At 72.1% G+C, this 55,279-nt stretch carries 54 protein-coding genes and 1 tRNA gene (1 of these 55 cut by a window edge); 27 read left to right on the top strand and 28 right to left on the bottom strand.

Annotated elements, in window-relative coordinates:
* The 3 genes from ACWC9R_RS00525 to ACWC9R_RS00515 all read right to left on the bottom strand — a co-directional run.
* Nucleotides 1–155, bottom strand: partial view of a Uma2 family endonuclease gene (locus ACWC9R_RS00525; RefSeq protein ID WP_450727539.1) — the 5' end (the start) only. Its footprint begins 412 nt before the window's first position; the window shows 155 of its 567 coding nt (coding positions 1–155); it begins with the start codon at nucleotides 153–155; its stop codon lies beyond the left edge, outside the window.
* Entirely contained in the window at nucleotides 152–1,168 is a 1,017-nt protein-coding gene (locus tag ACWC9R_RS00520) for a helix-turn-helix domain-containing protein (protein ID WP_450727538.1), read from the bottom strand. The genes ACWC9R_RS00525 and ACWC9R_RS00520 overlap by 4 nt, the downstream gene beginning before the upstream one ends.
* Before the next feature lie 235 nt (nucleotides 1,169–1,403).
* Entirely contained in the window at nucleotides 1,404–1,808 is a 405-nt protein-coding gene (locus tag ACWC9R_RS00515) for an ATP-binding protein (protein WP_450727537.1), read from the bottom strand.
* A gap of 111 nt (nucleotides 1,809–1,919) precedes the next feature.
* Here ACWC9R_RS00515 and ACWC9R_RS00510 point away from each other — a divergent pair, with 111 nt between their 5' ends.
* Both ACWC9R_RS00510 and ACWC9R_RS00505 read left to right on the top strand, forming a co-directional pair.
* Nucleotides 1,920–2,768 carry a helix-turn-helix domain-containing protein gene (locus ACWC9R_RS00510; RefSeq protein ID WP_450727535.1) on the top strand — a complete coding sequence of 283 codons (849 nt, stop codon included), beginning with the start codon at nucleotides 1,920–1,922 and terminating at the stop codon, nucleotides 2,766–2,768.
* Nucleotides 2,765–2,974, top strand: a complete 210-nt coding sequence (locus ACWC9R_RS00505) for a DUF397 domain-containing protein (RefSeq protein ID WP_450727533.1) — start codon at nucleotides 2,765–2,767, stop codon at nucleotides 2,972–2,974. The genes ACWC9R_RS00510 and ACWC9R_RS00505 overlap by 4 nt, the downstream gene beginning before the upstream one ends.
* Before the next feature lies 1 nt (nucleotide 2,975).
* Here ACWC9R_RS00505 and ACWC9R_RS00500 read toward each other — a convergent pair whose 3' ends face one another.
* Entirely contained in the window at nucleotides 2,976–3,356 is a 381-nt protein-coding gene (locus ACWC9R_RS00500; protein WP_450727531.1) for a cupin domain-containing protein, read from the bottom strand.
* A gap of 49 nt (nucleotides 3,357–3,405) precedes the next feature.
* Here ACWC9R_RS00500 and ACWC9R_RS00495 point away from each other — a divergent pair, with 49 nt between their 5' ends.
* On the top strand, nucleotides 3,406–4,266 hold the full coding sequence (locus ACWC9R_RS00495) for a helix-turn-helix domain-containing protein (RefSeq protein ID WP_450727529.1): 861 nt from the start codon (nucleotides 3,406–3,408) through the stop codon (nucleotides 4,264–4,266).
* On the opposite strand, the gene ACWC9R_RS00490 is transcribed toward ACWC9R_RS00495, so the two are convergent.
* The gene (locus ACWC9R_RS00490) at nucleotides 4,217–5,353 is read right to left on the bottom strand and encodes a methyltransferase domain-containing protein (RefSeq protein ID WP_450727527.1); all 1,137 of its coding nucleotides are present in this window, start codon (nucleotides 5,351–5,353) and stop codon (nucleotides 4,217–4,219) included. The genes ACWC9R_RS00495 and ACWC9R_RS00490 overlap by 50 nt on opposite strands.
* Before the next feature lie 120 nt (nucleotides 5,354–5,473).
* Nucleotides 5,474–6,010 carry a SigE family RNA polymerase sigma factor gene (locus tag ACWC9R_RS00485; RefSeq protein ID WP_450727525.1) on the bottom strand — a complete coding sequence of 179 codons (537 nt, stop codon included), beginning with the start codon at nucleotides 6,008–6,010 and terminating at the stop codon, nucleotides 5,474–5,476.
* 503 nt (nucleotides 6,011–6,513) lie between these two features.
* Here ACWC9R_RS00485 and ACWC9R_RS00480 point away from each other — a divergent pair.
* Together ACWC9R_RS00480 and ACWC9R_RS00475 are read left to right on the top strand one after the other, a co-directional pair.
* On the top strand, nucleotides 6,514–6,999 hold the full coding sequence (locus ACWC9R_RS00480; RefSeq protein ID WP_450727523.1) for a luciferase domain-containing protein: 486 nt from the start codon (nucleotides 6,514–6,516) through the stop codon (nucleotides 6,997–6,999).
* 88 nt (nucleotides 7,000–7,087) lie between these two features.
* Nucleotides 7,088–7,606, top strand: coding sequence for a DUF6640 family protein (locus tag ACWC9R_RS00475; RefSeq protein WP_450727521.1), 519 nt, complete (start codon nucleotides 7,088–7,090; stop codon nucleotides 7,604–7,606).
* Nucleotides 7,607–7,640: 34 nt separating this feature from the next.
* Here the strand turns inward: ACWC9R_RS00475 and ACWC9R_RS00470 are convergent, their stop codons facing one another.
* From ACWC9R_RS00470 to ACWC9R_RS00445, 6 genes are all read right to left on the bottom strand, one after another.
* Nucleotides 7,641–8,819 carry a lipid-transfer protein gene (locus ACWC9R_RS00470; protein ID WP_450727519.1) on the bottom strand — a complete coding sequence of 393 codons (1,179 nt, stop codon included), beginning with the start codon at nucleotides 8,817–8,819 and terminating at the stop codon, nucleotides 7,641–7,643.
* Nucleotides 8,816–9,274, bottom strand: coding sequence for a MaoC family dehydratase (locus ACWC9R_RS00465; protein ID WP_450727882.1), 459 nt, complete (start codon nucleotides 9,272–9,274; stop codon nucleotides 8,816–8,818). The genes ACWC9R_RS00470 and ACWC9R_RS00465 overlap by 4 nt, the downstream gene beginning before the upstream one ends.
* Before the next feature lie 125 nt (nucleotides 9,275–9,399).
* The gene (locus tag ACWC9R_RS00460) at nucleotides 9,400–10,695 is read right to left on the bottom strand and encodes an acyl-CoA dehydrogenase family protein (RefSeq protein ID WP_450727517.1); all 1,296 of its coding nucleotides are present in this window, start codon (nucleotides 10,693–10,695) and stop codon (nucleotides 9,400–9,402) included.
* 1 nt (nucleotide 10,696) lies between these two features.
* Nucleotides 10,697–11,731, bottom strand: a complete 1,035-nt coding sequence (locus tag ACWC9R_RS00455; protein WP_450727515.1) for a bifunctional MaoC family dehydratase N-terminal/OB-fold nucleic acid binding domain-containing protein — start codon at nucleotides 11,729–11,731, stop codon at nucleotides 10,697–10,699.
* Nucleotides 11,728–13,008, bottom strand: a complete 1,281-nt coding sequence (locus tag ACWC9R_RS00450) for an acyl-CoA dehydrogenase family protein (protein WP_450727880.1) — start codon at nucleotides 13,006–13,008, stop codon at nucleotides 11,728–11,730. Before ACWC9R_RS00450 ends, ACWC9R_RS00455 begins: the two co-directional genes overlap by 4 nt.
* Before the next feature lie 280 nt (nucleotides 13,009–13,288).
* Nucleotides 13,289–13,597, bottom strand: a complete 309-nt coding sequence (locus ACWC9R_RS00445) for a hypothetical protein (protein WP_450727513.1) — start codon at nucleotides 13,595–13,597, stop codon at nucleotides 13,289–13,291.
* Nucleotides 13,598–14,469: 872 nt separating this feature from the next.
* Here ACWC9R_RS00445 and ACWC9R_RS00440 point away from each other — a divergent pair.
* A complete protein-coding gene (locus ACWC9R_RS00440; protein WP_450727878.1) occupies nucleotides 14,470–15,372 on the top strand; it encodes a bifunctional DNA primase/polymerase in 903 nt (300 codons plus the stop codon).
* Nucleotides 15,373–15,667: 295 nt separating this feature from the next.
* Here the strand turns inward: ACWC9R_RS00440 and ACWC9R_RS00435 are convergent, their stop codons facing one another.
* From ACWC9R_RS00435 to ACWC9R_RS00420, 4 genes are all read right to left on the bottom strand, one after another.
* Nucleotides 15,668–16,426, bottom strand: coding sequence for a class I SAM-dependent methyltransferase (locus tag ACWC9R_RS00435; protein WP_450727511.1), 759 nt, complete (start codon nucleotides 16,424–16,426; stop codon nucleotides 15,668–15,670).
* 102 nt (nucleotides 16,427–16,528) lie between these two features.
* Nucleotides 16,529–17,062 (bottom strand): GNAT family N-acetyltransferase, encoded by a 534-nt coding sequence (locus tag ACWC9R_RS00430; protein WP_450727509.1) that lies wholly within the window; start codon nucleotides 17,060–17,062, stop codon nucleotides 16,529–16,531.
* Nucleotides 17,063–17,302: 240 nt separating this feature from the next.
* Complete coding sequence (locus ACWC9R_RS00425; protein WP_450727507.1) at nucleotides 17,303–17,788, bottom strand: LysM peptidoglycan-binding domain-containing protein; 486 nt, start codon at nucleotides 17,786–17,788, stop codon at nucleotides 17,303–17,305.
* Nucleotides 17,789–17,989: 201 nt separating this feature from the next.
* A complete protein-coding gene (locus ACWC9R_RS00420) occupies nucleotides 17,990–18,907 on the bottom strand; it encodes an SGNH/GDSL hydrolase family protein (RefSeq protein WP_450727505.1) in 918 nt (305 codons plus the stop codon).
* 832 nt (nucleotides 18,908–19,739) lie between these two features.
* Here ACWC9R_RS00420 and ACWC9R_RS00415 point away from each other — a divergent pair.
* The gene (locus tag ACWC9R_RS00415) at nucleotides 19,740–20,423 is read left to right on the top strand and encodes a PepSY domain-containing protein (protein ID WP_450727503.1); all 684 of its coding nucleotides are present in this window, start codon (nucleotides 19,740–19,742) and stop codon (nucleotides 20,421–20,423) included.
* A 159-nt stretch (nucleotides 20,424–20,582) separates the two neighbouring features.
* Here the strand turns inward: ACWC9R_RS00415 and ACWC9R_RS00410 are convergent, their stop codons facing one another.
* From ACWC9R_RS00410 to ACWC9R_RS00390, 5 genes are all read right to left on the bottom strand, one after another.
* Nucleotides 20,583–20,921 carry a peptidase inhibitor family I36 protein gene (locus ACWC9R_RS00410; protein WP_450727501.1) on the bottom strand — a complete coding sequence of 113 codons (339 nt, stop codon included), beginning with the start codon at nucleotides 20,919–20,921 and terminating at the stop codon, nucleotides 20,583–20,585.
* Nucleotides 20,922–21,121: 200 nt separating this feature from the next.
* Nucleotides 21,122–21,301, bottom strand: coding sequence for a hypothetical protein (locus ACWC9R_RS00405; RefSeq protein WP_450727499.1), 180 nt, complete (start codon nucleotides 21,299–21,301; stop codon nucleotides 21,122–21,124).
* On the bottom strand, nucleotides 21,294–21,866 hold the full coding sequence (locus tag ACWC9R_RS00400; RefSeq protein WP_450727497.1) for an HNH endonuclease: 573 nt from the start codon (nucleotides 21,864–21,866) through the stop codon (nucleotides 21,294–21,296). Before ACWC9R_RS00400 ends, ACWC9R_RS00405 begins: the two co-directional genes overlap by 8 nt.
* Before the next feature lie 477 nt (nucleotides 21,867–22,343).
* A tRNA-Ser gene (locus ACWC9R_RS00395) sits at nucleotides 22,344–22,430 on the bottom strand.
* 52 nt (nucleotides 22,431–22,482) lie between these two features.
* Nucleotides 22,483–23,955 carry a trypsin-like peptidase domain-containing protein gene (locus ACWC9R_RS00390; RefSeq protein ID WP_450727495.1) on the bottom strand — a complete coding sequence of 491 codons (1,473 nt, stop codon included), beginning with the start codon at nucleotides 23,953–23,955 and terminating at the stop codon, nucleotides 22,483–22,485.
* Between the two features lie 591 nt (nucleotides 23,956–24,546).
* On the opposite strand from ACWC9R_RS00390, the gene ACWC9R_RS00385 reads away from it, so the two are divergent.
* From ACWC9R_RS00385 to ACWC9R_RS00375, 3 genes are all read left to right on the top strand, one after another.
* Nucleotides 24,547–25,392 (top strand): glycerophosphodiester phosphodiesterase, encoded by an 846-nt coding sequence (locus ACWC9R_RS00385; protein ID WP_450727493.1) that lies wholly within the window; start codon nucleotides 24,547–24,549, stop codon nucleotides 25,390–25,392.
* Nucleotides 25,393–25,445: 53 nt separating this feature from the next.
* The gene (locus tag ACWC9R_RS00380) at nucleotides 25,446–26,123 is read left to right on the top strand and encodes an ATP-binding protein (RefSeq protein ID WP_450727491.1); all 678 of its coding nucleotides are present in this window, start codon (nucleotides 25,446–25,448) and stop codon (nucleotides 26,121–26,123) included.
* A gap of 112 nt (nucleotides 26,124–26,235) precedes the next feature.
* Nucleotides 26,236–27,204 carry a DUF5926 family protein gene (locus ACWC9R_RS00375; RefSeq protein WP_450727489.1) on the top strand — a complete coding sequence of 323 codons (969 nt, stop codon included), beginning with the start codon at nucleotides 26,236–26,238 and terminating at the stop codon, nucleotides 27,202–27,204.
* 249 nt (nucleotides 27,205–27,453) lie between these two features.
* Here the strand turns inward: ACWC9R_RS00375 and ACWC9R_RS00370 are convergent, their stop codons facing one another.
* Both ACWC9R_RS00370 and ACWC9R_RS00365 read right to left on the bottom strand, forming a co-directional pair.
* Nucleotides 27,454–28,065, bottom strand: a complete 612-nt coding sequence (locus ACWC9R_RS00370) for a hypothetical protein (protein WP_450727487.1) — start codon at nucleotides 28,063–28,065, stop codon at nucleotides 27,454–27,456.
* 189 nt (nucleotides 28,066–28,254) lie between these two features.
* On the bottom strand, nucleotides 28,255–29,040 hold the full coding sequence (locus tag ACWC9R_RS00365; protein ID WP_450727485.1) for a bifunctional DNA primase/polymerase: 786 nt from the start codon (nucleotides 29,038–29,040) through the stop codon (nucleotides 28,255–28,257).
* A 697-nt stretch (nucleotides 29,041–29,737) separates the two neighbouring features.
* Between ACWC9R_RS00365 and ACWC9R_RS00360 the strand changes: the two genes are divergently transcribed.
* Nucleotides 29,738–31,387 (top strand): PP2C family protein-serine/threonine phosphatase, encoded by a 1,650-nt coding sequence (locus tag ACWC9R_RS00360; protein WP_450727483.1) that lies wholly within the window; start codon nucleotides 29,738–29,740, stop codon nucleotides 31,385–31,387.
* Between the two features lie 242 nt (nucleotides 31,388–31,629).
* Nucleotides 31,630–33,093, top strand: a complete 1,464-nt coding sequence (locus ACWC9R_RS00355; protein ID WP_450727481.1) for an aminopeptidase P family protein — start codon at nucleotides 31,630–31,632, stop codon at nucleotides 33,091–33,093.
* Between the two features lie 34 nt (nucleotides 33,094–33,127).
* Here the strand turns inward: ACWC9R_RS00355 and ACWC9R_RS00350 are convergent, their stop codons facing one another.
* Both ACWC9R_RS00350 and ACWC9R_RS00345 read right to left on the bottom strand, forming a co-directional pair.
* On the bottom strand, nucleotides 33,128–33,784 hold the full coding sequence (locus tag ACWC9R_RS00350; RefSeq protein ID WP_450727479.1) for a TetR/AcrR family transcriptional regulator: 657 nt from the start codon (nucleotides 33,782–33,784) through the stop codon (nucleotides 33,128–33,130).
* Between the two features lie 276 nt (nucleotides 33,785–34,060).
* Entirely contained in the window at nucleotides 34,061–34,543 is a 483-nt protein-coding gene (locus ACWC9R_RS00345; RefSeq protein WP_450727477.1) for an ATP-binding protein, read from the bottom strand.
* Nucleotides 34,544–34,789: 246 nt separating this feature from the next.
* Here ACWC9R_RS00345 and ACWC9R_RS00340 point away from each other — a divergent pair, with 246 nt between their 5' ends.
* From ACWC9R_RS00340 to ACWC9R_RS00300, 9 genes are all read left to right on the top strand, one after another.
* Nucleotides 34,790–35,623: a hypothetical protein gene (locus ACWC9R_RS00340; RefSeq protein WP_450727475.1), complete on the top strand. Its 834-nt coding sequence runs from the start codon at nucleotides 34,790–34,792 to the stop codon at nucleotides 35,621–35,623.
* Between the two features lie 114 nt (nucleotides 35,624–35,737).
* The gene (locus ACWC9R_RS00335) at nucleotides 35,738–36,526 is read left to right on the top strand and encodes a YcnI family copper-binding membrane protein (protein WP_450727473.1); all 789 of its coding nucleotides are present in this window, start codon (nucleotides 35,738–35,740) and stop codon (nucleotides 36,524–36,526) included.
* An 85-nt stretch (nucleotides 36,527–36,611) separates the two neighbouring features.
* Nucleotides 36,612–37,256: an SCO family protein gene (locus ACWC9R_RS00330; RefSeq protein WP_450727471.1), complete on the top strand. Its 645-nt coding sequence runs from the start codon at nucleotides 36,612–36,614 to the stop codon at nucleotides 37,254–37,256.
* Nucleotides 37,253–37,699 (top strand): copper chaperone PCu(A)C, encoded by a 447-nt coding sequence (locus tag ACWC9R_RS00325; RefSeq protein ID WP_450727469.1) that lies wholly within the window; start codon nucleotides 37,253–37,255, stop codon nucleotides 37,697–37,699. The genes ACWC9R_RS00330 and ACWC9R_RS00325 overlap by 4 nt, the downstream gene beginning before the upstream one ends.
* A 104-nt stretch (nucleotides 37,700–37,803) precedes the next feature.
* On the top strand, nucleotides 37,804–39,954 hold the full coding sequence (locus ACWC9R_RS00320) for a copper resistance CopC/CopD family protein (RefSeq protein ID WP_450727467.1): 2,151 nt from the start codon (nucleotides 37,804–37,806) through the stop codon (nucleotides 39,952–39,954).
* Nucleotides 39,951–41,369, top strand: coding sequence for an iron uptake transporter deferrochelatase/peroxidase subunit (gene efeB / locus ACWC9R_RS00315; RefSeq protein ID WP_450727465.1), 1,419 nt, complete (start codon nucleotides 39,951–39,953; stop codon nucleotides 41,367–41,369). The genes ACWC9R_RS00320 and efeB overlap by 4 nt, the downstream gene beginning before the upstream one ends.
* Before the next feature lie 246 nt (nucleotides 41,370–41,615).
* The gene (gene pheA / locus ACWC9R_RS00310) at nucleotides 41,616–42,542 is read left to right on the top strand and encodes a prephenate dehydratase (protein ID WP_450727463.1); all 927 of its coding nucleotides are present in this window, start codon (nucleotides 41,616–41,618) and stop codon (nucleotides 42,540–42,542) included.
* A 717-nt stretch (nucleotides 42,543–43,259) separates the two neighbouring features.
* Nucleotides 43,260–44,549: a serine--tRNA ligase gene (gene serS / locus ACWC9R_RS00305; protein ID WP_450727461.1), complete on the top strand. Its 1,290-nt coding sequence runs from the start codon at nucleotides 43,260–43,262 to the stop codon at nucleotides 44,547–44,549.
* On the top strand, nucleotides 44,546–45,376 hold the full coding sequence (locus ACWC9R_RS00300) for an HAD family hydrolase (protein ID WP_450727459.1): 831 nt from the start codon (nucleotides 44,546–44,548) through the stop codon (nucleotides 45,374–45,376). Before serS ends, ACWC9R_RS00300 begins: the two co-directional genes overlap by 4 nt.
* Here ACWC9R_RS00300 and ACWC9R_RS00295 read toward each other — a convergent pair.
* Nucleotides 45,364–46,095, bottom strand: coding sequence for a rhomboid-like protein (locus ACWC9R_RS00295; RefSeq protein ID WP_450727457.1), 732 nt, complete (start codon nucleotides 46,093–46,095; stop codon nucleotides 45,364–45,366). The genes ACWC9R_RS00300 and ACWC9R_RS00295 overlap by 13 nt on opposite strands.
* A complete protein-coding gene (locus tag ACWC9R_RS00290; protein ID WP_450727455.1) occupies nucleotides 46,092–47,153 on the bottom strand; it encodes an Lrp/AsnC family transcriptional regulator in 1,062 nt (353 codons plus the stop codon). Before ACWC9R_RS00290 ends, ACWC9R_RS00295 begins: the two co-directional genes overlap by 4 nt.
* A gap of 344 nt (nucleotides 47,154–47,497) precedes the next feature.
* Between ACWC9R_RS00290 and ACWC9R_RS00285 the strand changes: the two genes are divergently transcribed.
* Nucleotides 47,498–48,298 (top strand): MFS transporter, encoded by an 801-nt coding sequence (locus ACWC9R_RS00285; RefSeq protein WP_450727453.1) that lies wholly within the window; start codon nucleotides 47,498–47,500, stop codon nucleotides 48,296–48,298.
* A gap of 196 nt (nucleotides 48,299–48,494) precedes the next feature.
* Nucleotides 48,495–49,469, top strand: coding sequence for a LysR family transcriptional regulator (locus tag ACWC9R_RS00280; protein WP_450727451.1), 975 nt, complete (start codon nucleotides 48,495–48,497; stop codon nucleotides 49,467–49,469).
* On the opposite strand, the gene ACWC9R_RS00275 is transcribed toward ACWC9R_RS00280, so the two are convergent.
* Nucleotides 49,459–50,451 (bottom strand): MerR family transcriptional regulator, encoded by a 993-nt coding sequence (locus ACWC9R_RS00275; protein WP_450727876.1) that lies wholly within the window; start codon nucleotides 50,449–50,451, stop codon nucleotides 49,459–49,461. The genes ACWC9R_RS00280 and ACWC9R_RS00275 overlap by 11 nt on opposite strands.
* Nucleotides 50,452–50,749: 298 nt before the next feature.
* Here ACWC9R_RS00275 and ACWC9R_RS00270 point away from each other — a divergent pair, with 298 nt between their 5' ends.
* From ACWC9R_RS00270 to ACWC9R_RS00255, 4 genes are all read left to right on the top strand, one after another.
* Nucleotides 50,750–51,064, top strand: coding sequence for an SAV_915 family protein (locus ACWC9R_RS00270; RefSeq protein ID WP_450727449.1), 315 nt, complete (start codon nucleotides 50,750–50,752; stop codon nucleotides 51,062–51,064).
* A 16-nt stretch (nucleotides 51,065–51,080) separates the two neighbouring features.
* Nucleotides 51,081–52,607 (top strand): diaminopimelate decarboxylase, encoded by a 1,527-nt coding sequence (lysA, locus tag ACWC9R_RS00265; RefSeq protein ID WP_450727447.1) that lies wholly within the window; start codon nucleotides 51,081–51,083, stop codon nucleotides 52,605–52,607.
* A 315-nt stretch (nucleotides 52,608–52,922) separates the two neighbouring features.
* Nucleotides 52,923–53,642 carry a FadR/GntR family transcriptional regulator gene (locus ACWC9R_RS00260; protein ID WP_450727445.1) on the top strand — a complete coding sequence of 240 codons (720 nt, stop codon included), beginning with the start codon at nucleotides 52,923–52,925 and terminating at the stop codon, nucleotides 53,640–53,642.
* A 209-nt stretch (nucleotides 53,643–53,851) separates the two neighbouring features.
* Nucleotides 53,852–55,117: a CynX/NimT family MFS transporter gene (locus ACWC9R_RS00255; RefSeq protein WP_450727443.1), complete on the top strand. Its 1,266-nt coding sequence runs from the start codon at nucleotides 53,852–53,854 to the stop codon at nucleotides 55,115–55,117.
* The last annotated feature ends 162 nt before the right edge of the window (nucleotides 55,118–55,279 follow it).

Here is a 55,279-nt window from a genome sequence, read left to right as displayed (position 1 = left end):
CGGACACGTAGCGCGGTCAGCTCGTGAGGCCCGGCCGGCGCCCTCGTGTCGTGCACGATTCCCTCCTTCGTGATCTCGAACTTGCCTGGAAGGGCGTCGCCCATGGACTGAAGGAACTCCCGCATGGCCCGGTACAGAAGGGCGTCCGGCTTCATGCCAGGCGGCGCTTCTCCGACGCCGGGTGGCGGCAGTCGCGGCAGCGGCCCGGGGTCGGGGCGCGGAAGGCGCGGTCGCAGCCTTCGCAGGTCTGGAGCGGGGACGGGTGGGCGCGGGCGGGGGCCGCCGGGGGCGTGGGTGGGAGGGGTGGTGGGAGGAGGTCCGTGAGGCGGTGGGCGAGCAGGGCGGCCGGGTGGCGGAGGGTGGGCGGGAGGCCCGTCGTCAGCGCGTCGCGTACGGCGTCCGGGGTGGCCCCGCGTTCCAGCCAGGCTGCTACGGGCGGGGTGAGGCGCTGGATGTCCCGTACGGAGAGCAGCAGGCGCGGATCGTCCCGCCGGAGGTTGGCGAGGAGGGCGGAGGCCGGGGCGTGGTGGGCGCGGGTGCGGGGCTCGGGCGGGGGTGGCGACTGCGGCTGCGGCTGGGGTGCCGAAGGCGGCTGCGCTGCGGGGGAAGGGTGCGGCGGTTGCCTTACGGGGGCCGGGTCCGGCGACGGGCGGGGTGGTGCGGTGGCGGTGTGGCGTTTGGCCTGTTCGGCGGACTCGCGGGCGCGGCGGGCGCGGGTGGCCGACGGGTTGTTGTACGAGAGCGTGACCGTGACCATCCGCCCGTCGTCGGTGCGCTGACGGACCCGTTCGAGGTACCCGTACGCCTCCAACTCCCGTAAGGCGGCGGCGATCCGCCCCCGCCCCTCGGGGAACCGCCTGGCGAGCGTACGGATGTCGACCGGCGCGCCCTCCGGCAGCGACTGGATGTGCGCGGCGAGCCCGATCGCCAGGCCCGACAGCGAACGGTGCTGGGTGAGGTGGTTGCCGACGATCGTGTAGCCGGGGTCCTGGAATTCGGTGACCTGGCGGACGCCGGACGGGGACGGGGACGGCCCCGGGGATCGGCGAATCGCGTACCGGTCGCGCGCAGGCGCATTAAGCTGCTGTTCAGCCATGGGGAAGGTCTCGTCTTCCTCGTTGGTCAGGCCCTCGATCGGGATGCCAGTCCCGGCCGGGGGCCGTCGCATGTGTGCGGATTCTCGCGGGTGTTGTTGCCGAGAGTGCATGGACGGCGGCTGCGGAAGCCAGTCCTCCGGTCATGGATCACCCGCGCGAGTGACCCTGGGTGCACCGGGCCCGGTTGGGCTGGGTGGGTTCGGTTTCTGTACCTGGGGTGATGGGTTCTTTTACGGGCCGAAACCCCGACGCCCGGCACACCGGAGCCCGGTTCTCCGGCCGCCGGTTGACGGGCGGTCAGCCGCCTCATCGGCCCCACATGGGCAGGTCGAATTCCGCCCAGACGGTCTTGCAGGGGAACGGCCCCCGCGTGGTCCCCCAGCGGTCGGCGAGCGCCTCGACCACCACCAGGCCGTGCCCCGCGCCCGGCGCGGGCCGGGCCGGTAGCCGGTCTCCGCGCGCGTCCGTCACCTCGATACGGAGCGTGTCCGCGTCAGACAGCACGGCCAGTCGGAAGTCCCGGCCCGGTACCTGCCCGTGCGTGGCGGCGTTCGTGGCCAGCTCGGCGATGACATGCGCCGGGGACTCGAACGGCAGCCCCCAGGCCCGCAGTTCCTCCGTCGCCAGCAGCCGCGCCAGCCGTGCGCCCCGGCGGGTGGCGGACAGCTGGACCCTGAACTGGAGCTTGTACTCGGCGATTTCCTGATTCATGTCACTCAGCGTGGTCGCCCGGACTTACGCTGAGAAGTGATTACGTCGATACGTACGGTCACTGTCCCTGACTGTCCAGGGACGTCCCCTGCGGTCCAGGAGGTGGAGTGGATGAGCATTGACGGCACGGACGAGGCAGGCTGGGAGCCCGATCCGGAAGACGAGTCGCGGGCCGTCGTCGAGGCGGTCGGGCGGCAGCTCAAGATGTGGCGGGAGGCAGCCGGGCTGCGTCCGGCCGAGTTGGGAAGGGCCCTCGGGTACGGGGAGAACCTGATCTACAAGATTGAGCGCGGTGCGCGTATCCCCCGCCCCGAGCTGCTCGACAAGGCTGATGAAGTGCTGGGCGCGGGCGGCAAGATCGCCGCAATGAAGAAGGACGTGGAACGGGCCCGCTACCCGAAGAAGGTTCGGGACCTGGAGAAGCTGGAGGCCAAGGCTGTCGAACTCGGGGCGTACGGCAATCACAACTTCCACGGGCTGTTGCAAACAGAGGAGTACGCCCGTGCGCTGTACGACGTACGCCGCCCCACGCTTGCCGAGGACGACCTTGAGCGCCATGTTGCAGCGCGCATTGCTCGGCAGGAGATCTTCGACCGAAAGCCACTCACCACGCTGACATTCGTTCAGGAAGAGGTCACACTGAGGCGGCCCATCGGGGGCAAGATGGTGCTCCGCCGCCAGCTTGCACACCTCTTGGAGCTCGGCAAGCTAAAGCATGTCGAGATCCAGGTGATGCCGACGGAGCGCGAGGATCACGCCGGAATGAGTGGGCAAGTGCAGCTGCTGAAGCTCAGGGATGGGTCGACCGTGGGGTACTCGGAAGCACAACTCACGAGCCGCATCGTGGAACATCCAAAGGAGGTGCAGGTCCTGGAACTGCGGTATGGAATCATCCGATCCCAGGCCCTCGCTCCAAGGGAGTCGCTGGCCTTCATCGAGAAACTGCGGGGAGAAGCATGACGTTGAGGCCTTCTGACGGTCCCGGTTCCGCACTGGAGTGGATCAAGAGCAGCTACAGCGGCAGCGACAACAACGACTGCATCGAGGTAGCTTCCAACCCCTCCACCGTCCACATCCGCGACTCCAAGAACCCGGACGGCCCGCAGCTGCACCTTCAGCCGTCCGCCTGGGCCGACTTCGTCGCGTACGCCGCCGGGCAGGGCTGAGTCAGGCGAGGGGCTCGGGGGCCTTGGTCCTCGGCCCTCCCGCGTCGCCCGTGTTGGGCGTACCGGCGGGCTCGAAGAGCAGGATGGCGGTCTCCTCGTCCGCCAGCGGGCAGTGTTCGACGCCCTGCGGGACCACGTACAGCTCGCCGGGCCCGAGCACGACATCGCCGTCCCTGAGCTGGAGGGTGAGCCGGCCGCTGACGACCATGATCAACTCATCGGTCTCGTCGTGCTTGTGCCAGACGAACTCGCCCTTCAGCTTGGCGAGCTTGATCTCGTAGTCGTTGAGCTGGGCGATCTTCTTCTGCGACCAGAGATCGCTGAACTGCGCGAGCGCGTCGGCGAGGTTCACGGGCACGGGTGAAGCGGGTGAGGGGCTCATGCTGTGAGACTGCCGTGACCGTTGTCCAGCGGTCTTGTACGTTCCTGGCATGACAGTCGGCCCGCCCCGTACGACGATCAGCGCCTGGCGCCCGTCCGTGCCAGGTATCGCCGAGGTGTTCCACGCGCACTTCACCGAGCACGCGTATCCGGCCCACACCCATGACACCTGGGCCCTGATGATCCTCAACGACGGGGCGGTCGACTTCGCCCTGGACCGCCACCGTCATGACGCGACCGGCAGCGGCACGGTCGTCCTGCTGCCGCCCGGTGTCACGCACGACGGCCGGACGGTCACTGCGACCGGCTTCCGCAAGCGGGTGCTCTACCTCGACACGAGCGTGCTCCCCGAGGAGCTGACCGGCCGGGCGGTGGACGGCCCGGTCTTCGGTGACGAGCTGCTGCGCCACCGCATCCACCAGCTGCACACAGCGCTCGGGCACCCGGGCGACGGGTTCGAGGCGGAGTCCCGGCTGTCCTTCATCCGGGAACGGCTGCTGCACGGTCACCTGGCCGCGCTGCGGCCGCCGCGTATGCCGGGCCGGGAGGCGAACCGGCTGGCCACGGCGTTGCGGGAGCTGCTGGACTCCCGGCTGGCGCGCGGTATGTCGCTGGAGGAGGCCGCCGCGCTCCTGCACGCGCACCCCACCCACCTGATCCGCTGCTTCAAGCAGACCTACGGCCTGCCGCCGCACGCCTACCTGACCGGCAGGCGCATCGAGCGGGCCCGGGGATTCCTGCTCGACGGCCGACGCCCGGCGGAGGTCGCGGCCGCCGTCGGCTTCCACGACCAGGCCCATCTGCACCGGCACTTCACCCGGCACGTGGGCACGACACCGGCGCGCTACGCGGGTCCGAAGATCAAGCCGGGACGCTCACCTCAAGGCGCGTACTCCGCCCGTCAGGGATGATCCGCAGCCGGTGCCTGCCCACGCCGGGCCGGCCGGCGGCCACGTACTCCTCGTACGCCCCGGTCACCTCGTCCCACAGCTTCCGCGCGCCGTACTGGGACACCGCGAAGGCCGACGCCTGCCGTCCGTCGTAGTCCACACAGGCCCAGCTGTCCGTCCGGCCGTCGGCCAGCCAGAGCCGCGTGTGGGCCATGTCCGGCTCGGTGTCCCACAGGTGCCAGGCGCCCGGCACGCGCAGGCCGATGTACGTCTGCGCATCGAGGTCGTTCCCCGCAACGGCCCAGGGGGACAGGCACGTTGTGGAGCGCTCGGACTCCTGGCCCGCGTGGGGGATGGCGCCCCGTAGTTCCGCGTCGACCTGCTGGGCGCGCATCAGCATGAACGAGCCGTAGGGAGCGAGCGTGCCCTCGGCGGTTCCGTCGGCCTGCTTCGTGGCGACCAGCGTCCCGTAGTTGCACCACGGGGTGTCCCACGGGATGACGAGGCGGCCGCCGGTCACGGTCTGTTCCAGCCACGGGAACGGCACGGTGCGGACGGAGCAGGTGGCGATGATCCGGTCGTAGGGGGCGTTCGGCCGCCAGCCGCCCGCGCCGTCCGCGCACACCACCTCGGGCTGCTGCCCACTGGCCTTCAGCGCCCGCTGTGCGCGGCGCGTCAGTTCGGGGTCGATGTCGAGCGAGGTCACCCGCTCCGCCCCGCACACGAACGAGAGCAAGGCCGCGTTGAATCCGGTGCCGGTTCCGATCTCCAACACCGCGTGCCCCGGGCGGGCGTCGAGCGCCTTCAGCATCCGTACGACCACGCTGGGCATGGACGCGGAGGAGGACGGGGCGCGGGTGCCGTCGGGGCCGTCCGCGAACTGGGTGACCAGCGGAACGTCGCGGTATGCCGCGCGCCACCAGCGTTCGGGGGCGCTCTCCCGCTCACACGGCTGGTAGCCGCCGTTCCCGTCGCGCAACCACAGGGTGGGCGGCAGGAAGAGGTGGCGGGGTACGGCGCGCAGGGCGGCCCGCAGGTCGGCGGGGACCGGGGAACCGAGGTGCCCGGCGATCTGGTCCAGCAGATCGCCGAGGGCTTCTTCCGGCACCGGAGGAGGCGAGGTCAACGAGCCTGCTCGGGCTTCGGCGGTGGGGTCGGCTCCGGGGCCGGTGGGTGGGGAGGCTGCATGCGCCGAGTGTGCCCGACGGGGGCCGACCCGGTGTCCGGATCAGGACGAGAGCATGGTCAGTTCGGGGTCTTCCCGGAGTTTGGCCAGGGCGCGGGAGACGGCGCTCTTGACCGTGCCGATCGAGACCTCCATGATCTCGGCGGTCTGGGCCTCGCTCAGGTCCTCGTAATACCTGAGGACGACCATGGCCCGCTGACGGGCGGGCAGCCGCATCACCGCGCGCCACATCGCGTCGCGCAGGCCCTGGAGTTCGGCCGGGTCGGGCGCCGGCAGCGGGTCCGGCTCCGGCAGCTCGTCGACGGCGAACTCCTCGACCTTGCGCTTGCGCCACTGGGAGGTCCGGGTGTTGATCAGCGCGCGGCGGACATAGCCGTCCAGGGCGCGGTGGTCCTCGATCCGGTCCCAGGCCACATAGGTCTTGGTCAGCGCCGTCTGGAGGAGGTCCTCGGCGTCGTTGGGGTTGGGTGACAGCGACCGCGCGGTGCGCAGCAGGACCGGCCCCCGGGCCCGTAGGTAGGACGAGAACGTCGGGAACACAGCGGCGGTCGAAGCGCTGGTGCACACTGGCGTGGTCATGGGCACCACGCTAAGAGCGCGGGCGGGTTGCCGGATCGCCCCCAGGTGCCGAAGGCCTCTCCGTCTCAAGTTGTACGGGTGAGGCCTGCCCTACCTCCTCAAGGGGGACAGCGGGGAACCCGGTTCGGTGCACCGGTCTGACGGCGGAGCCGCAGCTCGACGGCCTTTCGACCGCGTTTCCCTTGAGGCGTCGCGTCCGGGCGCGTGCCTGCCTTGCCGATCTGGTGGTCCCTCCTGCGGGGGAGGTCTGTGGTGCGTCGGCGGTCGCTTTGGCGGGGCCGGGCTCGGCGGCTTCGGTGGCTTCGGTGGCTTCGGCGGCTTCGGCGGCTTCGGCGGCTTCGGCGGCTTCGGTGCGGTGGGGCCGGGGGGCGAGGGCGCTTTCCTGGAGGTAACCAGTATCTCCAGGAAAGTAGCGTGGAGGGAGAGCGAGCCGGTAGCGGCCGGATCGCCGGAGCGGCCGCCGCCTGAGGCGCAGGCGCGGCCCCCTAGGAAGGAGCAGCACCATGACTTTCCCGGCACTCCCCGAACGGGCGGGCGACCGGCCCGAGACCGGCCCCGAGGTCCCGCACCTCCAGCTCACCCAGACCAGCCCGGCCCACGTCAGGGCGGAACTGCGGGACTGGATGGCCGCGACGCTGCCGCACATCACCACGGGCCGCAGCGAGATCTCCGCCCCGAGCAGCTGGGCGGTGTTCCTCGACGACATCGCACCGGCCGCCGGCGCCCGCCTCATGCCGCCGCGCGGCGACGCGGAGTTCGCGCATCTGCACGCCGACGGCAGCCTGCACCTGGCCCTGGACCCGGCCGACCACGCCACGTTCCTCGCCTCCGGGTGGGGCGAGACGCACCCGCTCCACCACCTCGGCATCAACGTCGTCATGCTCTACGCCCCGCGCGACGCGGCGGAGCTGGCGGTGGCCAAGAAGGTCATCGCCGCGTCGTACCGCTACGCGACCGGCCGCGCGCCGGCCGCCGCCGCCACGGCCTGACGGCGGCGCAGCGGTACCTCCGGCGGCGCCCGGCCCCACGTGGCCCGCGCCACCTCTCCAACTCCCTTGTCACGAAAGGCTTTCAGCGATGTCCAGCATCTCCGCCGAGCGCACCGACGCCGACCGTACGAAGACCACCAGGACCCGTGCGGCGACCGGGAAGGTGCTGCTCACCGTGGTCGCGGTCGTCACCGGGATCTCGCCGTACCTCGCGGACTGGAACGAGACCCACGTCCTGAACCCGCTCTGGCCCCCGCACGCGAGGTTCCACAACGGCCAGACCATGGCGATGGGCACCCTGCTCGCCCTGGCCACCCTGTACTTCGTATGGCGCCGCCGCGGGGACGCCCGCACCAACCTCCACGCCGCGACCGGTTTCGCCGCCCTCTACTGGGTCAGCCAGGCAGCGGCCATCCTCTACCCCGGGGCCGCCTACTTCGACCCCGAGTTCGACACCCCGGACATGTACCTCGTGGGGCTGCCGGTGCAGGCCATCCTCGAACTGGTCATGTTCGGGCTGATCGCGGGCGCGGTGGTGCTCAGCCGTCCAGGGCTGTCGGCGGGCCGTCCGGAGCTGTCGCCGGACCGTGGGCCGGCCGCCGGATGACGGCGGTCGCGAAGCGCTCGGGCGGGGCCCGTCGTCACGCGCCGCCCACGCCGTCCGCGCCGAGGACCAGCCCCGAGGTCGGCACCCCCGTACCCGCTGTGACCAGCACATGTGCGGGGGTGCCGGCCTGGTTGACGGACGTGCCGCGGAGCTGGCGGACGGCCTCGGCGATGCCGTTCATGCCGTGCAGATAGGCCTCGCCGAGCTGGCCGCCGTGGGTGTTCAGGGGAAGCGTGTCCGCGGCGACGAAGTCCGAGGCCTCGCCGGGCGCGCAGAAGCCGAACTCCTCCAGCTGCAGCAGCACGAACGGGGTGAAGTGGTCGTAGAGGATCGCGACGTCGATGTCGGCGGGGGTGAGGGCGGCGGTGCGCCAGAGCTGGCGGGCGACCACGTTCATCTCGGGGAGGCCGGTCAGACCGTCGCGGTAGAAGCTGGTCATCTGCTCCTGGGCGCGGCCCGCGCCCTGCGCCGCGGCCCTGATCAGCGCCGGTGGGTGCGGCAGCGCACGGGCCCGCTCGGGCGAGGTCACCACGATCGCCTGCGCGCCGTCCGTCTCCTGGCAGCAGTCCAGCAGCCGCAGCGGCTCCACGATCCAGCGGGAGGCGGCGTGGTCGGCGAGGGTGATGGGCTTGTCGTAGAAGTACGCGGCCGGGTTCCGGGCGGCGTGACGGCGGTCGGTGACCGCGACCGGGCCGAAGGCGTCCGGGGTCAGCCCGTAGGTGTGCAGGTAGCGCTGGGCGGCCATGGCGACCCAGGAGGCCGGGGTGAGCAGGCCGAAGGGGAGGTTCCAGCCGAGCGCCGCGCCCTCGGCGGACGGCTCCCGCTGCTGCACGCCGGAGCCGAAACGGCGGCCCGAGCGCTCGTTGAACGCGCGGTAGCAGACGACGACTTCGGCGAGGCCGGTGGCGACCGCGAGGGCCGCCTGCTGGACGGTGGCACAGGCCGCGCCGCCCCCGTAGTGGACCCGCGAGAAGAACGACAGCTCGCCGATACCGGCCGCCTGGGCGACGGTGATCTCGGGGTTGGTGTCCATGGTGAAGGTGACCAGACCGTCGACGTCCGAGGGCGTCAGCCCGGCGTCGTCGAGGGCGGCGCGGACGGCCTCGACGGCCAGTTGCAGTTCGCTGCGGCCGGAGTCCTTGGAGAACTCGGTCGCGCCGATGCCGGCGATGGCGGCGCGGCCACCGAGGGAGTCGGGACGGTGGACGCTCATGCGGTCCCCTCCGGGATGCCTTCGGGGGCACCTACGGGGATGTCCTCGGGGACGCCTTCGGGGACACCTTCCGGGAGGCCCACGGTGACCGTGCCGGTGACGTGGTTGCCGAGGCCGTTCGCCCCGACGACCCGCACCACCGCCGTACCGTCCGCCACCTCGGTGACCGTGCCGCGCAACACCATGGTGTCTCCCGGGTAGTTGGGGGCACCCAGACGGATCGCGACCTTGCGCAAGGTGCAGCGCGGGCCGAAGTGGTCGGTGATGTAGCGGCCGACCAGCCCGTTGGTGGTGAGGATGTTCATGAAGATCTCCGGGGAGCCCTTCGCACGGGCCGCCTCGGGGTCGTGATGCACGTCCTGGTAGTCACGGGAGGCGACCGCCCCGGCGACGATCAGGGTGCGGGTGAGGGGGACGGTGAGGGCGGGGAGTTCGTCGCCGGGGTTGGCGTGTATGCGCTGTCCGGGGGTGGGGGGCGCGTCGGCGGGCCCTACGTGGCCGGGCGTCGCGTCGGCCGGCTTGGTGTGGCCCGGCTCGGCGTCCGCGGCTGTTGTGTCCGGGGCTGTCGCGTCGCCGGTTGTCATGGGGCCTCCGTCCGGGGGGATGGGGTCGGGCGGGCGGGTGAGGTCGGCCCGTCCGGGTCGAGGTCCGGGCCCAGGTCCGGGTCCGGGTCCGGGTCCGGGTCCGGGTCCGGGTCCGGGTCCGGGTCCGGTTCCGGGTCGTCCCCGGTGAGCAACTCCCCCAGCTCCTGCAGGACTTCGGCGCCCGTGCCGAGGTATCCGGCGAGCTGTCGGCCCCAGAGGAAGTGCCGGTGGACGGGGTGGTCGACGTCGGCGCCGATACCGCCGTGCAGATGCTGACCGGTGTGCACGACCCGGGTGCCCGCCTCGGACGCCCACCAGGCGGCGGTCAGCGCCTGCGGTCCGGCGTCCAGGCCCGCGTCCCGGCGCCAGGCCGCCTCGTAGGCGGTGAGCCGGATGGCCTCGATGTCCATATGGGCGTCGGCGGCGCGCAGCAGCACGCCCTGGTTCGTGGAGAGCGGCCGGCCGAACTGTTCACGGGTGGTCGTGTGGGACACCGCACGCGCCAGGGAGCCGGCGCAGACCCCGGCCTGCAGACCGGCGAAGGCGATCCGGGCGAGGGCCAGGACGTCGGCGTGGGCGTGGGCGCGGGGGTCAGCGTGGGCGTCGGTACGGCGGCCGTGGCCCCGTCGTTCGGCCGGCCCGCCGTCCCCGGTGAGGCCGGGGCCGCCCAGCCGTTCGGCGCGCGCCCCGTCCAGGGTGAGGCGGCCGGCCGACCACGGGGCGGTGGTCTCGACCGGTTCCCGCCGTACCCCGGCGTCATCGGTCCGTACGAGCCACAGCGCCCGCGTGGCCCCGTCCGGCACCAGGACGTGGGTGGCCGGGCCCAGCCACGGCACCACGGGGACGAGGCCGCTCAGCCGCACCGTCCCATCGCCCGGCGCCCCGTCGTCGCCCGCCGCCCCGCCACCCCGCGTCTCGTCCGCCCGTACGCCGCCCCGCCGTGCCGGAAAGGCCCCGGTGGCGACCGCCTCACCGGCCCGCAGCGCCGGCAGCAGCCGCGCCCGCTGCTCCGCGGTGCCGTGCGCGCCCACCGCCAGCAGGCCGTACACACAGGTCGCGGCGAACGGCACCTGCGCCGTCGTACGCCCCTGCTCCTCCAGCATCAGGACGAGCCCCAGCAGGCCGGTCTCCTCCACCGCGCCCGGTAGCCCGGCCGCGCACAGCGCCTTCCACAGGTCGGCGTCGACACCGCCACCGGAAGCGGCGAGGCGCTCCGGTGTGGACAGATCGCCGAAGATCTCCGCGGCCAGCTCACCGGCCGCCGCCTGCTCCGGCGTGGGCGTGAAGTCCATCTCACCCCTCACCCCCCTCGGCCACCCGGAAGACCGGCAGCTCCAACTCCTCATCCGCACACAGGAATTCGAGCCGCACGGGCATGCCGATCCGCACCTTGTCGTAGGGGATGCCGACGATGTTGCTGACCATCCGCACCCCCTCCGCCAGCTCGATCAGGCCCACCGCGTAGGGGGTCGCGGTGACGGCACCCGCTGTTGCGGCGTCCCGTACTGCCGTGTCCTGTACTGCCGCCTCCGTGCCCGGCCCCTCGCCCGGCCGGTCCCCCACCGTGAAGGCGGGGAACGGCGGATGGTGCATCACGACGTACGAGAAGACCGTCCCCGCACCGCTCGCCTCGACGGTGTCCCACTCCGGTGAGCCGCAGGCATTGCACCCCGGCAACCAGGGGAAGCGCAGCGCCCGGCAGCCCGTACAGCGCTGGATCAGCAGCCGGTGCGCGCGGACGCCCTCCCAGAAGCCGGCGTTGTCACGGTTGATCACGGGGCGGGGTCGCCGGGCCCGGGGCTGCTGGGGTGCCTTCGGCTGCTCCTCCGTTTTGGCGGGCCGTGCGGCCGGGGCGTACTTGAGGACGCGGAAGCGATGCGTTCCGGCCGGCTCGCCGTCCGCGTGGATGTCCATCCGGGTGGTGATGAAGTGCCCGGTCCCCAGCTTCGTGGTCTTGCGCTCCGACACCGATTCGATCACCGAGTCGAAGGTGATCCGGTCCCCGGGCCGCAGCGGCCGCAGATACTCCTGCTCGCAGTCGGTGGCCACGATGGAGGTGTACCCGGCGCTGTCCAGCAGCCCGGACAGTTCGTCGTACGCCCCCGAACGGTCCGCGTGCCCCGAGAGGCCGCCCATCGTCCAGGCCTGCAACATGGTCGGCGGCGCGATGGCGTCCGCGCCCCGGTAGGCGGGGCTGGTGTCGCCCACGGCCTCGCACCAGTGCCGGATCATCGGCTCGTTGACCGGGTCCTTGCCCACACCGGCGGCCGAAGTGGGCCGCCCCTCATAGGCCTTGAGCTGCTCGTACGTGAGCTGCACCGGGCTCATCGCCGCCCCCTCCGCATCCCCAGCCGCATCGTCGCGACGATCTCCCGCTGGACCTCGCTCACTCCGCCCCCGAACGTGTTGATCTGCGCCGCACGGTTCATCCGCTCCAGCTCCCCGTCCCCGAGGACGCCCGGCGAACCGGCCCGTACCAGGGCGGCGTCCCCGGCGACCTCCTGGCAGATCCGGTAGACCTCGACGGTGCTCTCCGTCCCCGCGAACTTGACGCCGCTGGCGTCGCCGGGGCTGAGCGTCCCGGCGCCCACGTCGCCCACCAGCCGCCAGTTCAGCAGCCGGGTGGCGGCCAGCCGGGCGTGCGCCTCGGCGAGCCGCGACCGCACCCATGGCCGGTCGGCGGGCCGCTCCCCGGTCTCCCGGTCCGGTGTCCGGGCGTACGCCAGCGCCGCGCCGAAGGCGTCCTCGGCCTGCATGCCGAGAGCGGCCAGCGCGACGCGCTCGTGGTTGAGCTGATTGGTGATCAGCTGCCAGCCGGAGTTCTCCGCCCCGACGAGGTTCCCGGCCGGGACGCGCACCCCGTCGTAGTACGTGGCGGTGGTCATGAGCCCACCAACGGTCTCGATCGGCGTCCACGAGAAGCCCGGGGCGTCGGTGGGCACCAGGATGATCGAGATACCCCGGTGCTTGGGCGCCTCCGGGTCGGTACGACAGGCGAGCCAGATCCAGTCGGCCCGATGGGCGTTACTGGTGAAGCTCTTGGCACCGTCGATCAGCCAGTGGGGGGCTTGGGGGGTGGGGTCTTCGGGAGTGGGGACTTTGGGGGTGGCGTCCGTGGCGTTCTCGGGGGCGCGGGCGGCGGCCACGGCACCTTCGGGGGCGCGGGCGGTGCTCGTCGCGTCTTCGCCCGGCTGCTTCACCGCGCGGGTGCGGAGGGCGGCGAGATCGGTGCCGGCCTCGGGCTCCGTATAGCCGATCGCGAAGACGATCTCCCCACTGAGGATGCGCGGCAGGAAGTAGTCCTTCTGCTGCTGCGTGCCGTATTTCATCAGGGTCGGACCGACGGTGTTCAGGGTGACCATCGAGACCGGGGCGCCCGCGCGGTACGCCTCGTCGAAGAAGACGAACTGCTCGTCGGGGCCGCGCCCCTGCCCCCCGTACGCGGTCGGCCAGCCCAGGCCCAGCATGCCGTCGGCGCCGATCCGGCGCAGCACCGCACGCTGCGCCGCGGCGTCCTCGACCGGCCCGTCCGGCAGCACCTCCCGGAAGTACGAACGGAGTTCGGTACGCAGTCGCTCCAGGTGCGCGGTGGGGGCGAGGTGCACGTCGGCGGCCTCCCCTTCTGGTGGCCGTACGCCCGGTGCGCTGGGTCCGGGCATACGAACGAGCGAGCGGGTTTCTGACTGTCCGTCAGAAACCCGCTCGCTGTCAAGGTCGGCGCAGTGAACCCCGGAGAAGCCCCATTCCCTCCGTGCCGACCCTGACGCTCACCTACCGGTCAACGCCGCGCCCCCTGCGCGACGGGCCGGGTCCCTATGCGGCGGGCCGGGTCCCCGCACGGCGAGGAAGGCCCCGGCGCGGCGATGCGGGCCCCGGCGAACCGGATCACTCGGCGTTGGTGAAGTTCACGGTGGTGTTGGTCTGCTGGACATCCGTGGGGCCGGAGGTGCCGTTCACACTCGCGGTGTTGTTCTGGTTGGAGGCGCCGGCACCATTGGCGACCTGCTGGCCGGTCGTCGAGTTGCCGAGGTTGTCACCGCCGACGCCGGTTCCCGTCTGGCTCGTCGCCGCCGAACTCGACCCACTGGTCGCGAAGCCGCCGTTGTCGGCCTGCGCCACACCGGTGAACAGCGCGGCCGCAAAGGGCAGCGCGGCGACAACGGCGACTGCGCGGGCGGTACGGGTGCTTGCCATGTGTCTTCCTCCTACGGAACACGACTTCTGGATCACTGAACCTGCGGGGCCGGCCTGCTTCGGGCCGGGCCTGCTCCGACTCGGCCTGAACCGCTCCGGGCCGGGCTGACCTGCTCCGGTCTGGCCTGCCTCTATGAATCCGCGGCCTATGTGGGTCATCTGCGATCTACGAATCTGCGGGTCCGCGAGCTGCGGCCCCTCGACGGGCGAGCCGCCGACCGGGCTCCCCCCTTGGCGGTCGGGCCGCCGACCGGACTTCGCATCCCGGATGGGCGGGCCGCCAACCGGACCTACCGGTCCCTCCCCCTCCACTCCCTCACCCCGGACCGCCCCCATCACTGGACAACTAACTCCCCTTATTCACCGGGCAGTTGGCCAACCACCGCGATGCTCTTCTCGACGTCGCGAAGTCAGCTTTGCCCACGAAACCCCGGTGAACCCGTCACGAGGCACCGATTCCCCCGCAAGCATGAGCAACCCCGGCTTAAACCCCTGCCCCACACGTCACCCCCGGCAACACGCCCCGCGACGACGCCGGACCCCCGCCGCACGCCCACCCGCGACGGGACGACGAGCCCCACCCGGCGCACCCACGAACCCGGCGCGCGGGCCGCTGCACCACGCGCCCCCTTCCCTTCATCGAACATCCGTACGAAAATAGAGCCATGGCCATGCACCGCCGCCATGCCGGAACCCCCACCGCCCACCGACCCGATCCACGGGCCGACCACCCACCTGATCCACCGACCGACCAGCCACTCGCCGCACGAGCTGACCGCCTGCCCGACACCTGGTCCGACCGGCCACTCGACCCCTGGGCTGATCAGCCACGGGGTCCACAGGCCGAGCCCCCACTCCATTCACGGCCCGGCCTGGCCCCCGCCGAGCCCACAGCCCCCACTCCCCCTACTCCCCCCTCCGCCGAAAACCCCTCCACCGCCGCCGCCACCGCACTCCCCCAAGCACTCCTCGCCGCCGAGGCCGGCCACCCCGTCATCCCGCTGACCCGCAGCAAGCTCCCGGCCATCCGGTCCCCGCACCGCGGGCACCCGGAGCGCCCTCCCTGCCGCGGCGCATGCGGACGGCTCGGGCACGGCGTACACGACGCGAGCACCGACCCGCTCACGGTCCGCCGAATGTTCGCCGCCGCCCCATGGGCGACCGGCTACGGCATCGCCTGCGGCCGGCCCCCACACCACCTCATCGGCATCGATCTCGACACCAAGAACGGCGCCGACGGCCTGACCGCCCTCCGCTTCCTCGCCGAACAGCACGGCTTCCCGATACCGCCGACGATCACGGTCCTGACGCCCAGCGGCGGCCGCCACCTCTGGTTCACCGGCCCGCCGTCCCCACCCGTACCGAACTCCGTCGGCAAGCTCGCCCCGGGCATCGACGTCCGCGGCGCGGGCGGCTACCTCGTCGGCCCCGGCTCACGCACCACCCACGGCCACTACACCCTCGCACCGGACACACCCCACCTCCCCGCCCCCGTACCGGACGCCCTGCTCACCCTCCTCACGGCCCCGCCACCGCCCACTCACCGCGAATCCCCGTACGGCGTCCCGCCCCAGCCCGCCGCCGCCCTCATACGCTTCGTCCGGGCGTCCCCGCGCGGCCAACGCAACGCCCGCCTCTTCTGGGCCGCCTGCCGCGCCCAGGAGTCCGGCCTCGCCCAGGAACTCGCCGCCCGTCTGACCGCGGCCGCCCGCCACACCGGCCTGTCCGCAGCAGAGGCCCAGGCGACGATTGCGTCAGCCGCTCGCCACGGCTAGGACCTGTCGTCAAACTCCCGCCTGCCCCGCGGCGCCTGGCACGCACACTCGCTGCGTTGTCGGGTTCGCCCCGATACGCCCAGTATCGGGGTGACCCTCCGCCTTGCGATCGCACGCACCAGACGCCGCGGGGCCGCCCTTCGGGCGAACGACGGGAGTTTGACGACAGGTCCTAGGGGAAGCGAGCAAGAGACGCAAGCAAGAGGGCACACCACCCAGTGCACAGCTGGGGGCACAGCTGGGGGCACACCTGGGGCCGACAACCCGACCCCGACCGCCCCCACCCAGCCCCGCCCTACACCTTCCGCGCCTCGATCAGGAACCGGGTCGTCCGGGCCACGAACGCCCCCTCCCTCCGGATCTGGGCGTCCAACTCCCGCAACCGCTCCCGGTATTCCGCGACCGTGAAGCCGGGCACCATCCACACCACCTTCCGCAGGAAGTAGATGACCGCCCCGATGTCGAAGAACTCGGTCCGCAGCGACTCCGCGCGCAGATCGACCACCTCAAGGCCCGCCGCCTCCGCCGCCCGGCGCGCATCCTCGGGGTGACGGGCCCGCCGTACGTGCTCCGGCTGCGGCCCCAGGAAGTACTCCACCAGCTCGAACACACTGGCCGGCCCGACCTGCTGGGAGAAATACCAGCCGCCTGGCCGCAGCACCCGGGCGATCTCCTCCCACCACACGGTCACCGGATGCCGGCTCGTCACCAGGTCGAACGCCGCATCGGCGAACGGCAGCGGCGGCTCGTCCGCATCGGCCACCACCACCGCGCCGAGCGGATGCAACAGCTCGGTGGCCTTGGCGACATTCGGCGGCCAGACCTCCGTGGCCACCATCACCGGCGGCAGCTTCGCCGCCCCGGCGAGCACCTCACCGCCACCCGTCTGAAGATCCAACGCCGCCGACGCGTGCGCCAACCGCTCACCCATCGCCCGCTGATATCCCCACGAGGGCCGCTCCTCCGTGGCCCGCCCCGCCAGCCACGAGAAATCCCACCCCGCGACCGAAACGGCCTCGGCCTCGGCCACCAACTCCTCAAATGAACGCGTCATCCCCACACACTCACCGCGCTGGCCCGACCTCGCCAGCGATTTACCCCCGGGCCGCCAGGGCCTGCACCGGCCCCGCCGCCCGCCTCCCATCGGCCCCAGAGGTCACGCCTCCCCCTCAGCCTCCACCAGGAAGGCGAGCTCCGGCCGGTCCCACATCACCGCGGGCGGATTCGCCCGCACCGTTCCGACCGGCCGGGCGCCCACACTGCGGTAGAAGCCCTCAGCGGGCGGATGCGACACCACCCGCACCCTGTCGAGTCCGGCACGACGCGCCTCACTCCGCAGATGCTCGACCAGCCGGCGCCCGATGCCGTACCCCTGCGCCTGATCCGCCACGAACATCAAATCCAGCTCGGCCGCCTCGACCATGAGCGCATAGAACCCCAGGACCCGCTCGGCCTCCCCCTCACCCGGGCCCTCCGCCCCCCGTTCCTCCACGGCGACGAAAACCCGGTGCGCTTCTATGTAGTCCGGCCCCACCCGATACCCCTCGACCATCGAGGAGTACCGCCCCTCATAAGCACGAGAACTCCGCACCAGCCGAGTCAGCCGCGCAGCATCCCGCCCCTCGGCCCGCCGAATCACCACGGCCGCCCGCCGGGACCCGCCACTCTTCCCCGCCCTCCGCGCACCCACGGTGACCACTACCCACTTTCCGCGTCACACCTGAAAGGCAATTCCGGATTCCACAATTTTACCGCGCCCCCTCACAGCAATCCCCACCCCACGACACACGACAATCCCCACCCCACAGCCGCCATATCACCCGGCAGCCACAAGGCAGGGATTTCGCACTATTCCATACGGGTTGACCGGCACCGGCCGAGTTGGAGATCGCGCGGCCTTGACCGCTCTGACCGCCCTGACCTCCTCGCCTCACTCCGCAGCCGCAGCGCCGTAATCCTCCTCCGGGATCGGAACCCGCAGCTGATCCCAGGACCGCCGCCCCGGCCAGCCGTCCGCATCCGAGCCCGAGTACCCCAACGCGCGCTGGAAGGAGGAATAGGCCTGACGGTGTTTGTCATTCCACTTCGGCCCCGGACCACTGAACCCGTAGGGCGCACCGCACCCTTCCTCCACCAGGCGCAGCCCCATCATCTGGATGATCGGGCTGGTCGGCAGGGTCTTGAACCATTCAGGACCGGGGAACGGAACAAAGCTGGGATCGCCGGGCTGCGGCTCTCCCGCGGAGACCTTGGCAACAATCAGCCGCTGCCCCACCTTGATGACGTTCGGGTCCGATATGTTGTTCCAGATCTGCAGTTGCTTCACAGTGGTATGGAAGTGAGACGCAATACCGGAGAGCGTGTCACCCGCAACCACCGTGTAGTACCTGTCCTGTGTTGTCTGTTGAGTGCTCATGACACTCACGCTAGAAGCGTTCCCAGGCACCCGCATGTTTTCGCAACAGCACCACTCGCCACGAATTCCCCCCACTCGACCCGGGTCATTTTACCGCCCCACCACCCCACTTGCATGCCCAAATTCCACACCCCCTCGGCGAACAGAATCAACAAATGCCTCAATGAAAAGTGACCCGGTCAACCAACCCATCCACACAATTCAAAGGTTCGCGAGATCAAAGGCGTTGGCGATGGCCTGGTAGCCGGCGTCGTTGGGGTGCAGCCCGTCCTCATAGACATAGCCCGGACGCGGCCGCTCCGGATGAGCCGGGTCCGCCAGGGCCTTGTCGAAGTCGACGACCGCGTCATAGGCACCACTGGTACGAATCCAGTGGTTCACCTGCGCGCGCAGCCGCTCGACCCTGGCGGAATAGCCCGGATACCCGCTCAGCGGTATCACCGTGGCCCCAATGACCTTGATGCCCCGAGCGTGCGCGGCCCGGATCAACGCCCGGTAGCCCTCGGTGATCTGGCGCGCCGAGACCGGCTTGTGCGACGACGGGAAGCAGGCCCCCGTGGCCCAGTTGGCCCCGATGTCATTGCCACCCAGCTCGACGATCACCGTACGCACCCCCGGCCGCCCCAGGACATCCCGCCGAAACCGCGTGACCCCCTTCTCGCCGAAGCAGGAGCTGCTGGTCAGCAGCATGTTTCCGGCGATACCGGCATTGGCCACACCCACCTTCCGACGACCGGCGACCAGCCGCTCGGCGAGGCCGTCCGTATACCGGCGGTCGGCCTCCGCCGTGGCCCCCACCCCGTCGGTGGCCGAATCCCCCAACGCCACCACGGTGTTCCGCTTCGCCCGGAACGGCCCGGAGACATCGACCCCGCTGAGGAAGTACGACGACTGCGAGGACTGCCGATAGGCCTCGGCCGACACATCGTTGAGGTGATTGCCGCCGGCCCGGTAGGACCTCGCCAGCCCGACACGGTGGAAAGTGGCCGGCCCGGTCTTCCCGGCGAAGTACAGCGTGACCACCAGCTTCTCCAGCGGCGACGTCGGTAGCGACACCGCATCACCAACAACCTCGCCGCCCACCGGAACCACCGTCGAACCGGAGCGCCGGAACGTCACCTTCCGCGTGGTCCCGGGCCACGCCTGCGCCCCTCCCCCGGACCGCGCGACGACCGCCCCGGACACCCGCAGCGGCACCTCGCCAAACCGATTCGACACCCTGATCCGCACCCGGGCCCCACCCGCACTGACCCGGACAACCTGCCGAACCGACTGACGCCGAAACCCCTCCCTCGACCAGTTCGCCACCTCATCCACATCCCCACCCACCGGCCGCTGCACCCCCACACCCCACCCCTGCACCCACCGATCCCCCCGTTCCGCCCCCACCTCCGCAGCAACACCAGCCCGGTCACCCCTCACCGCAAGCCCCTCCGCCCCCTCAGCCCCAGCCCCTCCCGTCCCCACCAACGCCGCCGTAGCCACCGCCACCGCGGTCGCAAGCCCCACCCACCGAACCGAACCCCACCGAACCAGCCCCATGACCCGCTCCCCTTCAACTAGGCGCCACCCACGCCCCGTTCGACCACCACAGCAGGCCCACACAGCCCACTCCCCCGAGACGCCCCCGCAGTCTCGCCCCTCCACACCCCCCACATCTGCCATTCTGCAGAGAAACCAACCGCTCCGTCCCCCCGGATCGCAACAGCAGCTCTCCACCCAACGCACCCAACTCCCAACTCCCAACTCCCGGTCCGGCACCGGCCCATCACGGGACCTCCCGCCCCAACGCGGACCTCCCGCCGTGCCCCTCCCCACCCCCAAACCTGAAGAACGCTTCAGAACTTCAGGCTGTGTTCAGGTTCGGATCGGCACTGTGGTGAATGTCGAAAGGGCGCGACAGGGCCCACCGACAGAACACAACCGCGACACGATCCGGAGGAACGTCCCCATGAAGGCCACCGCCAAGCGCACCCTCACCCCCCGCGCCGCCGTCCTCGCCACGGCCGCCGCTGTCGCCCTGATCGGCAGCACGAGTGCCGCGACCGCCTTCGCGGACGACGAGGGCCCGGCCCCGCAGTCCTCGGTCCAGCTTTCCCAGAACGAGCGCCACCTGGACGACACCGCCAAGGACCGCGCGCAGGTCAAGGCCGACAAGCTCAGCCAGTCCGAGGCCACCGCCAAGGCCCTCAAGGCCGTCCCCGGCACCGCGACTTCGGCCGAGCTCGACAACGCGGACCGCAACGGCTCCCTCATCTGGGAGGTCGACGTCCTCGGCAAGGACCACAAGAACCACGACGTCACCATCGACGCCGGCAACGGCAAGGTCCTCAACCAGCACACCGACCGCGACGACGACGCCGCCCAGGACGCCGCCGAGACCCAGGCCCTGATCAAGGCCGACAAGATCGGCCACAGCAAGGCCACCGACCAGGCCGTGAAGGCCGTCCCCGGCACCGTCGTCTCCTACGGCCTCGACGACAACGACCGCAACGGCTCCGCCGTCTGGGAGGTCGACGTCCTCGGCAAGGACCACAAGAGCCACGAAGTCACCATCGACGCGGCCAGCGGCAAGATCCTCAACCAGCACGTCGACCAGGACGACCAGAACGACAACGACGGCGACGACGACTGATCAGGCTTCAGGCCACAACCACCGGCCTGAAGCCTCTCCCCCCCAACCCGAAGGGGCTGTGCCAAAGGCTGAGGACGAAGAAACGGCCCCGGCTCTCGCGATGCGAGGGCCGGGGCCGTGGCCGCCGTCAGCGGATGCTGAGTAACTCCTAGGCGCAGGTCACGGACCGATGACCGCGATGGACTTGATCGTCGCCCCCGGCTTGGTCTGCCCCCAGTGACCGGGCTTGATGTCGACGGTCTTGCCGTAGCACGAGACGTCGCTGTAGACCCGGATCTTCCTCTTGCTCTGGTTGGAGACCGTCTTGCCACTCCACGGGTAACAGCCCGGCGAAGGGTTCAAGCCGCTGGTGCGCTTCGTGCCGCCGAAGTCATTCTTCGACCACGTGCACACCGACCCCTTCCGGCAGACCGTCGAGGCAGAGGCAGACGTCGAGGTGGCCAGCGGCAGCGTCGCAATAAGCGCAGCGCCACCAAGCGCAATGAGCTTCGTCTTCAAGGTTGGTACTCCCGTTCCCCCGATGGATCACGTTCAACAACGAGCATCCCAGCGCTTGTTCGCCATAATCAATCGCTTTTCAGCCAAGCCCGCTGCACCACTCCTCGTCCCCGGAGGGGCATGCTCACGGCACCTCAGAGAGCCGGAGCGGCCTGCCCCCTCCACACCCCAACCTCACCCGAGCCGCTCAAACACGAACGTCAGCCGGAAACGATCGATAGCACCCCAAGCGCCCCGAAGGCACCCAGCACGCCGAGGAACGCGACACCGATCACGACCGCGACACACACCAACGCGATAGCAACCGTGAGCCAACTACGGCCAACCGCCTCGCCGTACTCCCCGTCGTCGCCCCAGCCCTGCACACGCTCGTCAGTCATCCAGCCCCCCATCCTCGTCCCAACTGCTGATTCGCTCGGCAGCCGTCCGAAGCACAGCAACACGGGTGCCCGGGCTGATCCCGACAGCAAAATGCGTTCCCGCTTCTCCCATGAGGCCCCGAAGGAGATCCTTCAGTCGCTCTTCCGCGCCCTCCTCCGTGCTGAAAGAGGCCACAGCATCCCTGAATTCTGGGACCTCAGTGGCAGCGGCAAACCACGCCTGGAAAGTCTCCAGTTCCTTGCTTGGCCGCTCTGACCTGGTCGCGATCCAGCGGGCCATCTGCCGTGGGTCGGCCCAGTCCGGCGAGTCCTCATGGCACGGTCGGCAAAGCAGCAGCAGATTGTCGGCGGCCTCCGAGCCGCCGAGGCTCCTGGGCACGATGTGGGCACGGTCCAGAGTGGCGCGACGCCAACTGGCCTGGGGAGTGGCCTTCTCCCAGCGTTCAGAGAACCATCCACAGGCGAAGCAGCATGGCTCACCAAGAGAAAGATAGGGGGCAAAGTCATCGCGATTCTCGCTTTGCTCCCAAAACTGCGCAATGTCCCACTTGCTCGGTATGGCCATGCCGCCCCCCTCTGGGTTATCTCAGAGCAGGAGCAGCATGCCATTAGCCACTGACATCGACACCTGCACAGACGGCGAGCAGGGCCGCCGCACCTGGCCAACCGGCACGGGCCGGGTACCCGCGCATGATCGCCACCTCAAGGCGTTCGAGCAACGCTCAGCACCGCCGAATGAGTAGGGCGAACCGCCAGCAGTCCACGAGCGCTTCCCGGAGAGCTGGCGCAATGCGCCGGCCACAGTCCTTCTACCGCTCCAGCAGAGACAGGCCACGGCGGGCTGCCCGCGCATTTCTCTACGCCGCCAAGACCCTCCGGGGCCAAGAGCACCGAGCCAACCAACCCCAACCTGGGCCACAAGCCGGCCACACACCCTGGTCACGACTGAGACCCGGGCGCATGAGGTGAGACCGCAAAAGCAGCCGGAGCGGGCCCCGGAAGTACCGGAACCCGCTCCGACCTGCATGTTTCTCTACCTCTGCGGAGGCTGTGGGATTTGAACCCACGGTGACGTTGCCGCCACGACAGTTTTCAAGACTGTTCCCTTAGGCCGCTCGGGCAAGCCTCCCCGCGGCACCGGTGCGCGGGGCGCGAAGGTGTCGCGGGATCAGACTAGCGCGTCACTTGTCGCCTGTGCGCTGGCCCAGGGTCACCTGGGTCGTGTGCTCCTTGCCGTCGCGCTTGTAGGTGAGGGTGACCTCGTCGCCGGGCTTGTGCTGCCAGATCTCGCTGATGAGGGTGGGGCCGCTGTCGATCACCGTGTCGTCGAGCTTGGTGATGGTGTCGCCGGGGCGGAGGCCCGCCTTGGCGGCGGGGCCGTTCGGGGTGACGGCCTTGGAGCCGTTGTTGCCGGTCCGGGCGATGGTGGCGCCGTTGCCGGTGTCCCGCATGCCGACCTGGACGCCGATCTGGGGGTAGACCGGCTTGCCGGTCCTGATCAGGTCCTGGGCGACGCGCTTGGCCTGGTCGATGGGGATCGCGAAGCCGAGGCCGATGCTGCCGGACTGCTGGGACTCGCCGCCCATGCCGCCGCCGTTGCCCGCGGACTGGATCGCGGAGTTGATGCCGATGACGTTGCCGGCGGCGTCCATCAGGGGGCCGCCGGAGTTACCGGGGTTTATCGACGCGTCGGTCTGGAGGGCGCTCATGTACGAGGCGCTGGTGCCGCCGCCGTCGCTGGAGGCCACCGGGCGGTCCTTGGCGCTGATGATGCCGGTGGTGACCGTGCCGGAGAGGCCGAAGGGGGCGCCGATGGCGATCGTGGCATCGCCGACCTGCACATTGCCGGACTTGCCGAGCGGGAGCGGGTTGAGCGGGGCGCCGGAGGCGTTCTTCAGCTTGATCACGGCGACGTCGTAGCCCTGGGCGTTGCCGACGACCTCGGCGTCGTACTTCTTGCCGTTGGAGAACGTCGCGGTGAGCTTGCCACCGCCGGCCGCGCTGGCGACCACGTGGTTGTTGGTGAGGATGTGGCCCTGCTTGTCGTAGATGAAGCCGGTGCCGGTGCCGCCCTCGCCGGTGGCACCCTGCGCCTCGATCGTCACGACGCTCGGCAGGGCCTTCTGCGCTATCCCGGAGACGGAGGTGGGCTTGCGGTTCAGCGCCCCGGGGTCGCCGGGCGCGGAGACCGTCGTCGAGGCGCTGTCGTTCTGGCCCGCGGCCCAGAAGCCGATGCCGCCGCCGATGCCGCCGGCCACGAGGGCGGCCACCAGGACGGCCGCGATCAGGCCGCCGTTACGCCGCTTGGGCGCGGGGCTGCCGGCCACGCCCCAGGAGTCGCCGCCGTACGGGGGCTGCTGGCCCCAGCCGCCGCCCGCACCGGGGGTGCCGTGAGCAGTGCCCGGGTACGGCGGGATCTGGGCGGTCTGCTCGGTCGTGGGGGCGTCGCCGGGGTGGCCGAAGCCGGGCTGCGGAGGCTGCCCGGGGCCCTGGGCCGAGCCGACGGTCGGGGCGAAGCCCGGCGGCGGGGGCGATGCGTACGGGGCGTCGGGAGTCTGGGCGCCGGAGGCGGACGCGGGGGCGCTGTCCGGCTGCGGCCCGGTCGGCGGCTTGGCCTCCGACGGGACGGCGGCTCCCTCGTTCTCGGTGCTCACAGCTCTCTCCTCAGCTTCATGACTGTCGTCGCCCACGGCCCTGGCAGGCTGCTTCCCTGCCCCCGCGGATCTCATCCCTGTCCGGGACACGGGGCGGGCCGCTTCTTCCGGGGCTTGCGGTTCGGCCGGACCCTGGGGGTGCGTCCGGGTGATGCGGTTGTTCCGGTTCCGGTGGGCCTGGCGGTCCGCCGGGTGGTGCGGTGCTTGCGGTCCGGCGGGCCGCGGGCGGCCCGCCGGGTCGTACCGTTCCTCGTGCCGGTGGACGGGGGACCCGGTACTCCAGGATCAAGTATCCCGGCGATACGGGCGAGTCCCGGTCCGCCGGTCCGGGGTCGCCGGCCCTGGTCCGCGGGTCCCGTCCCGCGCACCCCGGCCGTGCGTGAGCCCCGTCCGCGGGCCCGTCCGGCGATCCGGGCCGGGCGGTGCGGGCGAGTCTCCCTACCACCCTTTCCCACCGCGCGTCAGAGCACCGTAAGCCGAGGCTGTGACTGTCCCCTCATCCTTTATTCCGGGCAAAAACGGCGCATCCCCTGTTACCCGCCTCAGGTACACGCCCGGCGGCCCGTCGGCGGCGGATGGCACGATAACGCGGTGACCTCTGCACGCCCTGCCCAGGACGCCCGTCCGGACCGTCCCGCCATTTCCGTCATCGCCCACCGCGGAGCCTCCGAGGAGGCCCCGGAACACACCCTGGCGGCCTACCGCAAGGCGATCGAGGACGGGGCGGACGCCCTGGAGTGCGATGTCCGGCTGACCGCGGACGGGCATCTGGTCTGTGTGCACGACCGGCGGGTGAACCGCACGTCCAACGGGCGCGGCTCGGTCTCCGCCCTGGAGCTCGCCGACCTGGCCATGCTCGACTTCGGCTCCTGGAAGGACGAGGGGTTCGCGAACGAGGCACCGGACCGGCAGCACGAGGACCCCGAGCGGACCTCCGTCCTGACGCTGGAGCGGCTGCTGGAGCTGGTCGCCGACGCGGACCGCCGGGTCGAGCTGGCCATCGAGACCAAACACCCGACGCGCTGGGCCGGACAGGTGGAGGAGCGGCTGGTCGAGCTGCTGACCCGGTTCGGGCACACGAATCCGGCCATGCGCGCCGACTGGACCCCGTCGGTCCGGGTCATGAGCTTCTCGGCCCGCTCCCTGCACCGCGTACGGGCCGCGGCACCCTGCCTCCCGGGCGTCTACCTGATGCAGTTCCTCACGCCACGGCACCGCGACGGCCGGCTCCCGCCCGGCGTCGGCATCGCGGGCCCCGGTATACGCATCCTCCGTTCGCACCCCGACTACGTCGCCAAGGCCCATCGCGCGGGCCACCGCGTCCACGTCTGGACCGTCAATGACGCCGACGATGTCGCGCTGTGCCAGGAGTTGGGCGTGGATGCGGTGATCACGAATCGCCCCAAGCAGGTGCGAAAGCAACTCGGCCTTGGCTAAAGCCCTTCACAGGGTGTGCACCGGCGCATTCGGGCCGTATTCGAGAGTGCCCAATGCGTCACCATGTGCCGCTTGGCCGGTTTCCGGTCCAGTCCATTGGGGCATTCATCCCGTGGCGTGGGGCAAAGGAGGTCTCGGGGGTGGCGTTGGTGGTGGCACAAGAGGTGCCGACGTCGTCGATCATGGCCGTACCCCATGGTCCTGTGGGTGTCGGCATGGCCAGGCGGCGCATGCGTGAAGAACTGTTGGCAAGTGGAGTTCAGGACACAGTCGTCGATGACGCGGTCCTCATTCTTTCCGAGCTGTTGAGCAATTCGTGTCGCCATGCGCGTCCGATATACGAACGCGGAACACCGCTTTCCGCGACGGTCGGCGCGCAGGACGCCCCGTCGGCGTCCGTCCGGGCCTCCTGGCAGATCGACGCGCAGGGCAGACTGACCGTCGCGGTCACGGACGGCGGCGGCCCGACCCGGCCCCTTCCGTCCACTCCCTCGGTCACCGCGCGCGGCGGCCGCGGCCTGGCCATCATCCGCTCGCTCGCCAAGGACTGGGGCGTACGCGACTCGGTCGTCGGCGAAGTGACGGTCTGGGCGGCACTCTCACTTCAGGGCGCGTTCGCTACGCGCGTGGACCTGACACCCGATCTGCCGCCCTCGCTCACCACCGACGCGGGACCGGTCAGGGGCAGGCCACTGACACCGGACTTCCCGGACTTCGACGATCTGCCATAGCGGCACGGCGGGACACGGCCGCGCGCGGCCGGGCGCGACCTCGTACGCAATCCTCTAGGCTCGCGCCGAAACGCGTCCGTACGCCCAGGATCGACCAGGAGACACCGTCGCCATGGCCAAGAAGCGCCGTCCTCAGCCCCAGGCCGCAGCATCGCAGATCAAGGGCGGCGAGGTGCCGGTCGTCGGCGCCCGTGAGCCCTGCCCCTGCGGCTCCGGCCGCCGGTACAAGGCCTGTCACGGGCGACAGGCGGCGCACGCCGCCACCGAGCTGGTGCAGCGCCCCTTCGAGGGGCTGTCCGGTGAGTGCGACTGGGTGGCGCTGCGCGAGCTGGTGCCCGCCGCCACCGCCGAGTTGACGCTGAAGGGCGGGCTGCCCGAGGGCGTCCCGTCCGTGACGCTGGCGACCGTGCTGCCGATGGCCTGGCCCGCGCTGCGCCGCGACAACGGCGCGGTGATGCTCGGCGTGCAGAACGACACCGCCTCCGGCGACCTCAGCCGCGACCTCGCCGACACCCTCCAGCGCGCGCTGGCCGCCGAGCCCGGCACCCCGGTCCCCGCAGGACGCCCGTCGCCCGACGGTCCGCGGCTGCAGGATCTGCTCGACCCGGGCGCGGTTTTCGAGCCGACCGTCCACACCGGCTTCGAGTTCTGGGTGGAGAACGCCGAGAACGCCACCGGCGAGGTCGCCGCCTCTCTGGAGCGGGCCAACGCGGCGGCCATTCCCACCGAGCGGATTCCCGGCCTGGAGGGCGCGTACTGGTGCGAGGCCCCGGAGAAGAACCATCTGCGCTGGGTCACCGGGCACCCCGAGGAGCAGCTGCTGGACGCGCTCGCCCGGCTGCACGCCGCGGGCGCCTCCTCGCTCGGCGAAGGCACCCGTCTGGTGGGCTCGTTCCGCGCCCACGGCCTGGTCGTCCCGGTCTGGGACCTGCCCTCGTCGATGAGCGCCGAGGACGTCGCCAAGCCGGCCGCCGCGTTCGCCGAGCGGCTGGCCGAGGCGCTCACGGCCACCGCCCCGCTGACCTCCGAGGAGCGCCGGGCGCGCGGTGGGCTCACCAACCGCCAGGTCACCCTGAGCTGACCGGACCGCCCGGCCGTGCGATCCGGACGCCCACGGGGACCTCAGGCGTGACGCCTGTCACAACTCCCCGTACCTGCCGGTAAATAGGCGTCCGGAATTCCACGATCGAATTTGCGAACCGCCGATCTCTTGTTACGGTTCTAGAAGCCCGGTCGCTGGTGCATCCCCCGTCGCCAGCGACCGGGCGCTTCCATGCCCGGAGCCAGGTGCTCCGCTCGCCCGGCCCCGGCCGCCGCCCGTCCCGCGCCGTCAGCGGCCCGAACCACGGGCTCCCGCCGCCGAGTTGCTGCCGGAGCGCAGCAGCAGCCGCTCCCCCGCCGCGTCGGAGAACTCCGCCACCGCGCCGTACGGCCCGCCCTTGCGCAGGGTCGCCCCGGTCGGCGTCTCACACAGGCCCGGCGCGTCGGCCGCCGCCACCTCGCAGTGCACCTGGACGGTCGTGCCGTCCGGCCGCAGCAGCGTCAGCGCGGCCCGCAGCGGAGCGCCGGTGCGATTGCGGTAGTAGGTCCGCCCCCAGGTCAGCCCGTCCTCGGCGAGCACACAGGTCTGGGCCTCGATCCGCTGGGGAGCGCGGAGTTGGGGGCCACAGCGGGAGGTACGGCCCGGACGGGGCGACAAGGCGGGGCCGGCGGGTGATCCGGTGGCGGTCCGGGTGCGGGCGGCGGCAGGGCCGATGCCCGGCTTGGCCCCACTATCGAAGCTGATGCCCCTTTTGGCCGCAGGGCGGTTTTCGGACGTGGCGGCCATCCCGGACGCCACGAGGTCGGCCGGACCGGCCATTGCGGCACCCAGCGGTACGAAGACGGCGAGCGCCGCCACACCGGCGAGACCGGTCATGCGGAGTTTCTGGGCACGCTGCATGGGCCCCACCTGCGAGGAAGATGCCGCCGAGGGCGGCTTGAACGGTGGGCCGAACCTATCGGGCGGCGAGGGTGCCCCAGGACACCCGGACGCCGGATTCCCGTAGTTGTCCGGCCCGGTCACACCCGAACGGGTGATCCCTCCGCGCGTTGTTTCGACCCTCCGCCCGGCCCACGACCCCCGCGGGCGTCAGTACGCGAGCCGGCTGCCGCCGTCGGGGGTGCCGGTGCTCGCCCTGACCAGGGCGTCCACGATCGTGCTCACCTTCGGCAGCCAGGGCGCGGCCGAGGGTGCGGGTCCCCCCTGCGCCGGGGAGTCCCCCCGCTCGAACGAAGTGGAGAGTGGGGGAGACGTTGAGACTTTCGGGGAAACCGGCGGCCGCTCCCAGCGGACCCGGCCGGCACCGATCTGGGAGGGCGGGAGCACCAGATAGCCGCCCTCGCCATGGAACCGCAGCGAGCTGGGCACCCAGTCCTGGGAGTGCAGCAGCTCGCCCAACTCGGCGAGGTCGTACGGGGAGACGAGCAGCGACCAGCGGGTGGGCGTGGCCACTACGGGGCCGAGGCGCACGCCGAAGTGGTCCAGGGCCGCCAGGGCACGGGCGCCGGCGACGGCGGGCAGGCTCACGGCGCAGGGCGCGCCGCCGCCGGTGGCCAGCACGATCGGGGCATCGGGGCGGTTGGTCCACCACCAACGCACCATCCGGGCATCGGTCGTGGCGGCCAGCAGGCCGGGGTCGAAGGGGTGCGCGCCGGGCACCACACAGTCGGGGTCGGGACAGCTGCACCGGCGGCCGGCCCGCTCGATGAGGCCGAGCCGGGCGCCGGCCGGCTGCCGTCCGGCGGGCCTGATCCCCACGCCGGGAAGTACGGGCCACTGCCACTCGGTGGCGCAGTGGAGCGCCGCACCGAGCAGCGCCGACCTTCCGCCGCGCCGGAACAGGAGCTTGCGTCGCCTTCCGAGGATCTCGCGCATGAGCGCTCGTTCCTTTCCGTTAACGCCGAGGGCTTGTCCATCGCACTACATGGCACTTCTTGCCGGTTCGCCGTCGTTCCTGCCAAGCCGCTTCACGCCGTGGTGGGGCGGTTTCTGCGGCCCGGCGGTGCAACCCGGGGTCGATCGCATCTCGATCACGCCACGTGGATCACTGGTCACCGCGTGTACAAGGCAGCGCATCACGCCGTACGCCGAGCGTGGAACATGGCGGGGGGTGGCGCGCCCATGGCGCTTGCGCCTCCGTGGTGCAGTCCCCACCTCTTGGGAGTGCGTCGCGGTCGTCGTCGTATGAGACGCCGGCCGCCGCCGGAGAGTTCCGGTGCGGCCCCAACTGGCCCCGCACCTTTCCGAGTACGTACCCGCCACTGTGGTGATGACGCGCTGGTGATCGCCGTCAGTCGACCTCAAATTGACGCTTGGGGGGCTTTTTTCAGGCCAATCTACAGACCTCGTTGACACCACAAACCCCAAGGGGAGAGTGCTGGACATCACATCGTTGATGCGTGTACATGTGGAGGCATTGATAGCGGAGCAGCATGACATGGGGGTTTGCGATGCTATTGAGGAAATTGAGCGGGTCGTCATACCGCACAACGTCTCTCAGCAAAATGCCGCACTCCCTGCCGAAGAGCGGCCTGACCTGGGTCATTACCTGGCGCGCCGAGAGCCGTCGGCCATGACCACCCCTCACGTACCGAAAGTGGCTGGAATCGAACCAGCCCTTCCCGCCCCCACTCACACTGTCGGCCCGCGCCGGGGGAAAACCGCCGCGGACCCCACCGCCGGCACCCCGTCCGACGGAGCGCCCCGGCCCCCAGCGGCCCCCGCACCCGACGCGGTGTCAGGCGCCGCCCCCGGCGACACCCCCGAAGGCTCCGTCGTCGACCAACTCGCCGCCGTCCAGGACCGGCTGGCCGGCTGGATCTCCGACCTCAGCACCCTGCACGACCTGACCGAACGGCTCGCGCGCACCCGCACGCTGGAGGCCGCTCTGCACGAGCTGCTGCGCGCCGGCGCCGCCCTGGTCGGTGCCCGCCGCGGTCTGGTCGTCCTCTGCCCGGCCGACGGCTTCGGCCCGGAGACCACCGTCGGGCTCGGCCTCGGCCACGCCGAGATCGGCACCATCGAGACCATCCCGCGCCGCGCCCTGTCGTACGCGCGGATACTGGACGGCCTCCCGGCGCCGGGCGTCACCGACGACACTCGCACCGGACCGCTCGACGGCGGCCGGCACGAGGCGGGCGACGCGGGCCGCGGCACCGGCCTCCGCGGCGCGCCGGCCGGACCGCGCACCGAGATCTCCGAACCCGACATCCCCGGCGAGAAGGACCTCGACCCGCGGCTGCGCGAGGTCGCGGCCCGGCTCGGCTACGCCGCCAGCTACGCGGTCCCGCTCGCCGCCGACCCCATCGGCCGGACCGGCGCCGCGGTCTGGCTCTACGACGAACCGGCCGAGCCCACCGAACGGCAGCGCCATCTCATCGGCCTCTACCGGGCGCACGCCGCCGAGCACCTCGCCCGCCTCCTCGAACTCCACCGCACCCGGCAGGCCGTCCGGACCCTCCGCGAGGAGCTGCTGCCGCACCGGCTGCCACGGGTCCCCGGCGTCCGCCTCGCGGTGCGGCACAGCAGCGGACCGCGCGGGGGCGGCGACTGGTACGACGCGCTGCCGCTGCCGGACGGCGCGCTGGGGCTGGCCATCGGTTCGGTCACCGGCAACGGGCCGAGCGCGGTCGCGGCCATGGGGCGGCTGCGGGCGTCGCTGCGCGCCTACGCCGTCATGGAGGGCGAGGACCCGGTCGCGGTGCTCTCCGACCTCGAACTGCTGCTGCGGCTGACCGAGCCGGCCCGCAGCGCCACCGCGCTGTTCGCCTTCACCGAACCGCCGCCCGGGGCGCCGGGCGGGCCGCCCGCGCCCCCGATGCCGGGCGATGTCACCGACCCCTTCGCCCGCAAGATCGTGCTGGCCGGGGCCGGCCACTGCCCGCCGCTGATCCTCGGCGATCTGCGGACCGAGTACGTGGAGACCTCGCTGTCCGCGCCCCTGGGCATGCTGGCCTGCTGGGAAGCGCCGAGCGTGGAGATCGAGCCGATGGCCGGCGAGACCCTGCTGCTCTACAGCGACGGGCTGCTGCACCGCACCGGAGAGCCCATGGACCGCGCCTTCACCCGGCTGCACGCGGCCGCCGCGAGCGTTCCCCGGGCCGCCCGGCACGATCCGGAGGCGGTCGTCGACCACGTCGTGCGCACGATGCTGCCGCAGGGCCTGGACGATCCGTCGTCGGAGGAGGACGTCGTGCTGCTCGCCGCGTACTTCGAGGAGTAACCCCGGTCCGGCGACTCGGGGCCGGTCCGGCGGCTCCCGGCCCTGGTCGCGGGGCCGGCCCCGAGCCCGCCACGTACGGCGGGCGGACACCCCGCCGCGTGCGCCCGCGCACTTTGCCCGCCCGGATCTGCCGGGCGCCATGCCTCCTATGGCCGGAGTGCCGGAGAGGTCACAGCTTCTTGCCCCTGGACCGATTTCGATCCGCACATACGATGGAATGCGGTTCAGTCTTTAAGGGAGGCATGGTGACCGACGCGCTCACTCCGGAGACCCCGGACGAGGACGAGCAGCCGATCAAGCAGCGCAAGAACGGCCTTTACCCGGGCGTCTCGGACGAGCTCGCGGCGAACATGAAGAGCGGCTGGGCCGACACCGAGCTGCGCGACCTGCAGCCGGTCGAGCAGGCCCCGCACGCGGCCCGGCGCCGGGCCGCACTGTCCGCGCGCTTCCCCGGGGAGCGCCTGGTGATCCCGGCGGGCAATCTGAAGACCCGCTCCAACGACACCGAGTACGCGTTCCGCGCCTCGACGGAGTACGTCTACCTCACCGGCGACCAGACCGACGACAGCGTCCTGGTCCTGGAGCCGGCGGGCGACACGCACGAGGCGACGCTCTACCGGCTGCCGCGCTCCGACCGTGAGAACGGCGAGTTCTGGCTCAACGGCATGGGCGAGCTGTGGGTCGGCCGGCGCCACAGCCTCCACGAGTCCGAGGCACTGCTCGGCGTCCCCTGCAAGGACGTCCGCGCGCTGCCCGACGCGCTCACGGAGGCCACCGGCCCGGTCCGCGTGGTGCGCGGCCACGACGCCGGCATCGAGGCCGCGCTGACCGACAAGGTCACCGCCGAGCGGGACGAGGAGCTGCGGGTCTTCCTCTCCGAAGCCCGCGCGGTCAAGGACGCGTTCGAGATCGGCGAGCTGCAGAAGGCCGTCGACTCGACGGTGCGCGGCTTCGAGGACGTCGTGAAGGTCCTCGACAAGGCCGAGGCGACCAGCGAGCGCTACATCGAGGGAACGTTCTTCCTGCGCGCCCGTGTCGAGGGCAACGACATCGGCTACGGCTCGATCTGCGCCGCCGGCCCGCACGCCACCACCCTGCACTGGGTCCGCAACGACGGCGCGGTCCGCTCCGGCGAGCTGCTCCTGCTGGATGCCGGTGTGGAGACCCACACCCTCTACACCGCGGACATCACCCGCACCCTGCCGATCAACGGCCGCTACACCGACCTCCAGCGCACGATCTACGACGCGGTGTACGAGGCCCAGGAGGCGGGCATCGCGGCGGTCAAGCCGGGTGCGGCCTACCGCGACTTCCATGACGCGGCGCAGCGGGTGCTCGCCGAGAAGCTGGTCGAGTGGGGCCTGGTCGAGGGCCCGGTCGAGCGGGTGCTGGAGCTGGGGCTGCAGCGCCGCTGGACCCTGCACGGCACCGGCCACATGCTCGGCCTCGACGTCCACGACTGTGCCGCGGCCCGCACCGAGCACTACGTCAACGGCACGCTGGAGCCCGGCATGGTGCTGACCGTCGAGCCCGGACTGTACTTCCAGGCGGACGATCTGACGGTCCCCGAGGAGTACCGGGGCATCGGTGTCCGCATCGAGGACGACATCCTCGTCACGGACGACGGCAACCGGAACCTCTCGGCCGGGCTGCCCCGGCGGTCGGACGAGGTCGAGGCCTGGATGGCCGGCCTGCTCGGCAGGTAACGGCGGCGGATACGCGTAACGGCTCCCGGCGGCGTCAACCGCTGCCGGGAGCCGTCCCGTTGCCGGGCCCGGCGTCCGTCTCCCTCGCCCGGTAGGCGCCCGCGCGGGCCGCCGCCCAGACGGCGGTGGCGGCGGACTCGGCGAGGTCCCGGTCGACGGGCCGGCGGGCGATCAGAATCCGGTAGTAGAAGGGCGCGCCGAGCGCCGACATCAGTTCCTCCGGGTCGGTGTCGCCGGGCAGTTCACCACGGTCGACGGCCCGCCGCACCATCCGGCCGGCCAGCGCCAGGCGTTCGCCGAAGAAGGACCGCAGCACCGAGGCCGCCTGCGGGTCGCGCACCGCGGCGGAGACCACCGCCTCGATCAGCCCGCTCATCCGCGCCTCGCCGTAGAACGCCGCTATCGAACGGGCCAGCGCCCGCAGGTCCTCGGGCAGGCTGCCGGAGTCCGGCAGCGGCACATCGGAGCTCAGCTCGGTCAGCAGCTCGCACACCAGCCCCTCCGGGCCGCGCCACCGGCGATAGAGCGTCGCGAGGTGGATTCCGGAGCGCCGCGCGACCTTCTCCATCGTCAGCCCGGCGAAGCCGCCCTCGCCCAACTCCTGGAAAACGGCGGTCAATACGGCCTGACGGGTGCGGGCCGTACGCCCGCCGGGCCGGGTCTCGCCCGGGGCATGGTGCGCTGTCGTCACGACGGCTCCGTATTGCAGTGCGGGTTCACGCCAAGTATTGTCCGGGACGAGTTAACGCGAGCAACTTCGCGTTAATCCAGGTGCGCGCCGGTCTCGCAGGGACAGGGGACGCCGCGGGGGAGGTCCTCCCACCGCGAGACCGCGCTGCCGCTCCCCCTCAAGCGGCGATTTCCAGCCAATTATCCATGTGCCGAGGTTCGCCCGGATTGACACCTTGGCGATCGTCCCATGCCGGGTCCTTCGGACAGTGCGACACCGCCCGGACGTGACCGGCGATCACGACGCCATCGGCAGTGCCGCTCCCTCGCGCCATTTGAGGATCTTGTCGAAGCTGACCACGGCGCCGGGGCGGCCCGTGCGGTTGCGGTAGCGGACGTGGTCGGTGAGGGCCTCGATGAGGAAGAGGCCCCGGCCGTCCTCGGCGAACTCGGCGGGCTGCGCGGGGGTGGGCACGGGGGCCGGGGGGAGGGCGCGGTCCGTGGCCGTGGGGGGTGGGGCGCTGTGGTGGAAGCCGGGGCCCGAGTCGGTGACTTCGATGCGGCAGGTGTCGCCGTCGATGAAGGCGGTGACGCGGTAGTCCTCGGTGGCGTCGCCCCCGTGCTCGACGGCGTTCGCGCAGGCTTCGGAGAGGGCCACCGACAGGTCGTAGCAGATGTCCGGATCCACGCCCGCGGTCTCCATCGTGCCCAGCAGCAGACGACGGGCGAGCGGCACGCTCGCAGCCTCACGCCGCAAATGGAGTGACCACCAGATGCTCATCGCTCCAGCCTCCTGGCCGCGGCTCGACATATCGTTACCTATTGCCGCGCCCCAAGGTCCGTAAGCATGTCCGGGACGTGATACCGCTCATTCGGCGGATGCGAGGAGTGAGCGCATCGGTGTAGGTGCCGCGCGGGCCATGCGCCTCCGCGCGCCCTGCCTGACTCCTCGGACGCCCCACCGGGCGCCCCTTGACACCGACCTGCCGTCGGGCGCCCTTGGCACCAGTGGGATGATGGCGCGGCCATGACTCCACCGCCCGCCTCCACAGCGCGCGCAGCCGCCGATCTCCGGCTGTTGAGGGCCGCGGTCTTCACCGCGGTCTGCGTCGCGCTGTCCGCGGCCGGGCACATCCTCGCCTCGTGCGCCGTCCCGTTGTGGACGATGGGCGTGGCCGCCGCCGCGGTGTTCGCGGTCGCCGCGCCGCTGGCCGGGCGGGAGCGCTCCCTGCCGGGGATCGCCGTGGGGCTCGCCGTGGGACAGCTCGCGCTGCATGCGCTGTTCTCCTGGGGGCAGCGGCCGGTGCCCGGCACCGCGCCGCGCGGCCCGGGTGCCGGCGGGCTCTCGGACCAGGCCGCGATCAGCCTGGCCCGGCATCTGACCTGCGGAGGCGGCAGCGGACAGCTGGACGGCGCGCAGGCGCGCCGGGTGCTCGGCTCGGGCGGCTTCGACACGGCCGCCGCGGCCGGGGTGGCACCGGCGGGGCACGGCACGGCCGGTGGCCCGGCCGCCGACCCGGTGGTGCTGCACGGTCTGCTGCCGTCGCTGCCCATGCTGCTGGGGCATCTGCTGGCGGCGCTCGCCCTCGGCTGGCTGCTGCGGCGGGGCGAGGCCGCGCTGTGGCGGCTGGTCCGGCTGTCGGCCCCGGCGGCCCGCGGGATGGCCGTACGGACGCTGGTCGGTGCGGTCCGGATGGCGCTGGTGCTGGTCCGTGCCCTGCTCAGGGGCCTGGGAGCGGCGCACGACGAGGCGCGGCGCGCCCCCGTTTCGTACGGGGATGACAAACCCGGCCCGCGGGACCCCGCGCTCCACCACAGTGTCGTGAGGCGAGGGCCACCCACCCTTGCCCTCGCGGCCTGACATCGCGCGAAGCACGCTCCCACAGGACGGGTACGGGCTCGCGCGTCGTCGCCGCACGCGCGCCACCCAACACCGTCACCAGCACCTTTCTCCTTCCTGTGGAGTGTTTTTCCGATGTCGAAGATCTCGAAGACGACGCAGATGCCGCAGCAGCAGCCGGAGGCCTCGCGTGCGCGCCGGCTCGCCCGGCGCGTGCCGCTCGTTGCCGCCGCCGCGGCCGGCGGTGTGGTGCTGCTCGCAGCCCCGGCCTTCGCGCACGTCAGCGTGCAGCCGGCCGGCCCCGCCCCGAAGGGCGGCTACGCGACCGTCAACTTCAAGGTGCCCAATGAGCGCGACGACGCGTCGACGGTGAAGCTCGAGGTCACGCTGCCGACGGACCACCCGCTGGCGTCCGTCATGCCGCAGCCGGTGCCCGGCTGGAAAGTGGACGTCAAGAAGTCCAAGCTGGCCAAGCCGATCGAGATGCACGGCGAGAAGATCAGCGAGGCCCCCTCGAAGATCACCTGGACCGCGGACGACAAGGGCGTCGAGCCCGGTCAGTTCCAGCAGTTCCCGGTCTCCGTCGGCATGCTGCCCGAGGACGCCGACCAGGTCGTCTTCAAGGCCCTCCAGACGTACGACGACAAGGAGGTCGTGCGCTGGATCGAGCCGACGAAGGAGGGTGCCCCGGAGCCGGAGAGCCCGGCGCCCGTCCTCAAGCTCACCGCCGCCGAGGAGGACGGCCACGGCGCCGCCGGCGCGGACGACAAGAGCGGTGGCAAGGACCACGCCAAGAACGCCGCGGCCGGCGAGGACGCCTCCGCCGGCGACACCACGGCGCGCGTCCTGGGCGCCGTCGGCATCGTCGTCGGCATCATCGGTGTCGGCTTCGGTGTGTTCGCCGGACGGCGCCGCAGCGCCTGATCACGGACGGGCCGGCGCCTGACCCGCGCCGGCCCGACGCCCCTTCCCGGACACCACGGGATTCAACTCACGGGATTCATCTGCAATGCGTAGAACGACGCTGCTCGCGTCCGCCCTCACGGCGGCCGCGGCTCTCAGCCTGACCGCCTGTGGCGGGGACGACAGCAAGCCCGCCGCCGAGGTCTCCGGCGGCACCACCGCCAAGCCGATCATCACGCTCGACAGTCCGCTGGCGAAGCCGGACCTGGTCCTGACCGACACCCAGGGCGACAAGTACGACCTGCTGGAGAAGACCAAGGGCCACCCGACGCTGATCTACTTCGGCTACACCCACTGCCCGGACGTCTGCCCGGTGACGATGGCCAACATCGCGGTCGCCGTGAAGCAGCTGCCCAAGGTCCAGCAGAAGGACCTACGGGTGGTGTTCGTCACCTCCGACCCGGAGCGCGACACCTCCGCCACCCTCAAGACCTGGCTCGGCGGCATCAACAAGGACTTCACCGGCCTGACCGGGAAGTTCGACACCATCCAGGCCGGCGCGCGCAGCGTGAACATCGGCATCGAGAAGCCGGTCAAGAAGAAGAACGGCGAGGTCGTCTCCACCCATGGGGCGCAGGTTCTGCTGACCTCCCCCAAGGACGACAAGGTCCACTGGATGGCCATGGAGAAGGCGACCTCCGACGACTTCACCAAGGCACTTCCGAAGATCATCAAGGGACAGAACCCGTGAACCGCCGCACCACCCTCGCCGCCGCCCTCACCCTGACGGCCGGGCTCGCGCTGACGGGCTGCGGCGGGGACAGCGCCCCGAAGATCGCGGTCGACGACGCGTACATGCCGCAGCCCGTCACCCAGCAGATGGCCGGTGTGTACTTCACCGTCAAGAACAACGGCGACACCGCCGACAAGCTCACCGCGGTCACCAGCAACGTGGCCAAGTCCATCACGATCCACAAGACGGCGGGCACCAAGATGGAGCAGGTCGAGTCCCTGCCCGTCCCGGCCCACGGCACGCTCCGGCTCAGCCACGGCGGCAACCACCTGATGCTCATGGGGATGAAGAACAAGCCGACCAAGGGCGACACCTTCACCGTCACGCTGCACTTCGCGGGCGCCGACCCGGTCAGGGTGCAGGTGCCGGTCAAGGACGCCACCTACCAGCCGAAGCACTGACGGGACGCCACCACCGGACAGCCAGGGGGACCGGAGAGGCACCAGCCGCGGCCGGAAGCACGGACGGGCCGGAAGAGACAACGGGAGTAGAGGGAGCGATCACTATGGTCACCACCGGGCTTCGGCCGCGACGGTCCGCCGTGCTGCGCCTGCTGGTCGTCGCGCTCGCGCTGGCCGGCACGCTGCTCGGCGGGCTCGGCGGTGCCGCACCGGCCTCGGCGCACGCCGCGCTGACCGGCAGCACCCCCGCGCAGGGGTCGGTGGCGGACCGCGCCCCCGGGCAGGTGACGCTCACCTTCTCCGAGGGCGTCGCGATGAGCGACGACTCGATCCGGGTGCTGAATCCGCAGGGCGAGCGGGTGGACGAGAAGAAGCTGCGGAATCTGAGCAGCGGCCGCGTCGTCAAATACGGCGCGGGGCTGCCGTCGGGGCTGCGCGACGGTACGTACACCGTCGCCTGGCAGGCGGTCTCCGCCGACAGCCACCCCGTGTCCGGTGCCTTCACCTTCTCGATCGGCGCGCCCTCCAAGACCACCGCCCCGGTCCCCCAACAGGAGGCCGGCGGCGGCGTGGTGGGCGCGCTCTACGGGATCGCCCGGTATCTGGCCTACGCCGGGTTCGTGCTGCTGGCCGGCGGCGCCGCGTTCGTGATGGCCTGCCGGCCCGCCGCGGCCCTCGTACGGTCCGTGCAGCGGCTGGTGGTGTACGGCTGGGCGCTGCTGGCCGGCACCACCGTCGTGATGCTGCTGCTGCGCACCCCGTACACCGGGTCCGGTGACCTCGCCGACGTCCTCGACCTCGGCGGGCTCCAGCAGGTCCTGGTCACCAAGCCGGGGACGGCGCTGATCGCCCGGCTGCTGCTGCTCGCCGCCGCTGCGCTGTTCGTGGCGATGCTCTTCGGGACGTATGCGCGGGCGTACGAACCGGCGGAGGCGGACGGGGCCGGGGACGGGACCGGCGAGGAGCCGGTCGTGGACGCCGCCGGACAGGCCGGGCGGCGCAGGACCCTCACCCTCGGGCTCGGCTTCGGCGGGGCGGTCGTCGCCACCGGGCTCGCCGCGACCTGGGCGATGGCCGAACACGCCTCGGCCGGGCTGCAGCCCGCCGTGGCGATGCCGGTCGATGTGCTGCACCTGCTGGCGGTCGCGGTCTGGCTCGGCGGGCTGGCGGCGCTGCTGGTGTCCCTCTACTGGGGCCCGCCCGTCGAACGGACCGCCGTCCGCCGCTTCTCCCGGCTCGCCTTCGGCTCCGTAGTGGTGCTGGTGGCCACCGGCCTCTACCAGTCCTGGCGGCAGGTCGGCACCTGGCAGGCGCTGGTCGACACCACGTACGGGCAGCTGCTGCTGGTGAAGGTGGCGCTGGTCGTGGTGCTCGTCGGGATCGCCTGGCTGTCGCGGCAGTGGACCGGGCGGCTGGCGGAGGTACCGGCGGCGGAACTTCGGGGGGCGGAGGACGCGGAGGGGGCGGAAGAGGCAGAGGACACGGGGAAGGTGTCTGTCGGGGCCTCGGCCGGTGCTGTCGCTGCCGGGGCGGCCCCTAAGGGCGGAGCGGCTCCTCAGGGTGGAGTGGCCCCTAAGGGTGGAGCGACCTTTGAGGGCGGTGCGGCTCCTGAGGGCGGCGACGCCTCGGAGCCCGGCTCCTCCCCCGCGCCCGGCCCGGCCCCCGCGCCCGACCCCGCCCGCGCCGCCCAACTCGCCCGGCAGCAGGCCGCGTTGCGTACCGCGCGGACCAAGCGCGTACGGGACGCCGACCAGGAGCGGCTGGGGTTGCGCCGGTCCGTGCTGGCGGAGGCGTCGGTCGCGGTCGTGCTGCTCGTGGTCACCACGGCGCTGACCGCCACCGAGCCGGCCCGTACCGAAGCGGCGGCCAAGGCCACCTCGGGCGGACGGTCCGCCCCCGCACCCGGCCGGCCGCAGGCGCTGGTCCTCCCGTTCGACACCGGCGGCCCGCGCGGCAAGGGCACCGCCCGCGTCGACCTCGCCCCCGGGCGCAGCGGCCGCGCCAACACGGTGCAGCTGCGGATCACCGACCCCGCGGGCAAGCCCCTGGACGTCCCCGAGGTGAAGGTCTCCTTCACGGAGAAGTCCAAGAAGCTCGGGCCGCTGTCGGCCACCCTCCGGCACTCCGGCGAGGGCCGGTGGCGGGCGAACGGGGTCCAGCTGCCGGTCCCCGGACAGTGGCGGCTGTCGCTGGTCGTCCGGACCTCCGACATCGACCAGGTGACCGAGTTCAGGAACGTGAAGATCGGCTCATGAGCAAGCAGACCCCCCGTAAGCAGCCCGCGCGCAAGCAGACGCCCCGCAAGCCGGCCGCCACGAAGGAGGCCCCCGCGCAGCAGACCGCCGCGCAGCAGGCCAACGGCAGGAAGAGCGCCGGGGCGGGCGGCACGCGCGTCCCCGGCCCGGCCGCCGCGCCGGCACCGGAGACGGCCGGGTCCGCCGGGACGGTGTCCCGCCGCCGGCTGCTCGGCACCGCGGGGGCGGCGGGCGCGGCCGGGCTGGTGGCCGGCGGGGCCGGTGGCGCCCTCGGCGTCTCGGCCGCGCGCGACGACGCCCCCGAGGCGCTGACCAGCATCGGCGCGACCCGGGTTCCGTTCCGGAGAGCGGGCGGCGGACACCAGGCGGGGATCACCACCCCGTTGCAGGCCACGGGCCATCTCGTCGCCTTCGACCTGGCGCCGGGCACCGACCGCAAGGCCGTCGCCGCACTACTGCGCCGCTGGTCGCGGACGGCCGAGGAGCTGATGGCCGGACGGGCCCCGGACGCCGACACGGGGGTCGCGCTCGACGCCGGCCCGTCCTCGCTGACCGTCACCTTCGGCTTCGGGCACAGCTTCTTCGGCCGTACGGGCCTGACGAAGCGGCGCCCGGTGGCCCTCGACCCGCTGCCCGACTTCTCCGCCGACGCCCTGGACCCCGACCGCAGCAACGGCGACCTGTGGATACAGATCGGCGCCGATGACGCGCTGGTCGCCTTCCACGCGCTGCGCGCGCTCCAGAAGGACGCGGCCGGCCGGGCCCGGCCGCGCTGGCAGATGAACGGCTTCAACCGCACCCCGGGCGCCACCGCGCGCCCGATGACCGCCCGCAACCTGATGGGCCAGATCGACGGCACCAACAACCCCAAGCCGTCGGACAAGGACTTCGACGAGCGGATCTTCGTCGGGCGGGACGCCGACCAGGCGTGGATGCGCGGCGGCTCGTACGCCGTCGTGCGCCGTATCCGGATGCTGCTGGACGACTGGGAGAAGCGCTCCCGGCACGACCAGGAGCGGGTCATCGGGCGCCGCAAGGACAATGGCGCGCCGCTGACCGGCGGTTCCGAGACCACCCCGATGCGGCTGGACGCGAACGGCCCGGACGGGCTGCCGGTCATCCCGGCCGACGCGCACGCGCGGATCGCGGCGCCCGAGTCCAACCAGGGCGCGGCGATGCTGCGCCGCCCGTTCTCCTACCACGACGGGTTCCGGGAGGACGGCGCCCCGGACGCCGGGCTGCTGTTCATCTGCTGGCAGGCCGATCCGCTGCGCGCCTTCACCCAGGTCCAGCGGAAGCTGGACCGCGGGGACGCGCTGTCGCCGTTCCTGCGGCACGAGGCGAGCGGACTGTTCGCGGTGCCCCCGGCCGCGGAGCCGGGCGACTACGTGGGCCGGGCGCTGCTGGAGGGGTAGCCGCCACGGGGCCGGGGGTCGGGGCCCGGGGGCCTGGGGCCGGAGCGTCGCGAGGCCGGGGCGGGCCCTAGGGAGGGGTCGAACGGATGCCGTAGGGGTGGGGAGCGCCCCCTTCGGGGCCACAACGGGGTGGGGGGTGGCGGTATTCCCGTGTACCGGCCGGGTGCCGGAGCGGCTGGGTATCGTGGCAGGGCAGGGAGAACATCGGCGGGGTGCCCCCGCAGTTACGCGAGGGAGTCCTTATCCATGTCGGCCAGCCGCTATACCTATCTGGGCCCCGAGGGCACGTTCACGGAGGCCGCGCTGCGCACCCTGCCGGAGGCGGCGACCCGCGAGCTGACGCCGATGGTGTCGGTGCCCGCGGCCCTGGACGCGGTGCGCGCCGGTGAGGCCGCCGCGGCGCTGGTGCCGATCGAGAACTCCGTCGAGGGCGGGGTGACCACCACCCTCGACGAACTGGCCTCCGGCGAGCCGCTGATGATCTACCGCGAGGTGCTGCTGCCGATCGCCTTCGCACTGCTCGTACGCCCCGGTACGGCGCTCGGCGACGTGAAGACGGTGACCGGGCACCCGGTCGCCCAGCCGCAGGTCCGCAAGTGGCTGGCGGCGCAACTCCCGGAAGCCGTATGGGAGTCGGCGGCCTCGAACGCCGACGGCGCGCGGCTGGTGCAGGAGGGCCGCTACGACGGCGCGTTCGCGGGCGAGTTCGCGGCGGCGACGTACGGCCTCACCCCGCTGGTCGCCGACATCCATGACGCGCAGAACGCGGCCACCCGCTTCGTGCTGGTGGGCCGCCCGGCCCGGCCCGTGGCACCCACAGGCGCCGACAAGACCTCGGTCGTGCTGTGGCTGGCCGAGGACCACCCCGGTGCCCTGCTCGAACTGCTTCAGGAGTACACGGTGCGCGGGGTGAACATGATGCGGATCGAGTCCCGGCCGACCGGCGAGGGCATCGGCCGCTACTGCTTCTCCGTGGACTGCGAGGGGCATGTCACCGACCGCCGGGTCAGCGAGGTGCTGATGGGCCTCAAGCGGGTCTGCCGCGAGGTGCGGTTCCTCGGGTCGTATCCGCGGGCGGACGCGGTGCCGCCGACCGTGCGGCGGGAGATGACGGACGCGGCGTTCACCGACGCGTCGGACTGGCTGGCGCGCTGCATGGACGGGCGGAGCTGAGCCGGATTCCGGTGCCGCGCGGGCGGGCCGGCGGGGGCCTCGGAAGGGCACGACCTGCGATTTTGGCAGGGCGCTCGGTTATCCACAAAGTTATCCACAGGTACAGTTCTCGACCTGTGGGTAAGTCGACATGCGAGTCGGACACAGTCGACATATCGCCCTACTGACCCCACACCCATCCACAGCACCCCACGTCGGGCATCGTCAGCACAATTCACGTGTTCAATCCCTTAGAGCGAGGCAATCCCACACGAAAGAGTGCGTGAACGGGGTTTGGACGGGGAATCCATAGCCGAGCATTTCGGGAGCGGAATGATCGCCTCCGACTTCCACAGATCTCACACACAGCCTGTGGATAAGAATCCCGAAACTCGCCGCCCCTGTGGACAACCAGGCGGTCTCGGGGGATAACTCGGGGCCCGAACCCTGACTCGGCGCCCGCTCAACTCCCGTTGTCCACATAGTGGATCATCGACGGCGCTCGCACGAAATCGCCTGCCGAGGCCCCTCTCAAGGCCCCACGAAGAGACCGCGAAGAGGTCACGAGGAGTCCGCGAAGAGCCCGTACCGCCTCTCCCGCAGCAGGGAATGCGCCGGAATTCGGCACGGCCTTTCACCCCCCACCCCTAAGGGAATAAACAACCCCAAAACGGGCAAAATGCCGCGCCAGGGAATATGGCGTCGAGGGGCGGCGGGTGGCCCCGGTAGCCTGGGGGGGTGATTGACCTTCGCCTGCTCCGTGAGGACCCCGACCGTGTGCGCGCGTCCCAGCGCGCCCGTGGAGAGGACGTCGACCTCGTCGACGCGCTTCTCTCCGCCGACGAGCGGAGCAGGTCGTCCAGCGTCCGCTTCGACGAGCTGCGTGCCGAGCAGAAGTCGCTCGGCAAGCTCATCCCCAAGGCCGCCGGCGACGAGAAGGCCGCGCTGCTGAAGAAGGCCGGTGAGCTGTCCGCCGCCGTCAAGGCCGCCGACGCCGCCCAGGACGAGGCCAAGGAAGAGACGCAGGCGCTGCTGCGGAAGCTCGGCAACCTCGTCCACCCCGACGTCCCGGTCGGCGGCGAGGAGGACTTCCGCGTCCTGGAGACGCACGGCACGATCCGCGACTTCGCCGCCGAGGGCTTCGAGCCCAAGGACCACCTGGAGATCGGCGAGCTGCTCGGCGCCATCGACGTCGAGCGCGGCGCCAAGGTGTCCGGCTCCCGCTTCTACTACCTCACGGGCGTCGGCGCCCTGCTGGAGCTGGCGCTGGTCAACGCCGCCATCGCGCAGGCCACCGCGGCCGGTTTCACACCGATGCTGACCCCCGCCCTGGTGCGCCCGCGCGCCATGGAGGGCACCGGCTTCCTCGGCCAGGCCGCCGAGAACGTCTACCACCTGGAGAAGGACGACTACTACCTGGTCGGCACCTCCGAGGTCCCGCTCGCCGCGTACCACATGGACGAGATCGTCGACGGGGCCAAGCTGCCGCTGCGCTACGCCGGTTTCTCGCCGTGCTTCCGCCGCGAGGCCGGCACCTACGGCAAGGACACCCGCGGCATCTTCCGGGTCCACCAGTTCGACAAGGTCGAGATGTTCTCGTACGTCGCGCCGGAGGACGCCCAGAACGAGCACCAGCGGCTCCTGGACTGGGAGAAGCAGTGGCTGACCGGCCTGGAGCTGCCCTACCAGGTGATCGATGTCGCCACCGGTGACCTCGGCGCCTCCGCCTCCCGCAAGTTCGACTGCGAGGCCTGGATTCCCACCCAGGGCAAGTACCGCGAGCTGACCTCGGCCTCCAACTGCGACGAGTTCCAGGCGCGCCGCCTCTCGGTCCGGATGCGGGAGACCGTCGACGGCAAGCAGAAGGTCTCGCCGCTGGCGACGCTGAACGGCACGCTCTGCGCCGTACCGCGCACCATCGTGGCGATCTTCGAGAACCACCAGCAGGCGGACGGCTCGGTGCGCGTCCCCGAGGTGCTCCGCCCCTACCTGGGCGGCCGGGAGATCCTGGAGCCCGTCGCCAAGTGAGCGCAACCGCTCCGGCCGCGGGCTCACCGCTGCCCTACAAGCTCATCGCGACGGACCTCGACGGAACGCTGCTGCGCGCCGACGAGACCGTCTCCGAGCGCACCCGCCGGGCGCTCGCCGCGGCCACCGCGGCGGGCGCGGCGCACATCGTCGTCACCGGCCGGGCCGTGCCCTGGACCCGGCACATCCTCGACGCCCTGGACTACCGGGGCCTCGCGGTGTGCGGGCAGGGCGGTCAGGTCTACCACGCCGGGGAGCACCGGCTGCTGACGTCCGTGACGCTCGACCGCCAGCTCGCCGGGCTCGCGCTGGCCAAGATCGAGGCCGAGGTCGGCCCGCTGTATCTGGCGGCGAGCCGGGACGGACTGGAGGGCGAGGTGCTGGTCGGCCCCGGCTACCGCGTCCAGGAAGGCCCGCTGCCGAACGTCCTGCTGGACGACACCGGCGCGCTGTGGGCGGCCCCGATCAACAAGGTCTACCTCCAGCACCCGACCCTGGACGACGACGCGCTGGCGCTGGCCGCGCGGCAGGTCGCCGGGGATCTGGTGGGGGTGACGGTGGCCGGTGCGGGCATCGTCGAGCTGCTGCCGCTGGGCCTGTCGAAGGCCACCGGGCTGTCGCTGGCCGCCCGCCGGCTGGGCCTCACCGCCAAGGAGACGATCGCCTTCGGCGACATGCCCAACGACATCCCGATGTTCGCCTGGGCGGCGCACGGTGTGGCGATGGCCAACGCCCATGACGAGCTGAAGGCCGTCGCGGACGAGTGCACCGCCTCCCACGAGGACGACGGGGTCGCGGCCGTGCTGGAGCGGCTCTACCTCTCCTGAGGGCTCTCCGGCCGCCGCTCCGGCGGGGGTTCCGCGGCCCCTTCGGCGGGGCCGCTCCCGTCCTCCGGCGGCGGCTCCCCGGCGGCCGCCGGGGTCAGCGGCCAGGCCGCGAAGCCCATGAGCAGCGCGATGGCATGGCCGAAGTCGGTGAAGTCCGCTCCGGTCAGCAGCGGAACACCGAAGAAGACCAGCACCCCGGCGAGGTAGCTGTGACGCCAGGGCGGCCGCAGCCGGTACGTCAGCACCCCGGCGGCCGCCGCCAGCCCGTACGAGACGCCGATGTCCACGACATGGGTCATCGAAGGCGGCAGCCGGTGGCCCTCGATGGCCAGCAGGACGAGTTCCTGGCTGGCGAGGGTGGCGGCGATGTGCGCGCCGCCGACGGTCAGCAGCCAGCGCCCGGTCCCCGTCCAGCGCTCCACGTTGGCGTGCAGCAGCTCGAACATCACCACGTAGAGCAGGAACGACGAGGGGCGTTCGATCCAGAAGCCGCTGATCAGCAGCGACGGCAGCGGGTGCTCGTTCAGCTCGTGGATGTTGCTGCTGGTGCGGTGGATCAGGAACTGCCCCAGCCCCTCGGACGCGGCCGCGACGACCAGGCTGGTGATGCCGATGACCAGCAGCCAGATATGGGTGCCGGGGCTGCTGCGCACCCAGTCCTTCACCCAGGTCAGGGCGTTGGCGGGGAAGGGCCGACGGCCGCCGCGCGGCGGCCTCACCGGCGGCGCCCCGGGGCAGCGTGGCCGGCGGGGAGCAGCGGCCCCGGCCCCTTGATGTGCCGGATGCGGGGCGCGCTCTCCATGGACCGCACGCCGGGCAGCGTCGCCACCCGGGTCGTCAGATACGTGTAGACCGCGCCGACGTCGCGGCAGAGCACCGAGGCGAAGAGGTTGTTCGGGCCGGTGGTGGCGCAGGCGTAGCCGACTTCCGGGTGTGCCGCCATCGCCTCGCCCGCGGCGGCGAGACGGGCGGGCTCGACGGACAGCCACAGGGCCACCATCACGCCGTACCCGAACTGCGTCAGGTCGTAGTCGACGTCGTAATACAGGGCGCCGTTCGCCCGTAGTTCCGCGCAGCGGCGGCGGACGGTGGTGGGCGACCAGCCGGTGGCGGCGGCGAGTTCGGCCAGCGGGGCGCGGCCGTCCCGGGCGAGGGCGTCGAAGAGCCGGCGGTCGGCGTCGCTGAGCGGGCCGGGGGCGGCGGCCGGGCCGGGCGGCGGCGGGCTCAGCCGGGCGATCTGCTCGTCGGTCAGCGCACCGGACTTGCTGATCAGGCTCCGCGGGCCGCCGAAGAACTCGTGCAGCCGGCAGTGCGCGGTCACCCCGATGACGCTCGGGGTGCGGGGCAGCTTCTGCAGCAGCAGCGCGTCGCTGTGCTCGCTGCTCGCCGCGCGGCACATCGCGGTGATCTCGGTGCCGCCGGACATCAGGCCGACCCAGGAGGTGTCCGGGCGGCGGGCCAGCGCCTCGGCGACGGCGACCGCGGCGTCCGGGGCGCACTGGACCCGCACCAGCCACTGCACCTCGCCCGGCGCCGCCCCGCCCGGCAGCCCCAGCACCCTGAGCGAGCCGTTGGTGCGGTGCCGGGTGTAGCGGCGGGCGACGGTCTGGTCGGAGACCCCGAGCACGGCGGCGATCCGGCTGAACGGCGCCCGGCCGTCGAGTTGCAGCGCATGGACCAGCCGGTGGTCGAGGGCGTCGAAACCGGCGGGGCCGCCGGGAGCCTGACCGGTGCCCCTCCCCCGGTCCGCCACCGCGGGCCTCCCGTCGGAATTCACCGTTCGAGGCTAACGCGTGTCGGATTGCGCCGCCGGGCGTGCGGTGGCTGGGAGCGCGGACGGTGCGCGCCGCACCGTGGCGTCGGACCTGCGCCGCACCGGGCGCCGGACCCACCGGTCACCGGCCGGCGCAACGGCGGACCGGGCCGGGCCCGCGGGCGGCGCCCGATCCGCCGGCACCGGCCGATCCGAACGGAGGAGAGAAACATGCGGAGCGCACCCGAGAGGGGGACCGCTGCGGGCGTCCCCGTACGGGCCCGGCCGGGGAGAACCCCCGCGCCCGGATCGACTGGCCCGGCGCCGCGTGCTTCACGGCCTGCGCGGGCGGACTGACCTACGGGCTGATGCGCGGCGGTGCGCAGGGCTGGATGGACGCCGGGACGCTCACCTCGCTCGGCGGCGCGGCGCTCGCCCTGCTGGTGTTCCTCGCCGTCGAACGGCGGGCACACCGGCCGCTGCTGGACCTGGGGCTGCTGCGCCGCCCCTCGTTCACGGCACTGCTGGCGGCGGCGCTGCTGCTCCAGGCCGCGGCGTTCCCGTACCTCACCTTCGTGGGGCTGTGGGTGCAGAACGTCCTCGGCCTGAGCCCGGTGCGGGCGGGCCTGGCGGTGACGCCGATGGCGCTGGTGTCCCTGCTGGTCGGGGTGCTGGCCGGCCGGCTGTTGCAGCGGATGCCACCCCAACTCCCGGTCGGTACCGGCATGGTGCTGGTGGGCGCCGGAGTGCTGCTGGAGTACGCGCTGCTGGACGACGGCGCCGGCTGGACGGCGCTGGTCCCCGGCCTCGCGGTGACCGGGCTGGGGATCGGGGCGGCGATGCCGGTCCTGGTCTCGGCGGCACTCGGCGCGGTGCCCCCGCAGCGGGCGGGCATGGCGAGCGGCGCCATGAATACCTTCAGCCAGCTGGGCTACGCCCTGGGCATCGCCGCCCTCGGCACCGTCTTCGCCGACGCCCTGCACACCCTCCCGCCCGGCGCCTCCCCCAGCGCCGTCGCCGCCGCCCATGTCTCCGGGCTGAGCGACCTCCTGCTGCTCTCCGGGGCCGTGGCAGTCGCGGGCGGGCTGCTGGTCCTGGCCGTTGTACGGCGCGGGGCGGGCGGGGACGAGGACGGGGACAGGGGCGATGTGGCGGGGCGGAGGGGGTAGCCCGTGGGGCGAGCGGGTCGGGTTATGCGGCTCGGGTATGCGGGTCGGCACCCGGAACCGTACGGCCGTACGCGGTTCCGGGTTGCCGCCCTGGGCCCTGCGACGATCTTCGCCGCGCCCTCGCACCCAAGTCAATCCTCCGATCTCCTTCCAAACCCCTTAGCTACAGCTTCAGTTGGCGGACTACCGTGTGCCGGTGACCCTCGATGATCTGCGCGCCTTCGTGGCCGTGTGCGAGGCGGGCAGCCTCAGCGCCGTGGCCCGCGAACTCGGCTGCACCCAGTCGGCCGTCAGCCAGCGCATCAGGCGCCTCGAACGCACGGCGGGCATCGGCCTGTTGGAACGCCGGCCACGCGGTGTGGCACCGACCCAGGCGGGCCGGATTCTGCACCGCGCGGCGGCGGACGGCCTCAGCGGGCTGGACCTGGCGCTGCGCCGGCTGGCCGATCTGCGCGCGGGCGACGGCGGCACGGTCCGGGTGACCACCGGCGCCACGACCGTGCGGCACATGATGTCCGAGGCGGTGGTCGCCTTCCGGGCCCGCCACCCGCACGTCAACCTGGAGTTCCAGACCGAGAGTTCCAGCCGCCGCTGCTTCGAGGCGGTCGCGGACGGCAGCTCCGAACTGGCCTGGATCACCATCGGCCCGCCGGTGCGCGGCATCGAGCAGCATCCGGTGATCCGGCTGCCGTGGGTGCTCGCCGTACGCGCCGACGACCCGCTCGCCGACCGGGAGTGCATCGCGCCCGGGGAACTGGCCGGCATCCGGCACATCCGGCTGCCGGAGAACTCCACCTCCCGTATGCGCCTCGACGGCCACCTCGGCCACCAGGACGCCGGGCCCGTGCCGCCCCCGAGCACCACCAGCGTGGCCGACTGGGACACCGCCCTGCTGCTGGCCGAACTCGGCGTCGGTCATGCGGTCGTTCCGCAGCTCCCCGGCCTGCGGGCCACCGCCCAGCCGGCCCTGCGGCTGGTCCCGATCGCCGGCCTGCCTCCGCTGGCCACCGGCTGGGCGGTCCGCCGGTGGGCGGCGCTCAGCCCGGCGGCGGTGTCCTTCGCGGAGGCGGTCACGGCCTGTCTGGGCGGGGCTGCCGGGCCAGGCGGGACTGCCGGACCGGGCGGGGCTGCCGAGCAGGGCGGGGCTGCCGAGCAGGGCGTCACGCCCTGACCACCGGCTCCTGGATCTCCGTGATCCACTTCTCCTGGTCCGGCGGGCACTCCAGGTACAGCTCGCGGGCGTATCCGGCGGAGCGATAGCCGTTGGCGTCGATCCAGTGCGCGAGATTCTGGGCGGTCGGCAGTATCCGGCTCATCGGGCCGTGGTGCACCACCGTGGCGGCGCTGTCCAGGCCGGGGAGGGTGACGACATCGAAGCCGAGGCCGGTGGGGGCGGGCGCCCCCGGGCGGCCCGCGGCGGCGCCGGCCTCGGTGCCGGCCTTGGCACCGGTCTCGGCGCCGGCCTTGGCACCGGCTTTGGCACCGGCTTTGGCACCGGCTTTGGCACCGGCCTTGGCCAGCGCCTCCTCGGTGATCACCATTCCCGCGTGCACGACGACGGCGTCCTTCCCGTCGCCCCCGCCGGCCGGGCGCTCGCCCGCCTCCGGCGGTTCCGGTACGTCCTCGTAGTACGCCAGCCCCGGCCCGGCCGGGGTCACCCCCGCCGCCGCCAGCAGCCGGCACAGCTCGGCGTAGAGCGGTGTGATCACCGGGCCGATGTCCCCCGGCCCGTAACTGGCGGCGATCCCGTGCAGCTCCGCGAGCAGGACCGTTTCGGTGCGCTTGACCACCACATCGTCGGCAGACATGCGTCCCTCACTCTCGATCGTCCGGAGCCTCGCCTCGACCTGCGCCAGCCGCGCGCCCGCCGCCGTCCGTGCCGCCTCCAGCTCGGCCTGCCGCAGCCGCAGCATGCCGCGCAGCTCCGGCACGCTCACCTCCTCGGCCAGGATCGACCCCACTTGCTGGAGGCTGAACCCGAGGTCCTTGAGCGCGATGATGCGGTTGAGCCGGGCGAGCTGGGCGGCTTCGTAGGAGCGGTAGCCGGTGACGGGGTCGGTACGGGCCGGGCGCAGCAGCCCGATCGCGTCGTAATGGCGCAACATACGGGCGGACACGCGGCCGTAACGGGCGAAATCTCCGATGCTGAACATGACGCCTTCCAGTGGAGTGCTTTCCACAGTGTCAAGGTCAAGCGCCACCCGGGCCACGGGCGAGGGGCCGGGTGGCGGATGGGGGCCGAGCCCCTGCCGGGGCGGTTTCCCGGAGTCACCGCCGCCGCACAATCGGCCACCGGGCGGCAGCATCGCGTCAAGTAGCGGCCGCAACCCGTCAATGACGCGTCAGCGACCCACGGGATGTCCCGATTGCCGGGCATAGCGTCAGAGCCGAGCCCCGGCGTACGCACTTCCCACCGGTCCGGGGCCGATGTCCTGTCCGAGGAGCAACGCCGTGTCCCACCCTCTGTACGCGGAAGATCCCGAACCTGCCGAACGGGTCCCGGCCGGGCCGCTGTTCGTCCCCGTCCGGTCGGGCCCCGCGGGCTGCACGGCCCGCCTGTTCCGCACTCCGCTCGGCGGCCGTACCGCCGTCGCCTTCACCTCCGCCCAGCGGCTGGCCGCGGCCCTCGGCGGCGGCCAGCCCTGGGTCAGGCTCTCCGAACCCGCGCTGCGGGCCCTGACCGAACCCGTCGGCGCCACGGCCCTGACCGTCGACCCCCGGTTCGTCCCCGACATTCCCCGTGGTCACCACCTACGGGCCGTCTGAGGGAAAGGCCGTCGCGATGAGTCACCCCACACTCCCCCACCCCCCGACCACCCGCGGGACGCCCACTGCCCCGCCCCCGGCCACCGCCGCGGCGACCCCGACGGGAAACGCGGTGGCGACCCCGACGGGAGACGCGGCAGCCACCCCGACGGGTACCACCGTGCCCCCGACGGGTACCGCCGTGCCGTCGACGGAGACCGCCGTGACGCCCCGGACGGGTGCCGTCGCCCGGCCACCGTCCGGCGACGCGCCGCGGTCCGTCTGGCCCGCCTCCGCCGTGCCGGTCGGCGCGGACGACGTCGCCGTCGGCGGTGTCCCGCTCACCGAGCTGGCCGACCGCTTCGGCACCCCGGCCTACGTCCTGGACGAGGACGAGGTGCGCCACCGCTGCCGCGCCTACCTACGGGCCTTCCCCGACACCGAGGTCTACTACGCGGCCAAGGCGTTCCTGTGCCGCGCGATGGTGCACTGGGTGCAGGAGGAGGGACTCGGGCTGGACGTCTGCTCCGCCGGCGAGCTGGAGCTGGCCGTCACCACCGGCTTCCCGCCCAAGCGGATCGTGCTGCACGGCAACGCCAAGAGCCCGGCGGACCTGCGGGCCGCGCTGCGGCTGGGCGTCGGCCGGATCGTCATCGACAGCACCTCGGAGATCGCCCGGCTGGCCGCCGCCGTCCCGGCGGGCAGCCGCCAGAAGGTCCTGATCCGGGTCGTGCCGGGAATCGCCGCCGGCGGCCACGCCAAGATCCGTACCGGGACCGACGACCAGAAGTTCGGCCTGTCGATCGCCGACGGCTCCGCGCAGCACGCCATCGCCCGGGTCCTCAGCCAGCCGCGCCTTGAACTGACCGGGCTGCACTGCCACTTGGGCTCGCAGATCACCACCGTCAAGCCGTATCTGTCGGCGATACGGCGGCTGATCGGCCTGCTCGCCCGGATACGGGAGCACCACGGCGTCACCCTGCCCGAGCTGGACCTCGGCGGCGGCCACGGCGTCGCCTACCGCCCCGGAGAGTCCGCGCTCGACCTGGCCTCCCTAGGCACCAAGGTCCGCGCCGAACTGGCCCGCGGCTGCGCGGCGGCCGGTCTGCCGGTGCCACGCCTCGCCGTCGAACCCGGCCGCGCCATCGCGGGCCCGGCCGGGGTCGTCCTCTACCGGGTGCTGTCCGTCAAGCGGACCGGCGACCACACCTTCGTGGCGGTGGACGGCGGGATGAGCGACAACCCGCGCCCGGCGCTGTACGGGGTGCGTTATGCGCCGCGGCTGGTCGGCCGCGCCTCGGCGGCCGCCCCGGAACCCGTCACCGTCGTCGGGCGGCACTGCGAGGCCGGTGACATCCTCGCCGCCGACGCCCTGCTGCCCGGCGACATCCGGCCCGGCGACCTGCTGGCCGTCCCCGTCGCCGGCGCGTACCACGTCTCGATGGCCTCCGGTTACAACCTCGTCGGCCGACCGCCGGTCATCGCCGTCACAGAGGGCCATGCCCGCCTTCTCGTACGGCGCGAATCCCTCGCGGACATCCAGGAGCGGGACATCGGGCTGTAGGCCCGCGCCGAGGGCCCGCCACGCCCGCCGCCGCAGATCCCATGGGGTCGGGGAGGTGCGGGGCGGGCCCTTCGGCGCGGGTGGCGGGGGCCGCCATGACTTCCGTGTACGATGAATCGATCAGTTGTAGGATGACTGGGCAACCGGGGCTCGGGCGGCCCTGACAGAGGTCGGAGCAGCTGGGGCGGGCGAGCGGGGCGGGATCGGGCCTACGGGTCTTGAGCGCCGCTGCGGCCCTACGGGTTCCACTACGAGCCCTACGGGGCCTACGGGCCTTAGGGCCCCTACGGGTTCATCGACACGGACGGGACGGACATGGCACTGCAGGCAGCTGGACGGCAATCCCTGGTGGACACCGTCGTCGAGACCCTGCGGTCCCAGCTGACGGCCGGGGAGTGGAAGGTGGGGTCCCGGATTCCCACCGAGCACGCGCTCGCCGAGCAGCTCCAGGTCGGCCGTAACACCGTGCGCGAGGCGGTACGGGTCCTGGTCCACGCCGGGATGCTGCGCTCCCGCCAGGGCGAGGGCACCTTCGTCGTCTCCACCGCTGACCCGGGCGACATCATGCGCGGCATCCAACGCGCCGGAATCCGCGACGTATTGGAGCTGCGGATCGCACTGGAGGCGGAGGCCGCCCGGCTGGCCGCGCTGCGCCACCGGCCCGACGATCTCGCACGGATGCGGGCCGCCCTGGACGCACAGGCCGAACTGGCGGACGCGGAGGGGCAGCCCGACTCGGGCAGTCTGGAGCTCTACGCCGACCATGACATCGCGTTCCACAAGGCCGTCGTCGAAGCCGCACACAACACCGCGCTGACGGCGACCTACGACTGGTTCAGCAGCTCGGTACGGGAGGCGCTGGTCAACGCGCTCGACGACCAGGCGATGCCGAAAATCGTGCACGGCGACCACCGCGCGGTCCTGGACGCGATCGCGGCAGGCGACCCGGACGCCGCGGAACGGGCCACCCGCGCCCTGCTGGACAAGCCGAAACGCGCCGTGGAAGCCCTGCTGGCGCCCGCTGACGTCTCCTGACCACCACCGGGCCCCTGCTCACGGCCGTTGCCCCTTACGCCCGTTCCCGCACTCCCCCGACTTCCCCCAACTCCCCCTGACTTCCTTCCTCTCGTTCCCTGCTGGCCTCTCCGGCCTCTCCAACTCCGCTCTTCTCCCTTCTCCTTCCCCACTCCTGACTCACATCTGACTCACTCCTGACTCACTCCTGACTGACGAGGTATGCACACATGGCAGGGCCCGAAGCACCCTTGATCGACGCCGAGGAGGATCTGGTCGCGGCGCCGCCGGTCGCCGCGGCCCGCCGCCGGCTGCGGGCCCACCCGGCGCTGATCATGACCGGGATCGTGCTCGCCGCACTCAACATGCGGGCGGCGCTGGCCGGGGTCTCACCGCTGCTCGGTGAGATCGGCGCGCACTTCGGGCTGAGCGCGACCGCCAGCAGCCTGGTGACGACAATCCCGCTGATCTTCATGGGCCTCGGCTCGATCGCCGCACCGAAGCTCGCGCGCCGCTGGGGGACCGAGGCGGTGCTCTGCGCGGCGCTGGTGATGCTGTGCGGCGGCATCGTGCTGCGGATCGCCCCGCCGGTGGTCGCGCTGTTCGCCGGGTGTGCGGTGGTCGGTTCCGCGATCGCCCTGCTGAACGTGCTGATGCCGGGCCTGATCAAGCGGGACTTCCCGGAGCGGGCCGCGGGTATGACGGCGCTCTACTCGACCGCGATGATCTTGGGTGCGAGTGTCTCCGCCGCCTCCGCGGTGCCGATGGAGAAGGCGCTCGGCGGCTGGCAGGGCTCGCTGGTCTCCTGGGCGCTGCTGGCCGCCGTCGCCGCGGTCGTCTGGATTCCGCAGACCCTCATGGCCCGGCGCGGCACGCGCCATGGCGCGGCCGCGGCCACCCCCGCACACCACACCGGGGACGGCCCGCGGCTGAGCCGCTCCGCGCTGGCCTGGCAGGTCACGCTCTTCATGGGATCGCAGTCGCTGATCGCGTATGTGAGCATCGCCTGGATGCCGACGATCTTCACCGACCACGGCATGGGCAAGGGCGAGGCCGGGCTGGTCTTCGCCTTCAGCACGCTGTTGCAGATGGCCGGTTCGTTCGTGGTGCCGATGCTGGCGGGGCGGATGCGGCAGCAGCGGCTGCTGGGAGTGGCCGTGTCCGCGCTGATGGCCTGCGGGGTCACCGGTCTGCTGGTGGCCCCCGTGGCCGGTGCCTGGCTCTGGGCCGTGCTCCTGGGTGTCGGGCAGGGCGGTGCGCTGGGCCTGGCCCTGACAATGATGGTGCTGCGCTCGGGCGACGCCCACACCGCCGCGCGCCTGTCCGGGATGGCACAGACCGGCGGCTACCTCCTCGCCGCCGTCGGCCCCCTCGCTCTCGGCGCCGTCCACGAGGCCACCGGCGGCTGGACCGTCCCCCTCGTGCTGCTGCTCGCCGTCTGCGCCGGCCTGGCCCTGCTGGGCATGGGCGCGGGCCGGGACCGGCGCATCGGCTGACGGGCGGATCGGCGGGGCGCGGATCGGCGGGGCGGTGAGCCGGCGGGCCGGGCGCGGCGAGGAGCCCGCGGCCAGCTGAACGACCGGCCAGCCGCACGGAAGGCACCTGAGCGCTCAGCCGACGCGGAGGCCGGCCCGCCCCCGTACGCCTCGGACGGCCCG

The sequence above is a fragment of the Streptomyces sp. NPDC001219 genome, assembly GCF_053597915.1.
This window is presented reverse-complemented; position numbering and strand designations above follow the sequence as displayed.

Excerpts from the sequence above, each read along its gene's own strand:
- ACWC9R_RS00520 (WP_450727538.1), bottom strand. The coding sequence starts at position 1,168 with ATGCGACGGCCCCCGGCCGGGACTGGCATCCCGATCGAGGGCCTGACC.
- ACWC9R_RS00515 (WP_450727537.1), bottom strand. The coding sequence starts at position 1,808 with ATGAATCAGGAAATCGCCGAGTACAAGCTCCAGTTCAGGGTCCAGCTG.
- ACWC9R_RS00510 (WP_450727535.1), top strand. The coding sequence starts at position 1,920 with ATGAGCATTGACGGCACGGACGAGGCAGGCTGGGAGCCCGATCCGGAA.
- ACWC9R_RS00505 (WP_450727533.1), top strand. The coding sequence starts at position 2,765 with ATGACGTTGAGGCCTTCTGACGGTCCCGGTTCCGCACTGGAGTGGATC.
- ACWC9R_RS00500 (WP_450727531.1), bottom strand. The coding sequence starts at position 3,356 with ATGAGCCCCTCACCCGCTTCACCCGTGCCCGTGAACCTCGCCGACGCG.
- ACWC9R_RS00495 (WP_450727529.1), top strand. The coding sequence starts at position 3,406 with ATGACAGTCGGCCCGCCCCGTACGACGATCAGCGCCTGGCGCCCGTCC.
- ACWC9R_RS00485 (WP_450727525.1), bottom strand. The coding sequence starts at position 6,010 with ATGACCACGCCAGTGTGCACCAGCGCTTCGACCGCCGCTGTGTTCCCG.
- ACWC9R_RS00480 (WP_450727523.1), top strand. The coding sequence starts at position 6,514 with ATGACTTTCCCGGCACTCCCCGAACGGGCGGGCGACCGGCCCGAGACC.
- ACWC9R_RS00475 (WP_450727521.1), top strand. The coding sequence starts at position 7,088 with ATGTCCAGCATCTCCGCCGAGCGCACCGACGCCGACCGTACGAAGACC.
- ACWC9R_RS00470 (WP_450727519.1), bottom strand. The coding sequence starts at position 8,819 with ATGAGCGTCCACCGTCCCGACTCCCTCGGTGGCCGCGCCGCCATCGCC.
- ACWC9R_RS00460 (WP_450727517.1), bottom strand. The coding sequence starts at position 10,695 with ATGGACTTCACGCCCACGCCGGAGCAGGCGGCGGCCGGTGAGCTGGCC.
- ACWC9R_RS00455 (WP_450727515.1), bottom strand. The coding sequence starts at position 11,731 with ATGAGCCCGGTGCAGCTCACGTACGAGCAGCTCAAGGCCTATGAGGGG.
- ACWC9R_RS00445 (WP_450727513.1), bottom strand. The coding sequence starts at position 13,597 with ATGGCAAGCACCCGTACCGCCCGCGCAGTCGCCGTTGTCGCCGCGCTG.
- ACWC9R_RS00435 (WP_450727511.1), bottom strand. The coding sequence starts at position 16,426 with ATGACGCGTTCATTTGAGGAGTTGGTGGCCGAGGCCGAGGCCGTTTCG.
- ACWC9R_RS00425 (WP_450727507.1), bottom strand. The coding sequence starts at position 17,788 with ATGAGCACTCAACAGACAACACAGGACAGGTACTACACGGTGGTTGCG.
- ACWC9R_RS00415 (WP_450727503.1), top strand. The coding sequence starts at position 19,740 with ATGAAGGCCACCGCCAAGCGCACCCTCACCCCCCGCGCCGCCGTCCTC.
- ACWC9R_RS00405 (WP_450727499.1), bottom strand. The coding sequence starts at position 21,301 with ATGACTGACGAGCGTGTGCAGGGCTGGGGCGACGACGGGGAGTACGGC.
- ACWC9R_RS00400 (WP_450727497.1), bottom strand. The coding sequence starts at position 21,866 with ATGGCCATACCGAGCAAGTGGGACATTGCGCAGTTTTGGGAGCAAAGC.
- ACWC9R_RS00380 (WP_450727491.1), top strand. The coding sequence starts at position 25,446 with ATGCGTCACCATGTGCCGCTTGGCCGGTTTCCGGTCCAGTCCATTGGG.
- ACWC9R_RS00375 (WP_450727489.1), top strand. The coding sequence starts at position 26,236 with ATGGCCAAGAAGCGCCGTCCTCAGCCCCAGGCCGCAGCATCGCAGATC.
- ACWC9R_RS00370 (WP_450727487.1), bottom strand. The coding sequence starts at position 28,065 with ATGCAGCGTGCCCAGAAACTCCGCATGACCGGTCTCGCCGGTGTGGCG.
- ACWC9R_RS00365 (WP_450727485.1), bottom strand. The coding sequence starts at position 29,040 with ATGCGCGAGATCCTCGGAAGGCGACGCAAGCTCCTGTTCCGGCGCGGC.
- ACWC9R_RS00360 (WP_450727483.1), top strand. The coding sequence starts at position 29,738 with ATGACCACCCCTCACGTACCGAAAGTGGCTGGAATCGAACCAGCCCTT.
- ACWC9R_RS00355 (WP_450727481.1), top strand. The coding sequence starts at position 31,630 with ATGGTGACCGACGCGCTCACTCCGGAGACCCCGGACGAGGACGAGCAG.
- ACWC9R_RS00345 (WP_450727477.1), bottom strand. The coding sequence starts at position 34,543 with ATGAGCATCTGGTGGTCACTCCATTTGCGGCGTGAGGCTGCGAGCGTG.
- ACWC9R_RS00340 (WP_450727475.1), top strand. The coding sequence starts at position 34,790 with ATGACTCCACCGCCCGCCTCCACAGCGCGCGCAGCCGCCGATCTCCGG.
- ACWC9R_RS00335 (WP_450727473.1), top strand. The coding sequence starts at position 35,738 with ATGTCGAAGATCTCGAAGACGACGCAGATGCCGCAGCAGCAGCCGGAG.
- ACWC9R_RS00330 (WP_450727471.1), top strand. The coding sequence starts at position 36,612 with ATGCGTAGAACGACGCTGCTCGCGTCCGCCCTCACGGCGGCCGCGGCT.
- ACWC9R_RS00320 (WP_450727467.1), top strand. The coding sequence starts at position 37,804 with ATGGTCACCACCGGGCTTCGGCCGCGACGGTCCGCCGTGCTGCGCCTG.
- efeB (WP_450727465.1), top strand. The coding sequence starts at position 39,951 with ATGAGCAAGCAGACCCCCCGTAAGCAGCCCGCGCGCAAGCAGACGCCC.
- pheA (WP_450727463.1), top strand. The coding sequence starts at position 41,616 with ATGTCGGCCAGCCGCTATACCTATCTGGGCCCCGAGGGCACGTTCACG.
- ACWC9R_RS00285 (WP_450727453.1), top strand. The coding sequence starts at position 47,498 with ATGCGCGGCGGTGCGCAGGGCTGGATGGACGCCGGGACGCTCACCTCG.
- ACWC9R_RS00275 (WP_450727876.1), bottom strand. The coding sequence starts at position 50,451 with ATGTTCAGCATCGGAGATTTCGCCCGTTACGGCCGCGTGTCCGCCCGT.
- lysA (WP_450727447.1), top strand. The coding sequence starts at position 51,081 with ATGAGTCACCCCACACTCCCCCACCCCCCGACCACCCGCGGGACGCCC.
- ACWC9R_RS00260 (WP_450727445.1), top strand. The coding sequence starts at position 52,923 with ATGGCACTGCAGGCAGCTGGACGGCAATCCCTGGTGGACACCGTCGTC.
- ACWC9R_RS00255 (WP_450727443.1), top strand. The coding sequence starts at position 53,852 with ATGGCAGGGCCCGAAGCACCCTTGATCGACGCCGAGGAGGATCTGGTC.